We start from the raw sequence: 49,139 nt of genomic DNA on the forward strand, positions 1-49,139 counted from the left end.
GGGTATGGATGCAGGTGAGTTTACTTTTGCAGTAAATATTCCACCCAATTTTCAGCAAGATGTATTGTCTGGCGAAAGTGCAGAGATTCAAGTGAATGTTGATGCGACTCGTATGATTCAAGCCATGTCGGGCGCAGGCTATATTCAGCAGATGATTCAGTCTGAAGTGAATGAATATGTGCTGCGTAACCGTGAAGTTACTAATCTGCCTATAGATTTGGCGATACGCTCCCGTTTTAATCCAACACTGGAAAATCAATGGTTTATGAGTGTCATGCAGATTATTAATAACGTGGCAATGCTTTCAATTATTCTGACTGGTGCAGCGCTGATTCGTGAACGTGAGCATGGCACCATTGAACATTTGATGGTGATGCCAGTAACGGTATTTGAAATCATGATGTCCAAAGTCTGGTCAATGAGTCTTGTGGTATTGATCGCAGTATTTGTTGGCTTAAAAGTCGTGATTCAGGGTGTATTGCATGTCCCGATTGATGGTAGTTTGCCGCTCTTTTTCTTTGGCGCCTTACTCACACTGTTTGCAACCACTTCGATGGGTATTTATATGGCAACCGTTTCAAAATCTATGCCGCAGTTTGGTTTGTTAATGATGCTGGTACTAATTCCAATGCAAATGCTGTCAGGCGGATCTACTCCACGCGAAAGCATGCCGGAAATTGTGCAGCAGGTCATGATGATTGCCCCAACTACACACTTCGTCTCTTTGGCTCAGGCCATTTTATACCGTAATGCAGGATTCGATGTGGTGTGGCCATCATTTGTATGGTTGTTAGGTATTGCGTCAGTGTTTTTTTATGTGTCTTGGAAGCGCTTTAAAGACACGATTCATACCATGGCGTAAAGAGTTTCCCTTTTGCAGGCAGATGACTCCCTGAATAGTCTGCCTGCTTTTTTTTATTCTTTGATAATAATTCAATGGCGCAAGATTTAAATAAATGTCATTTAATAGCATAATTTTTTTGAAATTTATAGGGGAATGTAGTGCTTCAAATTCTCTCTGAACTATGTGGCGGTGTCGGTCTATTTTTAATTGGTATGACGTTACTGACTGATAGCCTTAAAGAAATTGCAGGTCAGACCTTGAAGGAGTTACTGACACGGTTTACGGCAACACCGTTTAAAGCCATGCTGTCAGGTTTGGGCATGACATTGCTGGTGCATTCATCTACAGCAACAATTGTCGCCGCGATTGGTTTTGTCGGAGCAGGGGTACTTAGTTTCACGCAAGCCATGAGTGTGGTGATTGGTGCCAATATCGGCACAACCAGTACTGGTTGGATTGTGGCATTTTTGGGCATGAAATTTTCCATTTCCATGTTGGCATTGCCGATGATTGCTTTTGGCGCTCTACTTAAACTCATTGCTAAAGGTCAAATGGCTTTATTGGGTTTTGTGATTGCAGGCTTTGGTCTGATTTTCTTTGGCATCGATGTTTTGCAAAAAGCCATGGCGGGGTTTGCTGCACACTCAGATTTATCCTTTTTTGGTTATGACAGCTTGTGGTCACAATTGGTTTTGGTGCTGATCGGCATCATTATGGCGATGCTGCTGCAGTCCTCTAGTGCATCTATTACAGCGACTATGGCTGCTTTAGTCAGCGGTGCAATTGATTTACCGCAGGCACTATATATGGTGATTGGGCAAAATATTGGTGCAGTCGGCATTACCGTGATTTCGGTGATTGGTGCTTCGATCAATGCCAAACGTACAGTTGCTGTGAACGTGATTTTTAATCTCATCAGTGCGATTGTGGCATTTTTCATGTTGGCTCCGTTTTTTCTTTGGTTGATTAAACACAGTGCATTTTTCAGCAGCATTGATCAGGTGATTATGCTCGCGCTGTTTCATACCACGTTCAGTGTGTTGGGGGCATGTATATTTATGCCAAGTCTGAAATTTTTAGAACAGAAAATTATCCAATGGTTGCCAAGTAATAATCCTGCCATTTTAGACAGTCTGGATGATGCTAGTTTACAAGTACCTGCTATTGCAGTAGAGGCTGCGGAAAAGGCAGTATATTTCAGCATATTTGAGATTTTTAAAATTCTGCAAATGGTTTTTCAGACCGGTACATTACCTAGACAGCAGCAGCTGAATACGCTGAATGAGATTATTCAGCATATTGAGCAGTATTTAGAAAAAATAGCGATTCCTGAGCATCCTGCACTCAAACAAAAATTCTTATCATTACTGCGAGTAATGGTCTATGTACGTGTCTTACATAATGATTTAGAGCGTTTAGATAATGCCATATTGCTACGAACACAGCCGGCAATTTTTCAGTTAGCACTAGATTATTGCAATATTTTAGAAAGTTACTTTTCACATATAGAACAGTTAGCAGATCGGTCAGTCATTGAAAATCTTAGAGCCGATTTAAATCAGTTAAAAAAATGGACCAGTAGCCATCGTGCCGAAACGCGTAAAAAAGTCATGGAATATACCGAAGTAAATCAATTAAGCGCATCCAAAGGGGTGGAATTATTAGCTGCACAGCGTTGGATGGATCGCTTAATTGCACATAGCTATCGTTTCTCTAACGTGATGTATGAGCGTCTTTTAGAGGAGTCTTGATGAATGTGGTTCATCGCATTTTTTATCCAGCTGTGTTGAGGCTAAGAAATTGAATACTGTATTACTAGATTTGTCCTTTCAAGAATTATTGAGAGTCATGGTATCTGCATTAGGCTGCGGTTTATTAATCGGTTTAGAACGGGAAAGGCATAATCGTAAAGAAAGTGAACCCAGTTTTGCCGGACTGCGTTCATTTACCATTTGCGCCTTGCTTGGGGCAGTATGTTTTTTACTACATCTTGCAGTAGGTATCTTAGGTGCATTTTCAGTCACGACTTTTTGTGTTTATAGCCTGATTAAACAAAAACAGGATATTGGTGCGACCACTGAACTGGCATTTTTGATGACCTATTTGATTGGTGCATTATGTGTGTTTAATGTGCCGCTTGCTGCAGGGTTAGCGGTAGTGTTGTGTCTGATTTTAATGGGCAAGCAGTCATTGCATTATTTTGCTGGCAATTGGATTCAGCATTTTGAACTGCGTGACGGTTTGTTTTTACTGGCACTGATTTTAATTGCCTTGCCACTGATGCCGGATCAGGCAATGTGGGGCACAGTACTCAATCCATATGTGATTCTAAAACTGCTGATCATGATTTTAGGCGTACAGTCCTTGGCACATATTGCTAAACGTCTCTTGCCAAACAATAAAGCCTTGATGTTGTCATCTTTGGCATCCGGTTTTGTTTCTAGCACCGCAACTATTGCCAGTTTGGGCATGGAAGTCCGTTCAGGCAAAGCAGAAGCCAAATCTAATGCTGGTGCAGGCTTAATTTCCTGTATTGCGACCCTGTTACAGCTGCTGATTATTGTCGCAGGGATTAATTTTGCTTGGTTTAAGGTTTTATTGTTGCCTTGCAGTATTGGCATTGCAGTGCTTTTGATCATTGCCTTGATGTTAATTCATTCATCCAAAGCGACGATGGGTCAACAGGCTACACCACAAAATGATATTACGCATATGGACAGTCGGATGTTCAGCATTAAGGAAGCCTTGATCATTGTGGTAACACTGACAGTGATTCAAGCAGCGGTATATGGCTTGAATGTAGTGTTGGGTGATAGCGGTTTGATTATTGGGGCATTCTTCGCTTCTTTATTTGAAGTGCATGCCGCCATGGCAACGGTGGTGATGCAAGGAACACCACAGCAGATGACGTTGGTCTACGCTATGATGATTGGTTTGGCTGCACATGCATTTTCTAAAAGCATCAATGCATTTTTAACTGGTGGCGGGAAATATTTTCTATATTTTGCCCCCGCACAAATGCTGCATATGGCGATTTTAATGGCGGTACTTTGGATGGTTATTCAGTAAATTTAGGATTTATTTTCAATATTTTAGAATGATATTTAAGTTTTTGTTTTGTAATTCTATTTATTTTTAGCCAACTAAAAATGGCATTGCTTTTAAGAAATATGGGTAGTATATGAATTCCGTAGTTACACAAGCCTCCCCCCCGGTATATGGTCAAGTTGAGCGATATATTAATCGCGAGTTGTCAATTTTAGATTTTAATTTACGTGTCTTAGAACAAGCGGTCGATCCTTTAAATCCACTCTTAGAAAAATTGAATTTTTTATTAATTTTTTCTAGAAATTTAGATGAGTTTTTTGAAATTCGTGTTGCAACTATGTTGGAACATTTTGTTCAAGAGCGAGACATACAAACGGCTGATGGTTTATCCCCACAAGAAATTTTACATCAAATTTCGGAGACAGCACATGCTGCGATTGAACGCCAATATCAAATTTTAAATGAGCAAATTTTTCCGCAGTTAAGAGAAGAAGGCATCAGCTTTTTAAGACGTGGAGAGTTAACTCAAGCACAATCTAATTGGGTCAAAAAATATTTTCAGGAACAGGTTGCACCAGCCTTAACACCAATAAGTTTAGATCCTGCGCATCCCTTTCCACGCTTGGTCAACAAATCACTTAATTTCATTGTGACTTTGGAAGGTAAGGATGCCTTTGGCCGTCAGATCGATTTGGCAGTGGTTCCTGCACCACGTTCATTGCCACGTGTGGTGCGTTTGCCAGATGAGTTGACCGAAGGCAAAGAGCATCATGTGATGCTCTCTTCAATTATTCATACTCATGTGTCTGATTTATTTCCGGGAATGACGGCAACGGGTTGCTATCAATTTAGAGTAACCCGAAATGCAGATTTAACGTTAACTGAAGATGTTGAAGACTTAGCGGAAGCCTTAAAAGACGAACTCAGTTCACGCCGTTTTGGTCGGGCAGTACGTTTGGAGGTCAATAAAAATTGTCCAACACATATTTATGAATACTTACTCAAAGAATTCGATTTGGATACGCATCAATTGTATCGTGTCGACGGGCCTGTTAATTTGGCTCGATTGGTCTCGGATTTTAAACGCCCATATTTACGCTATGAGCCACATACTCCTGTGATTCCAAAAATACTGAAAAAATCTGCAAATATTTTCAGTGCGATGCAGAAACAAGATATTTTATTGCATCATCCTTTTGAATCATTTTCCCCTGTAATTCGATTATTACGTGAAGCCGCGCAAGATCCGCATGTTTTGGCCATTAAACAGACCTTGTACCGTAGCGGTGCAAATTCAGAAATTGTGCAAATTTTGGCTGAGGCGGCAAGAAATGGTAAAGAAGTCACCGCAGTGATTGAATTACGGGCACGGTTTGATGAAGAGTCCAATATCGCTGTTGCCAATGTTTTACAGGAAGCGGGTGCCGTGGTGGTATATGGCATTGTCGGCTATAAAACTCATGCCAAAATGATTTTGGTGGTACGCCGAGAAAATCAAAAACTGGTGCGCTACGCACATTTAGGTACAGGAAATTATCATGCTGGCAATGCCAAAATTTACACTGATTACGGTTTATTAACGACCAATCAAGATTTGTGTGAAGATGTACATCGTATTTTTCAAGAATTAACCGGTATGGGCAAAATGGTGAAGTTAAAGAAACTTCTACATGCACCATTTACTTTGCATAGTCAGTTGATGAATTTTATTGAAAACGAGATTGTGCTTGCGAAAGCAGGGAAACCGGCAAAAATTATCATTAAGGTCAATGCACTAACCGAAGTTCAATTGATTAATAAATTATACGAAGCTTCTCAAGCTGGTGTGCAAATAGAATTAATCATTCGTTCTATTTGTTGTTTACGTCCAGGCCTAATTGGCTTATCAGAAAATATTCGTGTTCGCTCAATTGTAGGGCGTTTTCTTGAGCATACTCGTGTCTATTATTTTTACAATAATGGTGATACACGTGTGTATTGTTCTAGTGCTGACTGGATGGAGCGTAATTTATTTAAACGTGTTGAAGTGTGCTTTCCTATTGAAAATACTAGACTCAAAAAAAGAATTTATCAGCAAGGGTTAGAAAATTATTTAATGGATAATCAACAAGCATGGCTATTACAAAGTGATGGTAGTTGGAAGCGTAACTCATGCATAGAAAATGAAAAGCCACATAATGCGCAGCACTTTTTGTTAAGCGTTATAAAGTAAATGCTTAACTTAAAGTTAACTCTTTTTAGGCCTATTCAACAACATTTAAGAAATTATGATCTTTCGATACAGGTGGAATGCCACTAATTTTAAAGTAGCAAGCACTTTGCCACCTTTTGTCAAATAAAGTTATAGGCAGATATAATATTTTAAGTTGTTGGATGGTCATTGTTTTTTGATTTAACACATTTAAATAGGATAAACATTTTTGGGTACTTTATATTTTGATCAAGTCTTACCTGTCCAGATGCCGAAGTTGATCTTTTTGCCTTGGTAAAAATATTTCATTTGGCTTATTTTATTTCATAGCGAATGAGTACGATGAAACAATAATGACATAATTTGAATATATCTAAATTATGTCGGTTTTCATTTGATCTAAATTTTTTAAATTCTTTTCATATCATTATATGAAAAATTTCTGTATTAGCTGATAGTAATACGGTAGAGAATAATTAAAAAACTGCTGATTAAAATGATAAGAGTAAAGGGAATTAAAAATTTATTAGATGTGAGCTTCATTTTTTCATTTTCCTATCACAAGATGCTGTTTTATATATTATAATTATACTATAAGTTATGTTGAAAATAACAAAAAATATGTAATTTTTTAACATGATTTTAAAAATTTAACTGAAATTGATAAGGGTTATTTTCGATTTTTATTTTCTCAATTTGATGAAAAAATATGAACCAATTTTCATAAAAGGTAGTATAGATTTAACTCTTAAAAAAGCAATTTTTGATATTGTTAAATTAATTTTGTTATATTTGAAAATTAGATGGTATTGAATTTGGATGGAGAGAATTCTTACTACTTCTAATTATCTTGATATTAAGTGTAAAACCAATACTTATAGGTTTTACACTTATATAGATTCTAAATCTAAATTATTTTACTGATTAAATCTTAGATCATCCCAATAACATGGCACTACAATCAAATTGTTCTCATGTAACCGTGACCATAATCGGGCACCTAAATCCCGCTGCATATTTTGGATTGTGAAATTGGAAATCAGCAGTGTAGATTTCATATTGTCATAACGACTATATAAAACCTTATGCACCATCTCCAGGCGTTTTTCATGTCGGTCATGCAGGCCATATTCATCTATCACCAATAAATCAAAACTGGAGAAATGCTCGATAACTTCCTTTTCAGAGCGTGAAGCATCTGACCAGGTGTCCATCATTTTTTGAGCAATTTCTGCACTGGTATAGTAGCGTGCAGATTTTGTACTGTTATGCAGAATGTTGCGAATGATTGACGCACTCAGATGAGTCTTTCCTGTACCTGGTGTACCAATGAGCAGCAGGTTTGGATAATGGTCAGAAATAATTTGCTGTGCAAAAGCCTGACATAGTTTTATGGCATTGTCTTGAGCAGGACATGCAACTACATAATTCTTGAAGCCACGGTCCAGGTAGCGTTTATTGAGCCCTGAGTTTTTGATTTTCTGTTGCAGCAACCGTTGTTGCAGCTCATCTGCATAGGCTGCATGTGAGCGATGGACCATTTCTTTTGCACACAATTTGCAAAGCCTGTGACCGGCGATTTCCATCAGGGGTATATGATGGGTAGGGCAGAGTGCTTCTGTTGTTTCTGCGCGAAACTGGAGCGTTTTAAGCATGGTATTCATGATTGTTCTCCTAAATCCATTTTGAATTTTCTAAAAAACTCTCATTTTTTTCTTCAAAATTTGAAGATGAAGATGAAGATGAAGATGAAGATGAAGGGCATGGTTCAAGCATGACTTGAGTAATACTCGGGCTCTTCTCAGGAGCTGCTTGAGCATTTACTTTTCGTTGCTTGGCTGATGCTTGAGCATTAGTTGCGGATTTTCCCCAACGTGCTTGAGCTGCATTTTTAGCTTTATCAGATTTCATTTGCTGATTTTGCAATGCCTGGCTTTTTAAACTGGTTAAAAAACTTGAATGAATTTGCTCAGATTCGATTTCAAACAATTCCAGGGCTATTAGCGTATTCAACAAAGTTTTAGCCTTGGTATGTTGCGATAATTTTGTGATGCTACATACCGTAGCTAGGTCATGAGGAATAGCACCGTTTTTCCAGAAATCCATCATTAACAGCAGTGCCGCACCAATTTGTTCTGCTGTCATTCGTGCAAATTTCGCCTGTAGGTCGCCAATATAGAGTGGCATCCAAATTGAAATATGTTTATGCATGTGTTCACCTTTTTTATAGGTATAGAGGGCTAAGGTCATCAATCAGATGACCTTGTATATTTATTTGATCAGGGAGCTAAGCTCATTAACCGGAGGCGAGCCTGTTGGGCTAGGTCATCGTAATGGGCTTGTCCATCATCCAGCAGTCGCTGTAGCCACAGTCTTAACGCCTGGTGATCATCGAAGCATTTGTTGATCTCCAGCAAAAACGCCAGATTGTGCAGTTTGGGAATGTGTAGCTCATGGATTAATTCACGAGCGACCGTATCCGCTTCAGGACTGACGACCACACCACCAAAGAAAGCTTTACTATTCATGTGCAAGCTCCTCTGTATTTAGTTTTTCCAGCATGGCTTCAAATGCACTGCCATCACGACGGGTAACATTGGGGATGTAACGGCTATAGACCCGGAATAGCATTTCAGTCGTTGAATGTCCCAATTGACGTGCGATCCATTCCGGATTCTCTCCTGCCGACAGCCAGAGCGTTGCTGCTGTATGACGTGTTTGGTAGGCTCTTCTAGGCTTTAATCCTAGAAAGCGCAAGATCGGATGCCAGACACGTTTATTCACCAAACGGTAATCGAGAGGTCCACCATCACGATTGCAGAAAACAAACTCTGATTTACCATTATTTAAGCTTTTCTGTTGCAGAAAGGCTTGGTAAACGCGGTCACTCATCTGGATTGTGCGGTCAGAACCATAGGTTTTGGTTCCACCCAGTTCCCCATTCACCAAGGCTTCACGAATATGGATTTCCCGACGTTGCAAGTCCACATTTTTCCATTGCAACCCATCAATTTCACTGGTGCGCATACCTGTGAAAAACCGAACAGTGTAATAAGGCTTAAAATCATCACGAACTGTGGCCAAGATTGCATGTACTTCCTTTAATGAAAAAGGCGTGACTTCAATTTTCCCTTGCTTTAAGTTCTTGATATTCTTATAAGGACTGTCAAAGTCATATCGTTCGGCAGCACTATCGAGTATCATACGAAGTGCTATCATAATCTGGTTGATTCTTGATGGTGAAAGGCATTCTTGGTTTTTCCCGTGAGTCACTTTGGCGAGGGATGAACGGAATCCAAGAATGTCTGACTTTTTGATATTAATAACCGGAATTGTGCCAAAAAAAGGAATTAAGTACTTTCTGATCACAATTTGAATTTTTTCCTTGTAGCTTGTACGCCATTCTATTTCTTTATCAGTGAACCAGATTTCACAGAACTTAGAAAATAGAGGTGTTTTTGAGCTGATTTCATTTACTCTGTTTTCTGCATTTTTGATTTCTTTCAAACGAGAACTTTTTGGAAAGTATTTAGCATAGTCAAAAATACCCAATAAGATTTCTGCCTCCATTCGTTCAATCGCTTTTTCAAGCTTTTTTCGATTTTGAGCATTGTCTTCAAGAGCGGTGGTTTCACGGCAACGGATACTTAAGTATCGAAAATCGACACATAACTTACCGTATCTAGTACGAATAGCAGCCATAATTATGTTCTCCTTACAGAAGTTGTAGGCTGTGTAGCGAGCCTAAAGTTGTTTTAGTCATATCTTCTTCAATACGCTCCCATACATATAAAATTTTGCGACCACCAAAAGGGCGAATGTAATGAATGCCTTCGATCAAAACGCTATCTTTTAACTGATTACGGATAGTACGTTCGTTATAATGGATTCGTTCCGCCAATTCTTTTGTAGTAATATAAGTAAGATTCATGTTTGTATCCTTTTATAAAGTATCACAATGGTGTTATTTAAGACCACAATGCGATAATAAATGCATTTAAGACACTATGCAAGTACTTTATTACACAATGGTGGTAATTAATGATAGTTTGTAACTTGCCAGTGCTTTTGGCAGAGCGAAGAATGAAAGTTGCGGATGTAGTTCGAGCGACTGGAATGAGTAAGACAACATTGCATAAGTTATATAATGGTCAATCGACTCGAATAGATTTTGAGACCTTAGAAAAATTGTGTGTATTACTTAATGTTGAAGTGGGTGATTTATTAAAATTTAAGAAAAATGAAGAGCAGAATGATTGATTAAAATTGAGTTTTTTGATCATAAGTAAATGTTTTAACTATGTATTTTTGGTGACCAAATTTGGTCACCATCAAAATAAAGCAAATAAAAAAATACTAAAATAGATGGAAAAAAGGGAAGTCAAGTGTATGGGGAAGGTGTTCTGATTATCTATACTGAAATTGATTAAAAAAATACCAGAATAGCGAATGAATTGATTCGTATATGATAAAGGGAAGGCACGTTTAGGGCACTTTTGGTCACGCAGCGAGCTTATACAATACTTTTTCTAAAATTTTTAGAGCTTCTTCCAAAGCTGGAACATATAGGTTTTAGAAAAAATATTATTAATAATCAACAAGAAAAAAGCCCCCATCTTTCGATGAGGGCTTTTTGAATCTGGAGCGGGAAAGGAGACTCGAACTCCCGACCCCAACCTTGGCAAGGTTATGCTCTACCAACTGAGCTATTCCCGCGGAGTCTATAAAGTTTTTTAAGTGAAAAAACTAAATGAAAAAATTTTGAGCGGGAAAGGAGACTCGAACTCCCGACCCCAACCTTGGCAAGGTTATGCTCTACCAACTGAGCTATTCCCGCATGCCGTGTATAATACATTATGCAAAAATAGGGTCAATAACTTTGTGAAAAAACTTGCATCAATTGCATAAAATAAAACCATTTTGTGCAGGTTTGCTGATTTTATAAACAAGATGGATGCTTAAAAAGAAAATTTTATCCTGAAATCTAGGAATGATAGGTTGTATAGGCACGAAGATTGAATCGGAACACGGTATACTGAAGCCAGAAATTGAACTATTTCGGAGTATCTTGATGAATTTAGAACAACAGTTGATTCAACGCCTGCAAGAGTTATCACCAGTTCATTTAGAAGTGGTGAACGAATCATCCGGTCATGGCGGCTATTTCCCGGGTAAAGAATCGCATTTTAAAGTGATTGTGGTGAGTGACATTTTCCAAGGCTTGCGTTTGGTGCAACGTCATCAAAAAATTTATGCAGCAGCAGGGGACTTGCTTGCACCAAGCCGTATTCATGCCCTGGCGATTCATGCTTTTGTGCCATCAGAATGGCAAGGACAAGACACCTCAAGTCCTGAATGTGCACATGCGCCAAAAGCTGAATCGTAAGGAAGATTAAACAATGGATATGCAGCTGACGGTAAAAATTGTGCATATGATTGCGGTGACTTTATTGATTGGGGCAATCCTTGCACGTGCTTTTACTTTATTTGTTGGAGTCAACGGCAATCAGCCCAATCCGGTGGCACGAAAATTTCTGGTCGCCTGGCAACATCTTGCCATGACGATTATTGTTTTGACCGGGCTAACTTCATTAGTGATTAAGAATTTTGAAGTACAATCATGGTTTTATGCCAAGATCATCCTGTTTCTGGTGCTGTTTTCTTCCTTGATCAAAGCCTATAAAAAAGATGACAGTATTTTACTGATCCAGCGTCGCGCAGGTTTAATGATTGCAGTGGCTGCACTGATCGCCATTATCGGATTAGTCATCATCAAGCCGAATTTTGGCTAATTGTTAGACATGATTATTCTAGATGTAAGATGTGTAGGATAAACTGCAATTCATAGATAACTATAAATGATAGGGGGCTTCCAATGCTGGTACGTGTGGTTTTTAATCAAAAAGGTGGGGTCGGTAAGTCCAGTATTGCCGTCAATCTGGCTGCAATTAGTGCACATCAGGGGTTGAAAACCTTGCTGATTGATCTCGACCCTCAAGCCAATTCCAGTCAATATCTATTGGGGGATGATGCGACCTATACGGTGGATAAACCGGCGCTGGAACCCAATATTGAAAATTATTTTCAGGAAGTGTTGGGGGCAACCCAAAGCAAAGGACTTTTAGGCAATGCCATTGGTTCCATTTTAAAGAACCGTGATAAAGGTCTGGAGCATTACGTGCACCAATCACCTTTTAAAAATCTGGATGTGATTCCTGCAAGTCCGACTTTGGGTGCACTGGCTCATGCCTTGGAGTCAAAACACAAGATTTATAAATTGCGTGATGCCTTGCAGCAACTGCAAGGACAGTATGACCGGGTGTATATCGATACACCGCCGGCTTTTAACTTCTTTACCTTATCGGCGTTGATTGCTGCCAGTCGCGTGCTGATTCCTTTTGATTGTGACGTATTTTCAAAACGTGCATTACAGACTCTGATTGAAAACGTCATCGAAACTCAGGATGATCACAATGACCATCTGGAGATTGAAGGGATTGTGGTCAATCAGTTTCAGGCCCAGGCTAAATTACCGCGTGAAGTGGTGCAACAGCTGAAAGATGAAAGCTTGCCTGTATTAGACAGCATGTTGCCGCCGTCCATTTTAATGAAAGAATCGCATCTTAAAAATCAGCCTTTGATCCATTTGGCGACTGATCATAAATTGACGCAAGCCTATCAATCGTTGTTCAATGAAATTGAGCATATATAAGTATTGAGATTTCTCATGAAAACGATTTATCTAAGCCTTCTTTTGGGAAGTACGGTTTTATTGGCTGCATGTGCAACGACGGTAAAACCGAGTTATGTTTCTCCGACCCAGTATCAAGCGCTCAATTGCCAGCAATTGCAAAGTGAATATAATCGTATTCAGCAATATATCGACAATGGTGTGCAGGCACCAAAACGCACTGGCGTCGGTGTGGGTGTCGGTGTAGGCGGTGGTTGGGGCAGTCATGGCGGCTGGGGAATCGCTCCGAGTGTTTCAGTCAATATGGGACAATCTTCAAATAGCAAAAACACTGAACTGGCACGTCTATTGGGTGAACAGGAAGCTGTGGTTCAGGCGGCAAAATTCAAAAACTGCCCAATTATTGTTCGTAATAAAGTTCAATAATTCATCAATTTATCCCGCTGTTGAGGTGCTGTACCCGACAGCAGGGTGATAAAATATTAGCAAAATGTTTCAATGTAAATATTATTAATATCAATTGGTTGTTGTTTTTTGATGGAATCTTTAAACGCATCAGGTGATGTTTTTTTATCGAGAAATACTTGTCATTTTTTATCGGTTTCATATATGGTGTGCCCCATCAGGATGGTGATATCAGGTATGTATGATCGAGAGTTGGCTTTTTGTATTGGCAGTGATTGCGGTATTGATGATTCCGGGTCCAACCAATGCATTACTTGCAAGCTCGGCTTATCAACAAGGCATTGCTAAAACCAGTCTGTTTATTCCGGCAAAAATGCTTGGCTATTTTTATGCCATTAATTTGTGGGCATTACTTATTCATTTGTGTGATCCAGTATGGCCGAACTTTATTCATATCCTGCATTTTTGTAGCGCCATTTATGTGAGTTGGATGGCTTTTCATTTGTGGAAAGCGTCAGATTTGGAAAAGCATAATCAACGGCATCCTTCGATCCGACCTCGACAACTGTTCTTTTCTACCTTCAAAAATCCTAAAGCCTTATTATTTGCTGCCGGTGTTTTACCGCTTGAAACCTGGAACAATCCCACCAATTTTATTTTAGTATTTGCAATGTTCAGTCTGGTCCTGTTACCTACGGTGGTGTTCTGGATGTTTTTTGGGCGGGCCATTCTGGCAGGGCAGTCCAGACAAATAAAAGCCGATCTGTTATATAAAGGATCGGCCATGTTGCTGATTATGTGTATGTTACCCGTTGTGATTCGCTTCTTTTAATGCACCTTTTTGAGTTTCTGGCGAATAAAACCAATAATGCCCGGCAAGACACTAATAATAATGATGCCAAAAATTAGATGGGTAAAATTGTCTTTAACAATCGGCATATTGCCAAATAAGTAGCCTAAAATCACAAAAGAACCGACCCAGCAAATGGCACCAATGACATTAAAGCTGAGGAAATATTTATAATTCATGTGACCTGCACCGGCGACAAACGGGGCAAAAGTACGGGCGAATGGAATAAAACGGGCAAAAATAATGGTTTTTCCGCCATGTTTTTCAAAGAATTTTTGCGTATAGGTTAAATGCTTTTTATTAATGAACCGTGATTCAATTTCAAAGACACGCGGCCCAATAAATTTACCAATATGATAATTCAGCGTGTCGCCCAATACTGCAGCAGTAAACAGCAAGATGACCAGAATATAAGGATTCATTGCGCCTGTGGATGCTGCTAAGGCTCCTGCTGCGAACAGTAGGCTGTCACCCGGCAGAAACGGCATCACCACCAAACCGGTTTCTACAAAAATAATCAAGAAAAGAATGGCATAAATCCACACGCCGTAATCGGTGATAAATTCGAGCAGATGGGCATCAACGTGTAAGATAAAATCAAGCAGTTCCATGGCGCTACAGACAGCAAAAATGTGCTGAAATCCTAGCAGTCTGGGGCATGAAAGTCAGTACCAAAAAGAAAATTAATTGCATTTTCATCCTTCCCTTTTTTCACAATGATTTATCTTACAAATTATTTATTGACCCCGATAAAAACAGGCTTAGGATGAAGAGGTCATTAAAACAAAAATCAAAAGGTGACCTCATGTTTAATCCGAATATTTTTATAAAAAATCTGCTGCAAGGTCTGCAAACCGATGCCTTTATCGCTTTGGTTGCACGTGTATTGATAGCCTATATTTTTCTGATGTCTGGCTGGATGAAAATCAATGCTTATACTGCAACGGCCGGGTATATGGAATCTAAAGGTGTCCCGGGCAGTCTGCTGCCTTTGAGTATCCTGGTCGTCGCTGGCGGTGGTCTGGCCTTGTTCTTTGGTTTTCAGGCCCGCCTGGCTGCTTTGGGCTTAGCCATTTTTACCTTTATTTGCGGCTTTATTTTCCACGGCACCGGGACACCGGATGATGCCATTCACCTGATGAAAAATATTGCCATGACTGGTGGACTATTGTTCTTGATGTTGCATGGTGCAGGTAAATTCAGTGTAGATGACATGCTAGAGAGATCATCACCAGAATTGAGGAAAATAGAAGGTTGATTCTAGCTTGTACAGGTCTTTTTGTAATTACATAAAACCTGTGCACAGTACATAAAAGCTGCGTACAAATTGCCAGGATTTTGCTTCAATAAAGCTTGATGAAGCTACCAAAGTGGAGTCAGTCATGAAGCAAATGTTATGGGTAATTTTTATCTCTGGTGTAATGTTTTCTACAGTATCTTGGGCGGGTAAAAGTGATCAGATGATCGTGAATGAAGCTGCCCAAAATGCGGTAACGGTTGCAGAAGCAACACAACTGGCAGATGAAACTGCAGTGACCTTGTCTGGAGTTATTGTCAAACGAATACGGGGCGATCATTTTGAGCTCAAAGATGGTTCCGGTTCAATTGACATTGATGTCGATGATGATTTTTGGAAACCGATGGGCTTAAAGGCCGGTGATCAGGTGAAAGTGATGGGTGAAGTGGATACTCAAAGTGATCAATCCACCAACATCGATGTTGTTAAAATAGAAAAACTGGTAAACCCAAAGGATAAATGGCTTTGGTATAATCAGCATTAAGCTGCAAGATTTGACTTAATCACCAAAGTCCTAGAGAGCATACGACACGGTCTAAACAGATGAGATCGATATCCATCATGATGAAATTGAAGGATATCTAAATCGTGAAAATAGAAAAATGGCAATATAAACAAGGCATCTGGACGGGTGCCTTGTTGTGCCAGAAATATAATGCAATCAACGAATTGAAAGCCTTGTGCGAATAGTGTGCTTAATGCGCCGAAAAATGATAGAATGCAGCGCTTATTTCGTTTGCCTTGCATAGTTGTTTGTCATGACTACCAATACTCAAATCACTGAAGACCGCATCCTGATTCTGGATTTCGGTTCTCAATACAGTCAGCTTATTGCACGTCGTGTACGTGAAGCTGGTGTATATTCTGAAATGTATGCCTATGACATGTCTGAAGAAGACATTCGCGCATTTAAACCAAACGGTATCATCTTGTCGGGTGGTCCGGAAAGTGTTCATGAAGAAGGTAGTCCACGTGCGCCTGAAGTTGTATTCAACCTGGGCGTACCTGTATTGGGTATTTGCTACGGCTTGCAAACCATGTCTGAACAGCTTGGCGGTAAAGTAGAGCCAGGTACCGTGCATGAATTTGGTTATGCTGCGGTAGACGTTTTAGTGCGTGACCAGCTTCTGGGTGATTTAGACGATGGCGAAAACAAACTCAATGTTTGGATGAGCCATGGCGATAAAGTGAGTGCAATTCCGGAAGGTTTCCAGGTGACTGCCAGTACACCAAGCTGTCCATTTGCAGCAGTAAGCGATGAAAAACGCCGTTTCTATGGCGTGCAGTTCCACCCGGAAGTGACCCATACTGCAAAAGGTGCCGAGTTATTGTCTAACTTTGTACACAGCATTTGTGGTTGCCGTAATCTTTGGAACTCGGAAAATATCATCGACCTGCGTGTTGAACAGTTACGTGAACAGATTGGCGATCAAAAAGTATTGCTTGGTCTTTCAGGTGGCGTAGATTCATCTGTAGTTGCTGCGCTTCTTCATAAAGCCATTGGCGACCAATTGACTTGCGTATTCGTAGATAATGGCTTGCTTCGTTTGAACGAAGGCGAGCAAGTGATGGATATGTTTGCGAAAAACATGGGTATCCGTGTAATTCGTGCTGACGCTGAAAACCGTTTCTTATCCGCTCTCGCAGGTGAAGTTGACCCTGAGAAAAAACGTAAAATCATTGGTCGTGAATTCATTGAAGTCTTTGCTGAAGAAGCACGTAAACTTGATGGCGTAAATTTCCTGGCACAAGGTACGATTTACCCGGACGTGATTGAATCTGCTGCAACTAAAAACGGTAAGGCACACGTAATTAAATCACACCACAATGTGGGCGGTTTACCAGAAGATTTAGCCTTTGAACTGGTTGAGCCAATCCGTGACCTGTTTAAAGATGAAGTACGCCGTTTAGGTACCACTTTAGGTTTGCCACACGAAATGCTTTATCGTCATCCATTCCCGGGTCCAGGTTTGGGCGTGCGTATTTTGGGTGAAGTGAAAAAAGAATATGCCGACATTCTTCGTCTAGCTGATGACATCTTCATGCAAGAACTTCGTGCCAGCGGTTGGTATGACAAAACTGCTCAAGCCTTCGCTGTATTCCAACCGGTTAAATCTGTTGGTGTAGTGGGCGATGGCCGTCGTTATGCATGGGTAATTGCACTTCGTGCCGTTGAAACTGTGGACTTTATGACAGCACGTTTCGCGCATCTTCCATATGAACTGGTAGACAAGATTTCAACGCGTATCATGAACGAAATCAAAGATGTTTCACGTGTGGTTTATGACGTGTCATCTAAGCCACCAGCAACGATTGAATGGGAGTAACTTTCAGCATAGCTGAAAGTCTTGCGAGGTGACAAAGCAGTGCTTTGTTATTTCACCTCTCAGGGTTTCAGGAAGCACTGCTTCCTGCCTAAATTACGCCATGAGCAAAATTAAAAGCATTGCTTTGAATTTTGTGCAAGATGCGCGCGGCAGTTTAGAAACCTAGAATTGTTCCAATAAAAAGAGCGCTTAGGCGCTCTTTTTATATTTTAAAAAATTAATCTTTGAAGAATAGGAATAAATATTTTGAGCCACTAAATTCGGCTTGAGTATGCAAGTCGAGCGGAGTTTTCATATTTATAAAATAGACCAAGACCGTTTCGATGAGGATAATTTCTAATTATTCATGGGTATAAATCGCCACCTGATTGCGTCCATTTTTCTTGGCTTGGTAGAGTGCAATATCGGCATTTTTAATCAGCAGGTTTAAATCACTTTGATTTGGCTGCAGTTGAGATACCCCAATCGACACACTGAAATTAAAAAAGCACTTATCTTTAACACAAATTTGATGGCTTTCAATTTTTCGGCATAAGCGGTTGGCAATATTCATCGCATCTTCCAGTGTGGTATCGGGTAGCAAAGCAATAAATTCTTCCCCCCCAAAACGGGCCAGTACATCGCTATGACGCATTTCCCGGCGAGTAATATCAGCCAGTACCCGCAGCACTTCATCTCCCACATCATGACCATATGTATCATTAATATTCTTAAAAAAGTCGATATCAAACATCAATAGACAGGTTAAATTATATTTGGGCCATTGCTGTATGTTCTGTTCGGCCAGTTGTAAAAATTGTCGGCGGTTATATAGCTGGGTCAGTTCATCCGTATGCGCCATTTCAGTTAAGGTGTAATAGTTCCAGTCATTGAGTAACACCCGTAAAAAATTACGTTTTGAATTTAAGGTGTTATTCCAGCTAATATACATGCTGAGCAATAAAACCGGCGCGTAAATGAGTGAAAATAAAATCAGTTCCTGGACGCTGACTAACCTGAATACGCCATTAAAAATCACCGCACTAATCAGCAGAGAACTAAAAATGGAATTACGAAAAGATACCTGTATGCATAAATTGCCCAATAAAATAAAAATGATGCTGGCGTAGAGATACGTATTTACAACGGGACTATGTGATAAATACAGCAGTTCAAGCCATATTGCAGCTGCAGCTGCAACAGAGGCTGGCAGCAAGCTATCCAGAATTTTAATATTCTTGCAGTAGCGGAAAGCCAGCCAGTTGATCGACAGTGCCAAGATGACAAGACTGAGCCGTGCAATACCAGACAGCATGCCAATGTCCGGTAATAAAACCCAATCGACAAAGAAATAGCTTAAAAAAGTCAGCTGACCAATAAAATTGACGCATTTTAAAAACTGTCGTTGGTGCTTATTTTGATAATCCAGATAGTATTGTTGAAATTGTTCCGGAATACGGGTGCTAGGATGTTCTAGTTGGTGTTCTATCTGTTTTTGATTGGCGAGCGTACACAGCTGCTTGGGTAAAATGGCAGTTCCGATATTTGAATATTTATCTTCATTGTTCCCGATATGATTATATTCTTGATTTTCAGAGTAATGAAAATTTTCCTGCTGTCCTTGGGACATGATTATCCTCTTCTATAGCAGATTGGTCAGGGAGAAATAGTATGCTGAGGAAAAATATCTGTATACAGAAGACTGGGTAAGTCATCGCTATAATTGTGACAAAAAATTTTTTTCCTATAAAATTCATATGAATAGGGTAAAAATAGTCAATCATTTATCGCGTTTAGACCTTGTTTTATGAAGAAAATTTCAAAAATAATATTGGCCTGTCCATTGTATTCAGCGTACTAACTTTAACTATAGGCTGAATGATGAAGAGTCTATATGATTGATAACAATAGGTAGGACTTACAAGAACAGTTGCGTTCATGAAATTCAGGATAGTCATATGACCAATAGCAGCTATACAGAGCTTTCCAATTCAGACGATTGTGAAAAATACGTAAACCGCTTTATTCAGGAATTTCCTTTGCGTAGTGCGGAAATTGGACAGGGCACCGTGATTAAGCGCGCCTTGCCCAGTCGCCATAAGCGTTTAATTGGAGCCTGGTGCTTTCTGGATCATGCGGGTCCCGTGACTTTTCCTCAAGGTGATGGTCTGGATGTCGGACCACATCCGCATATTGGCTTGCAGACTTTTACCTGGATGATTGAAGGCACCATGATGCATACCGACAGCTTGGGGAGCAAACAGCTGATTCGTCCCAAACAGGTCAATTTAATGACCGCAGGATATGGCATTTCCCATACTGAAGTGGCACCGGAAACCGAAACCCATATGCACGCTGCGCAGCTCTGGATTGCCTTGCCGGATGACAAGATTAATATGGCGCCGCGTTTTGATCATTATCCGGAATTGCCTATGGTGGAAAAAGATCAGGTTGAATTTACCGTACTGGTAGGGGAGTTCTTGCAAACCCGGTCCCCGGTTGCAGTGCATAGCGAATTGCTGGGTGTGGATTTAACTGCACAGGAATCCACCACCACCAGAATTCCATTGAATCCGGAATTTGAATATGGCTTTATGGCGCTGGAGGGGGCTGCTGAAGTCAACGGTCATGAGCTGACAGACGACAACATGGTCGTGCTGGAACCAGGTATGACTGAAATTGAAATCCGGTTACATAAAGGCAGTCGAGTACTGCTATTGGGTGGCGAACCTTTCGAGTCACCAATATTACTGTGGTGGAACTTTGTCGGGCGGACTCAGGAAGAGCTGTGCCAAGCCCGTGACCACTGGATGAATCAGGATGACCGTTTTGGCACCATTCCTGACTATCCGGGACCTCGCCTGGAAGCACCTGCATTCCCCAATAAAATGCGATCCTCAAAATAACAATAAAATTCAGGATGTTTGAATATGGTCATTATTGCAAATGCAGAAGTACAGAGCCTGGATGAACCTTGGTCAGGCGAGGTGAAAAGTGGCAAACACCAGTTTATGACGGATAAACCTGAATCCTTGGGTGGGCAGGATCGGGGTCCTGCTCCTTATGATTTTATTTGTTCCGGTCTGGTTTCCTGTACCATGATGACCTTGCGCATGTATGCCAGTCACAAAGGTATGGAGCTCGGTCAATTTTCCGTAGAAGCCGATTTTAATAGCAATAAAGAAGGTAAAGAGTGGATTGAACGTCGTTTGTCTTTTGCCCAGCCATTATCGGATGAACTGAAACAAAAAATTTTAGACATTAGCAGTAAAACACCAGTCACCAAGACGCTGTTACGCAGTCTGGACATTAACACGGTTCTGCTTTAAATCCATGATCCGATAGCCATGACATTGTGTGCAAAGCAGAATGTCATTTTTCCAGCCGATCGGTCATGATCAAAATATAAAAATAGAGGTCAAAAAATAATGATTACACTGCACCATTTAGATCAATCGCGTTCTTTTCGAATTTTATGGGCTCTAGAAGAGCTGGCTCAAGATTATCAGGTCAAGTTTTATAAACGTTTACCAACATTTGCTGCACCGCCTGAATTAAAACTGGTTCATCCTTTGGCTAAAGCACCGATCTTGACTGATGAGGACCAGACGATTGTTGAATCGGCAGTGATTTTGCAGCATTTGCAAGAAAGTTATGATACAGCGCAGAAATTTAAACCGAAGGCTAAAAAAGATCAGCAACAATACCGTTACTGGATGCACTATGCCGAAGGCTCCTTAATGCCGTTATTGCTGATGCAACTGGTGATGAACAATGTACCGAAACGTGTACCCTGGCTGATTAAGCCAGTGGCACATAAAATTACTTCCGGCGTGAAGGCGGGATTTATTCATCCGCGTTTAAAAGATCATATTGCTTATCTGGAAGATTACTTGTCCAAGCATGAATATTTTGCTGGAACATTTTCTTTTGCCGATATTCAGATGTGGTTTCCACTCGATGCCATTCAATCCAGAACATCTGGTTCATATCCCAATATAACCAAATATCTGAAACGTCTTGAGGAACGGCCTGCTTTTCAGCGAGCCAGGTTTAAGGAACAAAGCCTAACTTAAAATAGGCAGGTCTAGCAGAGTTTGTACAAGCGTTCTTTAGGGAAAATGACTTTAAAAGTCGAGCCTTCATTCTCTTTGGATTCAATTTCCAGATGTGCGCCGTGTTGCATCAGCACATGTTTGACAATGGCCAGACCTAAGCCAGTGCCACCGGTTTGACGGCTACGCGCACTATCCACACGATAGAAACGTTCGGTTAAACGTGGCAAATGTTTGGGATCAATCCCGATGCCGGTATCTTGAACGGTAAAGATACCGTGTTCACCGTCATCATGCCAGCCCATGGTAATGGTTCCACCTTTAGGGGTGTATTTAATGGCATTGGTAATCAGGTTGCTAAAGGCACTGGCCAGCTCGGTCTCGGAACCGATCAGGTCGCAATGGCTGTCAATGTTGAGATTGAGCGCATGGTGATAGTCGACATTATAGGCTTGTGCGTCATCAAACAGCTGGTTCATCAGACTTGGCATTTCAATAATCTGGTTTTTCGCGATTTTTTTGTCATTTTCTAAACGCGACAATAGCAATAAATCATTCACCAGGGCATTCATGCGCTTGGTTTGCGCCTGCATCTGGTCGAAGGCACGTTTCCAGCGCGGGTTTAAATCTTCCTGATCGGTAAAGGTTTCAATATAACCACTGAGTACGGTAAGCGGGGTACGTAATTCATGGGAAATATTGTCGACAAAGTCTGTGCGCATCTGTTCCAGATTATGCATGCGGGTCACGTCATAAGCCACCAGTAAGCGGCTTTCCCCACCAAAGCGGGTCATTTTGACTTGTACATAATGGTCTTCAAAGGCCGAAGATTTCATTTTCAGGCCATCGGGTGCTTCGTCAATATGGTTAAAATATTCAATAAAACTGGGCTGGCGCAGAATGGTTAAAATATTGCGACCACGATCTAACGGTTGAATACCCAGGAGTTTTTCTGCAGCCGGATTCCACCATTCAATCTGGTGCAGATCATCAATCAGTACCACCGCTTCAGCCAGCGCCACCAGTGAAGATTGCGCCCGATCAATCAGGCCGACCATTTCTGCCTGAACAATACGCTCCTGACGCTGCGAACGATAGACATTAAACAGCAAGGCTCCCCAGATGCCATTTAAACTGGGTGGCACATCATAAGGACGGTTGGAAATCCATTCATTGACCAGATACAGTGAACGCAATTGCAAGGCAAAAAACACCGTAAGGGCGATGAGAATAAAAATCCAGAAATACCCAATCCCTAAACCGATTAAACCTGCGATCAGCAATAAAAAGGCGAGCAGACGTAAATCTTGCTTGGCAAAAGTCCATAAACTGCTGTAACGGAACTGTTTATGTTCTCGCGCAATTTCCGGGACGGGGTAGGGTTCATACATAAAATATAGTTGACCTAAATGACGACTAACCTAAAGCGACATCTGCGCGGGTAGAAAAACGGTAACCTGTACCACGAACCGTTTGTACATAACGGTCTGCACCAAACGGTTCCAGCACTTTACGCAAACGACGGATATGTACGTCAATGGTACGATCTTCAATATATACGTTACCACCCCAGACCTGATCCAGCAATTGAGCACGGGTATAGGCACGTTCCGGATGCGTCATAAAAAAGGCCAATAAACGGTATTCCGTGGGTCCCATTTCTAAAATATTCTGACCATGACTGACCCGCTGGCTGACAGGGTCGAGTACCAGACCATTAGCATCAATGGTTTTTTCACCGTTTAAGGCATTGGCACGGCGTAACACGGCCTTAATGCGGGAAACCAGTTCCCGGGTAGAAAAGGGTTTGGTCATGTAGTCATCTGCACCGGCATCCAGACCTTGTACTTTATGGTCTTCTTCAGCGCGGGCAGTGAGCATGATCACGGGAATTTCTGATAGGGTTTCATCGCGTTTCAGACGGCGGCACAGATCTACACCGCTGACACCACCCGGTAACATCCAGTCGAGTAGAATAAGCACAGGGCGTTGATCCACAATCATTTGATGGGCCTGTTTGGCATCTTCAGCCTGTAGGCATTGGAAGCCCGCCATATCCAGCGAGGTATGGATCATTTCCCGGATCGGGAGCTCATCATCGACGATTAATATATAGTCATCTTTCACAGCGCAATACCCTATTTCACGTAAACGGTGGACCGTTTTATATTTATGACAGGCTTATTACAAAGATTAATTATGACAGTATCATTGCAGAATAGGTAGTCTGGCTGAATTTCGCAAAAAAATTGTCACAATTTTGATAAGATACAATCAAGAATTTAAAATAAATCAGTTAGATAAATATATTAAATTCAAGGTGTTGAGTATTTTTTGACAGTTTGGTGACCAGGGCTGTGCCGGAATCATATTTTTTCTTTTTTCGAAAAAGTATCAAGCAGCGATAAAAAAACGATACTGCAAGAAGACAGTACCTCCTCTATGGAGAGCTTGAAACCACTGACTACCCAACGGATGGCGATTTGCGTGACATAGCCATTTAGGCCAGTCGAAATCATCGAAATTTCACGTTCAGAGCGGTTAATGTTCGGCATCATCAGCATCACAAAGGCATGAATCATACGGTCAAAACGCGACATGGTTTCATGGATGGTGGCCTGGTTATGCAGCTCCTGAACCAGCATGGCATCAATATAAATAATCCGCGCCATACCCGGATTGTCTTTTAAGGTGGTGAGTAGGGCGGTTAAACCGGCTTCGATCATTTTCCGCGGATCGGTGGATGCCTGCATAATCGCCTGCGTGACATTGTGCTGCAACTGATCAATCAGCTTTAAAAAGATGGTCTGAAACAGTTCATCACTTTTCTTAAAAGATTCATAGAAATAGCGTTCAGTCAGTTTGGCTTCCGTACAAATATCCTTGACTGTGACTGCAAAAAAACCATGTGTACCATAGGCTTCAATTCCGGCTTCAATCAGTTTTTCTCGACGTGCCTGTTTACGTTCGCTTAAAGACATCCCTTTAAATTGACGTTCTTTGGTTTTTGCCGGTTTATTTTGATTTTCTTCGAAATTTTTGTGCTGTTCAGTCATAGATGTGGTGTGCCGAATGAAATCGAGATTTTGCCTTATATTAACAATAATTTATCTTTAGACCTATGTTTAAAACAAAGCTGCAGCTTTGCCAGTACAGGGATCAATAGACGATATATTATATTGACAATGGTTATTGTCAAAATTATATTGGATGGATGAACTGCAATCTTCCAGACAGAAAAACAATCGAGATGTTTAGATGGATGAGGCAGCAAGCTGAATAAGGATAGCTCATGAAAAATTTTAAAAATAAAGTCGCAGCCATTACTGGGGCAGGGTCGGGTATTGGGCAGCAATTGGCCGTACTTTTGGCCAAGCAAGGCTGTCATTTGTCTTTAAGTGATGTCAATGAACAGGGTTTGGCGAAAACAGTTGAACTGGTCAAAGACAGTCATGTCCGTGTGACAATAAAAAAAGTCAATGTGGCCAAACTGGAAGAAGTGCGCGCCTGGGCTGCTGAAACTGTTCAGGATCATGGTTCAGTCAACGTGATTTTTAACAACGCCGGTGTGGCATTGGGTTCAACCGTGGAAGGGGCCAGTTACGAAGAACTGGAATGGATTGTGAATATTAATTTCTGGGGCGTGGTGTATGGCACCAAGGAGTTCTTGCCTTTAATCAAGCAATCGGGTGAAGGGCATATTATCAATATTTCCAGTCTGTTTGGTCTAACCGCACAGCCGACCCAGTCTGCCTATAACGCGACCAAGTTTGCGGTGCGCGGTTTTACCGAATCCTTGCGGCAGGAACTGGACCTGGAAAACTGTGGCGTGAGTGCACTCTGTGTACATCCGGGCGGTATTCGTACCAATATTGCCAATGCGGCAAAAATGAATGACAGCATACGGTCTTTAGGCATGCATCCGGAAAAATCGGCCAGGTCTTTTAATAAATTATTACGTTGCCCGCCTGAAGAAGCTGCCCGCCAAATTTTGGAAGCGGTGAAAAAAGACAAGCGCCGTCTGCTGATTGGCAATGATGCCAAAACCCTGGACTTAATCCAGCGCATTTTGCCGACCGGTTATCAGCGTGTTACAGCATTTGCCACCAAATTTAGCAATAAAAACAAAAAATCGGCTTAAAATACGGCTTTTAAAAAAACCCGCAAATTGCGGGTTTTTTTATGTGCTGAAATGCAGCTTTTCAAATCCGCCCAAAAGTATGCTTTTTTAAGTTTTAACCCGTCAATTGAAGTGATAGGAGAGACTCAGAAATAATTTGATATCTAAAAATAAGAAATAAAAATAAAAAAACCAGCTGAATTTAAATAAGCAAGTGTTGGAATATCAACACACATATCGCGTTAAAACCAACATGTTTGGTTGGGATAATGGTAATAAGTTTATATAAAACAATAAATTAAAATGTTGGCACGCTTGTTGTAATAACAGGGAGGTGTAATGATAAGAAATTAGGTAAACCTCATGACAGTTTTAAAAGATTTAAAGGCAAAACAATCGCGTGCTGCTCAAGTGCGTTCTCAGCTCGATTATCCGGTGATTGATACGGATATCCATACCAATGCCTATAGTCCTGCACTTGAAGACTATATTGCGCAGTATGGGGGTTCACGTGTGGTCGATGTATTTCGTAGCCATTTAAAAAGTAATGGTTTAAACGCATTAGCGGCAGAGTGGTACAACGCCAGCCCGGAAGAACGTAAAAACCGTCGTCTATTCCGTCCGCCATTTTGGGCTCTCCCTTCAGAAAATACCTATGACTTGGCAACGGTTGCCTTACCGGGCTTATTGTATGAGCGTCTAGAAGAACTCGGTACGGACTATACTGTGCTTTATCCAAACCTGTCTTTATTTCCAATTAATTCATCCAATGATGACCTGCGTCTGTCCTTAACCCGTGCGATTAACCATTTTCATGCCGACATCTATCAACCTTATGCCGACCGTCTGACGCCAGTGGCTGCGATTCCGCTGAATACGCCGCAAGAAGGGATTGAGGAACTCGAGTTTGCACAAAAATTGGGATTAAAAGCTGCACTGATTCCCGGTTCAGTACGTCGTCCAATTCAGGCTGTTGCAGAGAAATATCCTGAAGATACTGATCTGCGTCGTTATGCTTACTGGTTAGATTTCTTCGGCATCGACAGTGAATACGACTACGACCCGTTCTGGCAAAAGAGTGTGGATTTGGGCATTAACCTGTCGACGCACTCGGGCAGTCAAAGCTGGGTAGCACGTAACTCGCCAAGCAATTATATGTTTAACCACATTAACCACATTAACCACATTAACCACTTTGCCGATGCCTCTGAAGCATTGGCCAAAGCCTTGTTTTTTGGCGGTGTCACTGAACGTATTCCACAGCTTCGTATTGCCTTGTTAGAAGCAGGGGCAGCATGGGGGCAAAACGTGTTGACGCATCTGGTTGACCGTTTTGAAAAACGCGGTAATGAACATGTGCAACAGTACAACCCGGAACGGCTAAACCGTGAATTGGCGCTAGAGCTCTATCGTCAATATGGACATACCCTGTACCAGGGTCGTGAACTGAATGAAGCCGAGATTATCGAGAGTTTATTTGGCGTGGCTTCAACTTCACGTTTCCAGACGCAAAATCCAGCTGAAATAAATGATTTTGCCTTGGCCAAAATACAAAACAAACAGGACATCTGGGATCGCTGGGTACCAAACTTCTACTTTGGCAATGAAGCAGATGACCGCACCATTGTCGGTGCATTGAATCCTAAAGGTAATCCATTTGGTAAGAAAATTAATGCGCTGTATTCATCAGATTCTGGCCATTGGGATGTACCTGAATTAACTGAGCCGTTGGCAGAAACTTGGGACTTGGTGCAAGAAGGTGCCATTACGGCAGAAGACTTCAAGGCCCTGGTTTTTACCAATCCATACCAATTCTATACCGCGAATAATCCTGATTTCTTCAAGGGCACGCAAGTTGAACACAAACTGAAAAACAATCAGGCCGCTTAAACCTAACTATTCGGAAAATTGAAACAACCTCATGCCTTTGGCATGGGGTAGGGGAAATTTTGTATTTAAAACAATAGATGAAGTGAATGTAACAATGAGAAAGACGAGTTTAACTGTTGCGATTGGATTTATTCTGACGACGACATCGAGTTTTAGCTTTGCCCAGGATGCCACTCTCAACAAGCAATTGGAGGGACTCAAAAAGCAGATTGAAGTTTTACAACAGCGTTTAAATGCAGTGGAAGTGCAAAGTTCGACATCCACAAAAAAAGCAGTTGTTCCAACCCCTGTGAATGCAGATAACAGCGAAGTGCTGACGGATCAAGACAGCGAAACTGGTGAAGAGACCCTAACGGCTGAAGCGACCCCTGCAACATCCGACGATATTGAAGGTTTAAGAGCCGATATCGAAAACTATAAATATGACCAGTCTCGTCAGTATGAACGTCAAACCGTGAAGTCGACCCGCGATACGACTTTATTCGGTACGGTGCAACTGCGTGCCAATGTGCAGGACAATAACACTGCACCCAATACGCCTAAATCAAGCTTCGATGTCGGTACGGCATTGCTGGGCGTGCGCGGTAATTTATTTAAAGATTATAACGAAGGCAAAAACCTCGACTATCAAGCCTCTTTTGGCTATTCAAAACGTAATGATGGTACTAACAATAGTAACTTTAACCTGCTGGATGCCTACCTACGCTATCACGTATTTTCAACCAATGGCGGTGCAGAAGTTCCCAGACTGAACCTGACTTTGGGTCAACAACTCTTGCCATTTGGTCTGGATGTGCAATCTCCGGAAGATTTACGCCCCACCATCAGCACTGCAACTGCGCCGACGTATTTGGGTTTATTTACCCGTCAAAATGGCTTGATTGTGCGTGGTGATGTCAAGCCATTTGTGGACTATGGCGCGAACTATCGTGCACCGTTGTTTGAATACGCGCTTGGGGTGACCAACGGTAATGGCAGTAATAAAACCGATGACAACAATAGCAAAGATTATATTGGTCGCGTGGCATTTACCTTACCTGTGGATTATGCCAGCTGGCTTCGCGAACTGAAATTCGGTGCTTCCTATATTAAAGGCGAAGCAAAGTTATCCGGTTTAGGCATTAGCGAAAACAAGGCCAAACGTGATCGTCTGGGTTTTGATGTGTATTACAACCATGCACCCTTTGGCGTGACTTATGAATATTTGCAAGGCAAAACCGATTACATCGATACGACTGTACCAGCCATAAAAGAAGCCAAAGCAGAAGGCCATACCGTCACTGCATTCTATACCTTGGGTGACCAGTTCTATAACAGCATTAAATCCAATGCCAAGTTTGATGATTTCTGGCCGAAATCGGTTCAGGGTTACTATCGTTACGACAGCTATAACCCGAATAAAAATCAGAAAGATTATCTCGATAGCGCAAGTGGCCGTATAGGTGAATATGACATTCATTCACTTGGTTTAAACCTGTTTTTTGCCCAGACCACCAAATTCCAGTTACAGCTCAATCACTACATTTATGACATTGAGACTGCCACCCAAAAAGACACCAACGAATTGCAGGCGCAATTCCAGTACACCTTTTAATTTTGATTGTTAAGGAACAGATTGAATGAAACTTTTTTCTAAAAAAATTGCGGCAACATTTCTAGCCCTCTCCGCATTTGGTTTAAGTTTACACATCCATGCCGCCAACCCGAAAGAAATCCGCATTTCTATGTCCAGTGCCGGTGAGGGTGGCAAACCTAAAGTAGGTGGTAGCTTTGCTGCTTCAGCGCATTTACGTGGTGTGTTAGAACAGGAATTTAAGAAAGATGGCATTGCGGTGAAATGGTTATTTTTTCCGGGTGCAGGACCTGCCACCAATGAAGCCTTAGCCAACGGTAAAGTTGATTTTGCTTTACATGGGGACTTACCGTCATTGGTAGGTCGTTCAACGGGTCTTAAAACCAAAGTATTGTTTTCCACAGGGCATTTTGGACCAGTATATGTAGCGGTACCAGCCAGTTCTAATGCGAAGTCTTTCGCTGACCTCAAGGGTAAAAAATTCTCTATCTTTAAAGGCACTAATGGTCAAATCGTATTTAATCGTGTATTGGCAAAATATGGTTTTACTGAGCGAGACTTACGTGTCATTTCACAAGATACTTACTCTGCACGTACTTCACTAGCAACAGGAGACATCGACGCCACGATTACTTTACCCTTTAGTCTGGTTTCACGTGGAGTTGCAAAAACCCTCATTGAAATTAAAGATCCAAAAGTTGCCCCTGTAGCACATTTTTGGGTAACCGAAAGTTTTGAAAAACAATATCCAGAAGTGACGCAACGTGTAGTCACCACATTCATTAAACAAGCGAAATGGAGTTCTGAAGAAGCCAACCGTGTCACCCAGTATAAGCTGTGGTCACAAAGTGGTATTCCACTGGTTGATTATCAAAAAACCTGGGATGGCTGGAACCTGAAAGACCGTAATTCGCCATTACTGGATGAGTTTCATCGTGCACAAATTGATAGCGCATTAAAAATTGCCAAAGAAGCCCGCTTAATACGTCGTGATGTCGATACCAAAACCTGGTATGAGCCAAAGTATTTAAACAATGCCTTAAAAGAACTGAATTTACAGAACTATTGGCGTGCATTTAATGCCAATGGTCAGCCGAAATAATTCAGGAACCTGGTTATGAATCCGATTGAAAGCAATGTTGTCCTTAGCCCCCTGAGCGCAAAATTCATGGGCAGTTTTGTACTTTTGACCATTATTGCCGGTTTAGGCGTTGGTGTTGCCCGTATTTTGATCTCATTGTACGCCGTGCAGCTCGAAGCAACAGAGCTTCAGTTGGGACTGATTGCAGCAGCGCAAAGTGCAGGCATTCTGCTGATGGCGCTGCCGATTGGGGTCATGGTGCAGCGTCTCGGTTCACTGAAAGTTTTTAGTCTGGGTAGTGTGATGGGTGCAGCTTTGTATGCACTCACCCCCCTGCAGGAAAGTGCCTGGTATTTACTGGCATTGACAGCCTTGGTGAGCTTTGTCTTGCCGATGCGCTTTGTCTCGATTAATACCGTTTTCCTGAGCAATTTAAAGCGTCTTGGGCCAGCCAAAGCAGGCTGGTTCCGGGGTTCGCACATGATGGGATTTTTCCTGATTGCTCCGGCTTTAACCGTCTTGCTGATTCAGCACTTTGGTTATAGCAGCAGTTTTTACTGTGTTGCCTTGATGTTTCTGGCCACACTATTTTTTGCCCCGTTTTGCTTTCAGCAAGTGCCTCAGACTGCCACCAATGCGCCTCACTTTCAATGGCGAGATGTAGTTGCCCCACTGGCATTACTGAAAACCCATGCTGCCTTACGTATGGTCTGCGCTTTAGAGTTTTTAAGCAGTCTGGCCAATAACTATTTTGGTTTTTTCATTGTTGTTATCGCCATTCAAAGTTTCTCTATGGCTGAATCGGCGGCAGTCATGTTGTTGACGACTCAAGGCCTGGTTTTTGTCGGTTCCTTATTTACCTTGGGCGGCTGGGCCGAACTGATTGGCTATCCGAAATTTTACTGGATCGGACTGAGCTTAATGGGCAGTGCCTTACTGATTTTAGCCATCACCCCGGTCACATTCTGGATGTGGCCGGCATCGCTGATGCTGGGTCTCGGTTTGGGCATGCTGCACATTGCCAACTTTATGGCATTTGCCAGAGTCGGCGAGCAAACCGCAATGGCAAAAATTTCGCCGATTGTAGCGCTGGTTGGTCCAGCCGGTGGCTTGTTTGGCGGCTTTTTAGGGGCTGTATTGGGTGCCAGTGTCGGCTTGCAAAACCTGTTTTTCCCGATTGGTCTGGCCTTTATCGGACTGATTTTATTGATCTCTCGTGATCAGGCATTTCTCTCTTTTTTAAAGCCTGATGATTCACAACAACCAGCAGAAGGACAAGAATCATGAGCCTTACGAATGTAAGCACACATTCGGTACAGTGGCAAAGTTACCGTAGTACATTTGAATTTTTTAAGAAATACCTGAAAGTAACCTTGCAATTGGCTTGTGGTCTGCTGCTACCGGTGTTGTTTTTGGCGGTGTGGCATGTGGCAACCGTGCAGCAGTGGTTGCCAGAGCAAATTTTGCCAGCGCCACAATTGGTGTGGAGCACAACTGTTGAACTTTGGCAGTCGGGTGATCTGCAATTTCACTTTGCCACCAGTGCCAAACGTATTTTCTGGAGCGTGGCTTTAGGGGGGAGCGTAGGCTTAAGCCTAGGGATCTGGTTTACATTATCACAGCGTGCGCAGCGTTTTGTCTTGCCGAGTATTCATTTACTGACGCAATTCCCGATTATTGGCTGGATTCCATTGCTGATGATTTTCCTGGGTATTGATGAAGCCTTGAAGATCGTTGCGATCTCATTAGCTGTGGTTTCACCGGTACTGATTGCAACATTTAAAGGCATTCAGCAAGTGCCAAACCGTTTAATTGAAGTGGCACAGGTCTATCAATTTTCCAAACTTCAGACCTTTTCTAAAGTCATTCTACCTGCCAGCCTGCCCGCCATTATTAGCGGTTTGCGCCAAGGCGTGATGCAGGCCTGGTTGGCCTTGGTGTTTGTGGAATTACTGGCAAGTAGTGAAGGCATTGGCTTCCTGATGGTGTGGGGACGTCAATTGATGCAGATGGATATTGTTTTCATGGGCATTATTTTAATTGGCATCACCGGTTTTATTCTGGACAGTGGTTTGGCTGCCTTTGAACGCCTTGCTCGTTTTTACGCAACGCGAGTAGGGGGGTAATCATGTCAGAACTCAGTCTTGAAAAATCAGCCATCCGTGTAAATTCAGCTGTGGAAAAAAGTATTAAAGTGCTGCAAGCCTTGATTTTACCCCTCGCCTTTATTGCACTCTGGGCCGTGGCATCCGCTTTACAGTGGCTGGATGCCAAACTGATTCCATCACCCTTGACGGTATTCAACGGAGCAATCCAGAGCATTAGCCAAGCCGAATTTTGGCAGGGTTTTGTGGCGAGCTTAAGTCGTAATTTTGTCGGTTATACCATTGGTGCAATACTCGGTGTTGCCTTTGGTGTGGCTTTAGGGACTACACGCTGGATCAACTGGTTATTTGCACCTGGTTTTAACGTATTGCGTCAGGTCTCACTGTTTGCCTGGTTACCGTTGATCTCGACCTTTTTAGGCTACGGCAACGGTGCAAAAATCCTGTTTATCAGCCTTTCTGTGTTCTATCCCGTGGCCCTGCATAGCCTGGAAGGCGTGAGCAGCATCAGCGCGAAATACAGTGAAGTGGCAAGAGTCTATCAGTTTCCAAAGCTGTATACCTACCGCAAGCTGATTTTACCGGCCGCCAGTCCACAGATTTTTGTCGGTCTGCAACTCGGTTTGATTTTCGCCTGGCTGGCAACCGTAGGTTCCGAATTTTTACTGGCAAATTATGGCGTTGGGCTGGGTAATCTGGTCATTCGTGGTCGTGAGCAGTTTAATGTGTCCTTGATTATTTTAGGCATGCTGAGCATTGGTTTTGTCGGGGTGATTTTAAACAGCATCCTTGTTCGTATAGAACGAAAAGTTCTGCGCTGGCAGCAGCGGAGTTAGGAGAAATAACAATGAAAATACTCCCAAAATTTTGGCAAAAAGCGGTCTTGGCTGCCGTGATCGGTGCAAGTGTGGTTGCAGGTTGTAGCACGCAGCAGGTCGATAAAAATCCTGCGTCAGAAGTCACGCATTTACGTTATCAAAGCTATCCGGGTTTGGTATCTTTGCCAGAGTTGGCTCAGGACCTGGGATATTTTGGCAAAATCAAACTGGATTACGTCGGCACGGTACAAGGCGGACCACAAGATTTACTGACTTTGGTTTCTGGTGATGTCGACTTTGCTTCAGCATTTAATGGCGCCGTGGTGAAAGTGATTGCGGCAGGTTTGGATGTTGTTCCTGTAGTTGCCTCGTATGGCAGTGATGAAGACATGAACGTGGGTTTTTATGTTTTAGAGAACAGCCCGATTCGTAGCCCACGCGATTTTATTGGTAAAAAAGTCGCAGTGAATGCCTTTGGTGCCCATTATGAATTTATCGTGAAAGATTATTTACTGCGTCATGGTTTAACCGAAAAAGAAATCCGTGAGGTGGAGCTGATTGTCTTGCCGCCAATCAGTGCCGAGCAAGCCTTACGCAATGGGCAAATTGATATTGCCGTGTTCTCGGGAATTTTGGAAAAACGCGCATTAAAGAGCGGTGGGGTACGTCCGGTGTTTAAAGATATTGAGTTATACGGACCATTTACTGCCGGCAGTTATTCAATGCGCCGTGACTTTATTGAGCAAAACCCGGAGCTGGCCAAAACCTTTGTCAAAGGTGTGGCACGTGCACAAGAGTGGCTGCACAACACCCCGAAAGAACAAATTATTGCGCGTATGGAAAGCATTATTGATAAACGTCAGCGCAACGAAACCAAAGTCCTGATCCCGTTTTATACCGGAACCGGTGTACATGCAGTGGGTGGGGTGCAAAAAGACCAAGACTTCGCGCCTTGGGTCAAGGCTTTGGTACAAGAGCAGAAATTAAAACCGCATCAGCTCAATGTCAGCACGCTGTACAGCAATGAATTTAATCCTTATGCGGCACAAAAAAATTAAGATTAAAAAAGGAATATAACCATGACCAGTGCTTTAAATTTAGATCATGTGCGTAAGGTTTTTCCCGCACAAAATCATCCCAATAGCAAAAATTACAAACCTGAATTCGTGGCGGTTGAAGATGTCACTTTAGATATTCAGCAAGGTGAATTTGTTTCCATCGTGGGTCCTAGTGGTTGCGGTAAATCGACTTTACTTGACCTGATTGCCGGACTGACCAAGCCCTCTTCGGGGCAGATTTTACTCAGCGGCAAGCAAATTACCCAACCCGGTTTGGATCGCGGCATTGTATTTCAGCAATATGCGCTGTATCCCTGGCTGACGGCTTTGGAAAATATTGAATTTGGTCTGGAAGCAAAAGGGGTGGACAAGAAAACTCGCCGTGAAAAAGCTTTGTATTACCTGCAACTGGTCGGGCTATCCGGTTTTGAAAAGCATTATCCGAATGAACTTTCAGGCGGCATGAAACAGCGTGTCGCGATTGCACGCAGTCTCGCCTATGAACCTGAAATTTTACTCATGGATGAACCTTTTGCCGCACTGGATGCGCAAACCCGTGAAACCCTGCAAGAAGAACTGATTAAAATCTGGCAAAGCTCGAAAAAAACCATTGTTTTCATTACCCACAGTATTGATGAAGCAATTTTCCTGAGCCAGCGCGTGGCGATTATGACCTCTAGACCGGGACGCATCAAGGAAGTCATCGACATTCCGGTCAGCCTGAAAGCCAAAGGTGAGGACATTCGTTCAATGGCTGAATACGGCAAAATTCGTCATCAAATCTGGTCGCTTTTAAGCGAAGAAGTGATTAAGGCACAAGCACTCGAAAAAGATAAACAGCTTGCTCACGCATAAATAAAATTGAGGATTATTCATCATGTCATCGACTCAACAGGCGATTCCGCATAGCGAAGCCTTTAGCCCGTCCAAACCACGCCTGGAACTAAGCTGGCTGAACACCATTTTTAAACGCAGCATTGCCATCATATTATTTTTATTGCTTTGGGAAACCTTACCTCGAACAGGTGTGGTCAGTCCGGCATTTTTACCGCCATTATCCACCGTGTTGGAAACGGCCTGGCAGCTTTATCAAAGTGGTCAATTGGGTACGCATTTCTTTGCCAGTATTCAGCGTTCAATCATTGGTTTTGTTCTGGCCTTAGCGATTGCCATTCCACTGGGTTTGGTGATCGGCTGGTACAAACTGGTCGCGGAAACCCTCAATCCATTACTGGAACTGTTTCGTAATACCACGGCACTGGCCTTAATGCCGCTGTTCATTTTATTTTTAGGCATTGGCGAAGCCTCTAAAATCAGTTTGCTGGTCTATGCCTGCACCTGGCCGATTCTTTTAAATACCATTACCGGTGTACAAACAGTCGATCCGCTACTGATTAAATCTGCACGTACTATGAGTTTAAAACCCTATCAACTGTTCCGTAAAGTGATTTTACCCGCTTCTGTACCGACCATATTTGTCGGTATCCGTCTGGCCGGAGCGATCTCGATCCTGGCTTTGGTGGCAGTAGAAATGTTTGGTGCCAAAGCCGGACTGGGTTATCTGATTATGTATTCACAGTTCAGTTTTGAAATTCCACAAATGTTCGTGGGAATTTTAGTGATTACCTTAGTCGGATTATCGTTTAATTATATTTTGATTGGGCTGGAAAAATACTTTACAGCCTGGAAACGTAATCCAGTCGAATAATAAGAAATAAAGATCATTAAAATAGACTTCTTTCATAATTATTCACACCCTCTTTATTTTTTCCATAGGGAGAAATAAAAGGAATTTATAAAATAAGCCTAATAAAAAACCTCGATAGATAAATCGAGGTTTTTTATTATCTGGTTAAAATTTAAATAGTAAAATAAAAGCATAATAAAATAAATGAGAGGATATTTATAATAAACCATATTTAATTAACCGGGTACGAATGACATTACGGGTCACGCCTAATAATTTTGCAGTATGTACCTGGTTGTACTGGCAGTATTGATAGGCACTGCGAATAAATTTTTCTTCAATCAGCTCATTGATATTGGTCTGTTTAAACTGTTCCGAAGACTGAAAAATATGCTGAAATGTCTGTTCCAAAAGTTGTCCTGCATCCTGAAGATCCTTAATCGTTCCATTCACCGAAGTAGTTGAAGCAAAGCTAAAAGGTTCAGTTTTATGGGCAATCGATTGAATACTGGAGAAAGTAATATCTTCCGGTTCAATCACGCCATTTTTACTGACTAAAACGGCATGATGAATGGTGTTTTCCAGCTCGCGGATATTGCCGGGCCAAGGGTGCAAAGTCAGCTTTTTGAGCGCCAGTTGACTGAGACGTAATGGGGTCGCATGCGGGTCGGTCTGGTAGACTTGAATAAAGTGTTTTGCCAGCGGAAGAATGTCATCGCGACGCTCTGCAAGCTTTGGAATTCTGAGTAAAGCCACATGCAGACGATAGAATAAATCTTCCCTGAAACGTCCGTCCTGTACGGCTTTTTCCAGATCGACATTGGTCGCGGCAATAATGCGCACATTGATTGGAATCGGCTTGAGTGAACCGACACGCACGATTTCGCGTTCCTGTAAAATTCGTAATAATTTGACTTGCATCGACAACGATAAATCGCCAATTTCATCTAAAAATAAAGTGCCATTATGGGCTGCTTCAAACCAGCCCACACGGGTATGGATTGCACCGGTAAAAGCACCTTTTTCGTGTCCAAAAAGTTCACTTTCCACCAGTGATTCTGTGAAAGCACCACAGTTCACTGCCACAAATGGGCCTTTGGCACGATGGCTGAGCTGGTGAATCTGCCGGGCGACCAGTTCTTTGCCCGTGCCGGTGTCGCCAATAATCAACGCATTCGCTTCACTTGGCGCAATCTGTTCAATACGGGCAAGCAGCGCCTGTGATAAAGGATCTTCAAATACCGTCGCCGTTGCACGCTTATGCTTCAGGGCAGAGGGTACATTGGGGTGGGTTAAAATAGACATGAGATTCTTATACTTGTTGAAAATATTAATCATCATGAAATATTTAAAATGGAATGATAAATAATATATCGGTATTTTATTATCGCTTTCAGATATAAATTAAAGCTGGGATTCTTTATCTTTTTAAAAGATAAAAAAAATAGGGATAACTAAAGGATAAATCAAGATAAAGCAAATCAATAATCTGTTTTATATTAGAGATCTCTAAATAACAAAAGGCAGAATTAAAATGGCAATTACTTCAGTAAATGTACGTAACCAGTTTAAAGGTATTATTCAAGAAGTATTAGAAGGTGACGTTGTTTCAGAAATAAATGTGGAAACCAAAGCCGGTCTGTTTACTTCAATTATCAGTACCCGTTCAGTCAAAGACCTCGATCTTAAAGTGGGTTCTGAAGTGGTGGTGTTGATCAAATCGACGGAAGTGTCCCTGGCGAAGCTTTAATTCGCCAGTGCCTCAAGCTTTACAGGAGAATTGAGAGATGACACAGCAAGCAACAGGCCATGTATCTATTCAGCAGCTCAGCAAAACCTATCCGACACAAAACAATGACGCTTTAACTGTGCTGGACGATATTAATTTAGACATCCAGCCGGGTGAATTTATCAGTATTGTCGGCAGCAGTGGCTGCGGCAAGTCCACACTGTTACGCTTATTGGTGGGACTGGAAAATAGCTATCAAGGCCAGATTCAGGTGGATGGCAAAAAGATTTTTGGCACCAGTTTACAGCGTGGGATCGTGTTTCAAGACCACCGTCTTTTTCCGTGGTTAAGCGTGCGTGAAAATGTGCGTATAGCACTGCATCAGAGTAAGCTGACACGGGCTGAAGAAGACAAACTGATTGATGAACATCTGCAATTGGTCAATCTGACCAGTTTTGCCAATGCCTATCCATCCCAGCTTTCAGGCGGCATGAACCAGCGTGTGGCGATTGCCCGCAGTCTGGTCAATCGTCCGGAAATTTTATTTCTGGATGAGCCTTTTGGCGCACTGGATGCCTTAACCCGCCAGAACCTGCAAGACGAATTACAGCGAATTTGGCAGGCAGAAAAAATCACCATGGTGATTGTGACCCATGATGTCGAAGAGGCGGTATTTTTAGGGGATCGTGTAGTAGTGATGCAACCCCATCCGGGCCGGATTAAACGTATTGTTGATGTCCCTGTTGCCCATCCGCGTAAACGTGAAGATGTACGTTTGCACAATATTAAAAATGACATTTTGACGGATTTTAGCGATCCGCTAAAAGACCAGTTACACCGTAATAAACCGGCAGCGAAGTTTTCAGATTATCAATTTGCTTGGTAATCCTATCTTCTATTTTATCCAAAAGCCTGCGTAAAGTAGGTTTTTTTAATGTCTGCTTAAAACAGCCAGAGATAAAAAATCCCTCACGAATGAGGGATATTCAATTGCTTTTCAATCAAGATGCTTTGACTTGCTGATCTGCCAGTACATACTGGTTTTCAGGACGTTTCAAACCTAAATTTTCACGTAAGGTTTTGCCTTCATATTCGGTCCGGAACAGGCCACGGCGTTGCAGTTCCGGCACAATAAATTCAACAAAGTCATTTAAGCCAGCTGGGGTAGTCGGCGGTAAAATGTTAAAGCCATCCGCCGCTTCATTTTCAAACCAGTTCTGTAGCTGATCGACCACCTGTTCCGGTGTACCTACCAGCGTCCAGTGCCCACGTGCCGAGGCAATATATTCATACAACTGGCGAATGCTGAAATTGTGCTTACGCGCAATATCAATCATCATCTGCTGGCGGCTGGAGAAATTAATATCGGCATCTTCAAGTTTAGGGAAGGGGGCATCCAGGTCATATTTCTCTAGGTTAATTCCACCGGATAAACCTGACAGTAAACTTAAGCCAACTTTGGGATGAATCAGGCTGTTTAATAACTGGTATTTTTCCTGTGCTTCCTGTTCAGTTTTCGCAACAAAAATGGATACGCCCGGCATGATTTTTAAATCATCGGCATGACGGCCATATTTCAACAGACGGCTTTTTACATCGCGGTAAAATTCCTGTGCATCGGCCAGGTTTTGTTGCGCGGTGAAAATCACTTCGGCATATTTGCCTGCCAGTTCACGGCCATCTTCCGACTGACCTGCCTGTACAATCACCGGGTAGCCTTGTGGTGGACGAGAGATATTTAAGGCACCCTCAACTTTAAAGTATTTTCCTTGATGTTTGGGTTCGTGGAATTTGCTGACATCAAAAAATTGGCCGCTTTCCTTATTGTAAAGGAATGCATCATCCTCCCAGGAATCCCAGAGTTTTTGTGTCACTTCAATGAATTCATCGGCACGTTCATAACGGGTTTTCGGATCAGGATGCTGTTCCAGGCCGAAGTTACGTGCGGTATCAGCTGAAGCTGTGGTTACGACATTCCAGGCAGCCCGACCTTTTGAAATATGATCCAGCGAGGCAAACTTGCGCGCCAAAATGTAGGGATCTTCATAAGTGGTCGATGCGGTGGCAATAAAACCGATATTTTGGGTCACGGCTGAAAGGGCTGCAAATAAGGTCACCGGTTCAAAACCGACCGCCTTGTCGCCTAAACCGCGTTGGCCTTCTTTTGCATTACCCCAACTGACCGATAAACCATCGGCAAGGAAATAGGCGTCAAATAAGCCTTTTTCTGCAGTTCGTGCCAGTTCAATCGCATAATCAATATTTAAATGATCTTGCGGACGCGATTCAGGATGACGCCAGCCGGCAGCATGTTGCGATGTTGTGGGAATAAAGGCACCGAGTTTAATTTGACGCTTAGTCATTGTTCTATCCTATGAAGTGTATTTTTCTCAATAGTGTCTATTTCAAGATGCATGCCATTTTAAAAATATAATTAAAACAATAATATAAAATACACAATATTTTTATGTGTTTAATGTTCAGCAGTAAAAAAGTTACTTTGTTTCAAATACAACAGTAGAAAAAATGCAGTGCTTATATGAAATAAGGTCGATCTTCAAAAAAGAATACTTTGGGGCAAAGTAGTGATGAGAAAGATTAAAATGAGGTGAATTTCAAAATACATAAAAAATGCCCCGAAGGGCATTTGGGTAGTTCTTGAATTAAGAGGCCTGCGCTTGTTTTTGCGCCAGTACGTACTGATTTTCCGGACGTTTCAGCCCCAAGTTTTCACGAAGGGTGCTGCCTTCATATGCAGTACGGAACAGACTGCGACGTTGCAATTCAGGCACAATCAGGTCGACAAAATCATTTAAACCGGCAGGCGTGCTTGGTGGCAGAATATTAAAGCCATCTGCAGCTTCATTTTCAAACCATTCTTGTAGTTGGTTCACAATCTGCTCAGGAGTACCCACCAGCGTCCAGTGGCCACGTGCAGAGGCTACATATTCATACAGTTGGCGGATGCTAAAATGATGCTTGCGGGCAATATCAATCATCATCTGCTGGCGACTGCCAAAATTGATCAAGCTTTCATCCAGTTCAGGGAAAGGCTCATCGATGTCATATTGTTCCAGATTGATTCCGCCGGCCAAACCGGAAAGCAGACCCAGACCGACTTGTGGATGAATAAGACTGTTTAACAGATCGTATTTTTCCTGTGCTTCTTCTGCCGTTTTTGCCACAAAAATCGAAACACCCGGCATGATTTTCAGGTCATCCGGATGACGGCCATATTTAGCTAAACGACCTTTCACATCACGGTAAAATTCCTGTGCATCGGCTAAATTCTGCTGTGCAGTAAAAATCACTTCGGCATATTTTCCAGCCAGCTCACGGCCATCTTCCGACTGACCTGCCTGTACAATCACCGGATAGCCCTGTGGCGGGCGCGGTACGTTTAATGCTCCTTGCACTTCAAAATATTTGCCCTTGTGCTGAGGTTCATGAAATTTTTCTGGCTGGAAAAACTGTCCAGAGACTTTGTCATATACAAAGGCATCATCTTCCCAGGAATCCCAGAGTTTCTGTGCAACCTCAATAAATTCATGTGCACGTGCATAGCGGCTTTTGGCATCTGGATGTTCGGACAGGCCAAAATTGCGCGCGACTTGTTTAGAGGCTGTGGTGACTACATTCCATGCCGCACGTCCTTTGGAAATATGATCCAGTGAGGCGTATTTGCGTGCCAGCGTATATGGGTGCTCATAGGTGGTCGATGCAGTAGCGACAAAACCAATATTTTTCGTCACTGCAGACAGGGCAGCGAATAGGGTGACTGGTTCAAAGCCAGTATCTTTATCGCCCAGACCCCAGCCTTTTCTGGTGGCGGAACCCCAGTCGCCGCGTACAGCTAAAGTGTCCGCCAAAAAGTAGGCATCAAATAAACCACGTTCTGCCGTTTTGACCAGCTCAATGGCATAGTCAATATTTAAATGATTCTGCGGACGTGAGTCCGGATGACGCCAGCCGGCAGCATGCTGAGAAGTGGTTGGAATAAAAGCACCAAGACGGATTTTACGTTCAGCCATGAGAAAAACCTTGTGTTTTTTATGTTGTCAGCTGGTTATAACAAGGAATTTTCAGGCTTAAAAATACGATAAAATTAAATCCATATAAAAAATATGGATTAAGCAGGAAATACGCCAATCACAAGTTTTTTGCTTGGATTTATTTCGCTGTTAAAGGCTGAATATTACACCAGTGCCTTAATGGTCTTTTTCTTCCACACGAATTGGTAATATAGCCCCTGCATGATGCACAAGATGACAAAGGCCAATGCATAGGCATACCAGATGCCTTGCAAGCCCCACCATCGGCTGAACAGGTAGGCACAGGGCACTTCAATCAATAAAATCGCAGCAATATTAATCAGCATCGGTAGGGTCACGGTACCGCTGGCACGCATGATGGAAGCAAAAATTGCACTGGCACCAAAGAACAGAATGGACCATAGCACAATAAATAACAGTTGCTGTCCCAGTACCACCACCGTCGGGTCGGTGATAAACAGTGCCATCAGATATTTCGAGAACAGATAGGCTAGAGCCACCAATCCACCGGTAATTACGATATTCATAGCGAGTGCAGTATGGGTCACTTTATTGAGCAGATCTGATTTTTCTGCACCAATCGCCTGTGCTGCAAAAATGGAGGCGGCAATGGAAATAGACAGGGCTGGAAACTGGATGTAATTCAAAACCTGATTGACTGCCCCATAGGCTGCAGTGGCATGTGAACCATAACGGTTGACCAGGCCGACAATCACCAGTCCGGCAACAGATGTGGTGACCATTTGAACGCCGGTAGGAATACCTAAACGTAGAATAATTATACTCATTTCCGGGTGATGGCGAATGTGGCTGAGCAAATGACGGTCAGGCTTCAGCGGGTGACCTTTTTTATTCAGGTAAATGTACAAAAAGATCAGGACTGCCATATAACCGACAGCGGTCGCAATCGCTGGAGCAATAATGCCCATTTTCGGAAAACCAAAATATCCGCCAATCAGCACCGGTGTGATCAGGACCCCGATCAGAATAGTCATGGCGGAGGCAATCAGCGGTGTGGTACTATCACCGACTCCGCGCAAAATCGAGCTATAGATAATATAAACAAACAGTAAAGGACTGCCGGCCAGCATCCACTGTACATAAGGCAGCGACAGGGGCATCACCTCCGGGTCGGTACCTAGGGCCAACAGAATGTTTTCGGCAAAAAATACCCCCAGCAGGGCAATGATACTACCGCCAATGAGGGTCATGAACAGGGTAGATCCCACCACATAGCGCACTTTTTCAATATTTTTCGCTCCCCAAGCCTGTCCAACCAATACCGTTGCACCTGTGGAAAGCCCAATCACAAAAGCCAGCAGGCAGAACAGAATTGGAAAGAATACCGCCACCGCTGCAATGGCATTCACCCCCATCATTTGCCCGACAAAAATGGTATTTATGGTTCCGGACAGGTTTTGCAGAATATTGGTCGCAATTAACGGCCACAGAAAAATCAGAAATGTTTTCCAAAGTTTTTGCTGGTTGAACAAGGAGTGATGATGAGGAGGCATGGAACGTCCTGTAACTATTTTTTATCTTTTGATTCTCATTACTAACCCTACCTGAGTTAGCTTAAACAAGCCTTAGTTTTTCCGTAACCAAGGCTGAATTCGATTGCAAATGATGAATTTAAACAGTCGATAAAATGGCGGTAGCCTGCTCTAAGGTTTCATCTTTTTTGGCAAAACAGAAGCGAATTAAACGTAAATTTTCCGGTGGCTGCTGATAAAACACAGAGATTGGAATGGCAACAATGCCATGCTGTTCGGCCAAGAATTTACACATCTCGACATCATCCAGATCGGGACGGATGGCGCTGTAATTCAGGTTCTGGAAATAGGTGCCTTGTGAAGGGGTAAAATGAAAGCGCGAATTACGCAGGCCTGAATTAAACAAGTCACGCTTTTCCTGATAAAAGTCTGCAAGCCCTTCAATATGTTCAGGATGCTGCTGCATAAACGTGGTCAGTGCCATTTGTACTGGTGTTACCCCGCAGAAACTGGCGAACTGATAGACCTGTCTGAATATTTTCATCAGTTCAGGTGAGGCAATACAATATCCGGTTTTCCAGCCAGTGACATGGAAAGTTTTACCAAATGACCCGACCACAATGCTGCGGTCGCGAAGCTCCGGAAAGGACAAGGCTGAATAGTGCTTTTGACCGTCATAAATCAGGTGCTCATAAACTTCGTCGGATAGGACAATGATATTTTTATCGCGAATCAGTTCAATTAAATTTAACCAGTCCTGATCTGACCAGATGGCACCGCTCGGATTATGCGGAGTATTCACAATGATCATCCGGGTCTTATCGTTAATGGCATCTTTCACCCGGTTCCAGTCTACTGAAAATTGTGGGGCGGTCAGGGGAATGTGAACAGCTTTAGCTCCCACCAGTTTAACGCTGGGTCCATAACTGTCATAACAGGGGTCGAAAATAATCACTTCATCACCAGCATGGATCAGGGCTTGAATGGCAACAAAAATAGCAATGGTGGCCCCGGGTGTAATGGTGATTTCAGTGATGGGATCAATCACCAATTGATCGCGTTTTAAAAATTGCTGCGCCACCAGTTCACGCAGTGAAATTAAGCCATCACTGGGTGCATATTGATTAAAGCCATCCAGAGTCGCCTGGCTTAAGGCTTTGAGCAGCGCGGGTGGAGCGGCAAAGTCGGGAAAACCCTGGGAGAGATTTAAGGCATTCAGGCGATGTGCCATCGCGGTCATCACGCTGAAAATAGTGACACCCTGTGCCGGTAGTTTGGAATGAATCTCAAGCATGACCCGAACTCTTCAATATTCTTTTGCTGTTCAGTGTAACAGCAAGCGCAGCACAGCAAAATAAAAGGATAGGCTTAAGCTCTGCACATTTTTATCTAATTTCATCCATTTAACTGAATTACGCTGATGGATAAAATTAACAAAAAACCTACTGGACGAAAAAAACAACATTTCCTAGAATGCGTCTCAAATTAAAATAAAGCCATAACAACAATAAATGAACATGTTTAAAAATATCCATACTGTAATGGAGAGTGTGGGCTTAAGTTTGCAAAAGCGCGCCCTGCACATCCAGTTTTCCAATGAATTGCTGAATGCTCAGGTCTTTATTCAACGTATTGAAGGGCAGCACCGCATCAATCAGGGCCTAAAAGCTGAACTGATATGTCTGTCGACGCATGCTTATATTCCCTTAAAACAATTTATTGGCGGACAGGTAGCTGTGGATCAGGTGACGGATGCAGGCGAGTTGTCCCGGATGAGCGGGGTAATTACTGCTGCCAGTCAGGGGCAAAGTGATGGTGCATTAACCCTGTATAAACTGACCTTTGAAGATGCGACTGCACTTTGGCACAAGCGCCGTAATAGTCGCGTGTTTATGAACAAAAGCGTACGTGAGATTAGCGAAATCCTATTTAGGGAATGGCAAAGCAAAAGTGGCCTGTTTGCAGCCAGTCTCAGTTTAAATATGCAAGGCCTGAGCAAAGAATATGATGTACGGCCTTTTGTGATGCAGGCTAATGAAACCGATTATGAATTTCTCACCCGACTGTGGCGCAGCGAAGGCATCAATTGGCTGATTGATGAAGCCGAGCATGTCGTCGCCAGCTCGGCAGCAGGCATTCAGGCGCAAAAATTATGTTTGATTGATGAGAATCATCAGTTTAATGCCTTAAAAAGAAGATCGGTGCGCTTTCATCGCAGCCATGCCGCAGAAGCGTTTGACAGCATCACCAGTTTTATTGCCGAACGCGCTTTGCAATCGACGGCCGTTCAGGTTCAGCACTGGCAAGCCAGTCTGCTGTCTCAGGATCAACCCTATTCCCAGTTGAGCAAGCATCAGCATAGTGATGTGCAGGACAATGAAACTTTAAGTTTAGAGCAAGCCTGGAGCATCAGTCCTGCATGGACATCTGACTTAACGGGTACGGATCAAAGTACTGTCTCAAACAACCAGCAACTGGAAAAACTGAACCGGCAACTGAGCCAGTACCAAGACTTGCAGGCCAAATATTTTACAGCCCAGAGCAGTGTACGTGATGCTCATGTGGGCTACTGGTTTGAATTGCTCGGCCATCCTGAAATTGACCAGCATTCAGGTTCAGATAAAAAATTCCTGATTTTAGGCAAGTCTTTTTATAACCAGAATAATTTGCCGAAAGACATCCATCGGCAAGTCGATAGCTTGTTGAGTTTAAGCCGTTGGCAGCAGTCGGGTGAGGAACGACAGGGGAATGAGCTGTATCTGGTGCGCCGCAATATTGCCGTAGTGCCTGAATATCATCCCCTAAATCACCGACCTGTAGCGTATCCGCAACGTGCCAGAGTGGTCGGTCCGGAAGGGGAAAGTATTTATGTCGATCAGTGGGGGCGAATTAAAGTCCGCTTTTTGTTTACCCGTGACGAGGATCATGGACATGATGGCGGAGCCGGCAGCAATGACAATGATAGCGATTCAGCCTGGGTGGATGTCCTGACCCCGTGGGCAGGTGAAGGTTATGGTGTGCGTTTTCATCCGCGGATTGGTGAAATTGTGGTGATTGATTTCTTTGAGGGGGATGTGGACCGGCCTTTTGTGGTGGGGCGGATTCATGAAGCGGAACGCCATCAGACCATGTTTGATGGCAAAGGTAAGTTACCGGAGACCAAAAAGCTCAGTGGTATCCGCTCGCAGGAAGTTGGTGGTTTAGGTTTTAACCAATTGCGTTTTGATGATACTCGTGGACAGATCAGCAGCCAGTTACAGAGTAGCCATGGCGCAAGTCAGCTGAATTTGGGACATCTTAGTCATCCAAAAGCTGCTGAGGCCAGTGAGGGTCGTGGTGAAGGTTTTGAGCTAAGAACGGATCACTGGGGTGCTGTTCGGGCGGGTGAAGGTTTGCTCATTTCCACATATAAACAAGATAGCGCAGCAGGTCATCATTTAGAGGTGAATCAGGCCAAACGTCAGCTTGAAAATAGTTTCAATCATTCAAAAGCACTTAATGACATAGCGAAAAATCAGCAAACGGATTCACTCACCGTTTTAGACAATTTAAAGCATTTTCTAGAGCAGATTGAACATAAGGATGAAGCCAAAGCAAATGCCTTTAAACAGGCTTTAATGATTCTTTCTGCGCCAAGCTCCATCACCTGTGTCACCTATGAAGATTTACATTTCTCTGCTGATGGGCAGATCAGTCAAATTGCTGGAGATGCAATTAATTTCTCAACGCAAAAGTCATTCATTAGCCATGCTCAAGACAAGATCAGCCTGTTTGCAGCGCAGCAGGGCTTTAGTGCATATGCGGCGAAAGGCAAAGTCGAGCTTCAAGCACAGGATGATGCTATTGAAGCCATAGCCCGTAAGGTCATTAAGCTGATTTCGACCGAAGACCAGATTGAAATCACCAGCCCGAAAGAAATTGTACTGACAGCGGGTGGTTCACAGTTAAAGATCAATGCAGAAGGTATTTTTACGACTACGGCTGGCAAGTTTGAGAGTAAGGCGGGACAACATAGTTTTGTAGGAGGAGGGAAGGTAGTTATGCCTCAGATCAGTTTACCAATGCTTGAAACGCCTTATAGTAATCAGCTGGATTACAGCTGGAATCATTTTTCAGAGGGTGAAAAGGAAATTTTTATTGTTGATCAATCAGATGGAAAATTAATTAAAAATATTAAAAATGAGCTGGATAGTGAAAAAAATATGAGTTCCTTCAGGTTCTATACGCCACAACAAACAGAATTTACCGCCTTGGGATTTAATTCTTTAAATACTTATTTAAGTCAGGATATATCAAACGATAATAGTGATGAGCTGATAGAAGAAACAGAAGAAGAAATTTTAGAAGATGATGACGTTTACACAGAAGAGGATTTTGATTAATGAGTCATCTAATCACAATTTTTTCTAAATTCTATGATAAATCAGGTCAACGAATTATTAATCTAAATGTAAAGTCCCGTTATCAAGGCTCAAGTAGAGAAAACCAGCAAAAAACAGATGAAAAGGGTTTTTTCATCTTTCAGGCTTCTTCTAACAGAACAATTGAAATTTTAGCTAAACCACCGAATGCTAAAGAATATACAGTTCTTAAAATGATGAATTCATCCGTAAGCTCATCTGCCAGTTATCCGGTAAAAGTTTATTTACCCAAAACGATTGAAGAATATCGACAAGAAAACATCAAAATTCGTCAGAGTAAAACTGTAAAAAATCTTTTTAAGGTGGTTGATCGTCATGGAAAAGTGATGAGCAACTTTCCTATACAATCGCGTCCCAAAGGGAAAAATTCTTTTGAGCGTTGTACCAATCAAGAAGGACTGGCAGAAATAGAATCTTCTCCAAATCGGGACATTGAAATTTTAGTGCTGACATCGGGTGATACATTTGTTTTAAAAAAATCTGTAAATTCTGGCAGTGGTTCTGAACAGCCAATCCTTATTCAATTAGATGAATCTTGCGATAACTTTAAAAGTTTATCGACGATTACGCTGCTGGATAGAAATGATAATAAATATAATGTAGCAAAAACCAATGTTGAAATATTGGCTCTAGAGAGCAAAGAAAAAAATCTAATTTCTGTTTCAAATGGAAAGCTTGCAGTTCGAGGTTATATTGGAAAATGGTTAAAAATAACAGTATATAAACCTGATGGTACGCCACTCAAATCGGTAAATTATTTACCAAAAAGAATAAAGGAAAGTTCAGTTAAGTTGCATTTAGATGTGGATGTAACAATCGGTAGCACAGCGAAAAATGAACCGAATATTAATAAACCTATTACAGAAAGTATTACATGTATGACTTGTGGGAAGTCTTTAAAACTTGACATAGATTTTATAAAAAATATCGCTCCGAAAGCTAAAGCTGAATTTCAAGCAGCATTATTAAAGTTACCTAACTTTATGAAAAAATATGGAGTAAACTCTTGTAGAGACTTAGTTAATATTTTAGCTCAGGGAAAAATAGAAACTGAGAATTTTACAAAACTAAGAGAGAGTTTGAATTATACTAGGGCGTGTCCTCATTTGAAGAATTGGTTTTAAATGCTTAAAATCCTCCTTTAAGCTCTTTTCATTTCTACATTTTTTCAATGGCACGTACTCTTCTCACCGATGATATTTGGCAGCAAATTCAAGATACTATGCGATTACACGGTTGTTACTGTTCAAAAAACAGTAGAAATATCATGGAAGCCATCTTATGGAAACTACGTACGGGTGCGACATGGCGTGATATTCCTCAAGAACTTTGCCCTTGGCAAACTGCTTACAATCGCTTTAATCGCTGGGCAAGTAAGGGATTATGGGATAAATTTTTTTTAGATTACGAGGCATTCTGGATCAG

46 protein-coding genes, 2 tRNA genes and 1 pseudogene (1 of these 49 only partly in view) are annotated in these 49,139 nt (G+C 42.3%); 32 read left to right on the forward strand and 17 right to left on the reverse strand.

Going from position 1 to position 49,139, the window contains the following annotated elements:
• The 4 genes from GTU69_RS08680 to ppk1 form a co-directional block, all read left to right on the forward strand.
• Positions 1–862, forward strand: the 3' portion of a protein-coding gene (locus GTU69_RS08680; protein ID WP_016165638.1) for an ABC transporter permease. Its footprint begins 263 nt before the window's first position; the window shows 862 of its 1,125 coding nt (coding positions 264–1,125); its start codon lies beyond the left edge, outside the window; it ends in the stop codon at positions 860–862.
• A 140-nt stretch (positions 863–1,002) separates the two neighbouring features.
• The gene (locus GTU69_RS08685; RefSeq protein ID WP_004907089.1) at positions 1,003–2,595 is read left to right on the forward strand and encodes a Na/Pi symporter; all 1,593 of its coding nucleotides are present in this window, start codon (positions 1,003–1,005) and stop codon (positions 2,593–2,595) included.
• Between the two features lie 49 nt (positions 2,596–2,644).
• Positions 2,645–3,913, forward strand: a complete 1,269-nt coding sequence (locus GTU69_RS08690) for an MgtC/SapB family protein (protein WP_004907087.1) — start codon at positions 2,645–2,647, stop codon at positions 3,911–3,913.
• A 112-nt stretch (positions 3,914–4,025) separates the two neighbouring features.
• Positions 4,026–6,104, forward strand: a complete 2,079-nt coding sequence (gene ppk1, locus GTU69_RS08695) for a polyphosphate kinase 1 (protein ID WP_004907085.1) — start codon at positions 4,026–4,028, stop codon at positions 6,102–6,104.
• An 896-nt stretch (positions 6,105–7,000) separates the two neighbouring features.
• Here the strand turns inward: ppk1 and GTU69_RS08700 are convergent.
• The 5 genes from GTU69_RS08700 to GTU69_RS08720 form a co-directional block, all read right to left on the reverse strand.
• Complete coding sequence (locus GTU69_RS08700; protein ID WP_004985725.1) at positions 7,001–7,747, reverse strand: ATP-binding protein; 747 nt, start codon at positions 7,745–7,747, stop codon at positions 7,001–7,003.
• A gap of 10 nt (positions 7,748–7,757) precedes the next feature.
• Positions 7,758–8,294 (reverse strand): DUF1376 domain-containing protein, encoded by a 537-nt coding sequence (locus tag GTU69_RS08705; RefSeq protein WP_026039984.1) that lies wholly within the window; start codon positions 8,292–8,294, stop codon positions 7,758–7,760.
• Positions 8,295–8,362: 68 nt separating this feature from the next.
• Positions 8,363–8,611 (reverse strand): hypothetical protein, encoded by a 249-nt coding sequence (locus GTU69_RS08710; protein ID WP_004985719.1) that lies wholly within the window; start codon positions 8,609–8,611, stop codon positions 8,363–8,365.
• On the reverse strand, positions 8,604–9,785 hold the full coding sequence (locus GTU69_RS08715) for a site-specific integrase (protein ID WP_004985718.1): 1,182 nt from the start codon (positions 9,783–9,785) through the stop codon (positions 8,604–8,606). Before GTU69_RS08715 ends, GTU69_RS08710 begins: the two co-directional genes overlap by 8 nt.
• A gap of 13 nt (positions 9,786–9,798) precedes the next feature.
• Positions 9,799–10,014, reverse strand: a complete 216-nt coding sequence (locus GTU69_RS08720; protein WP_004985715.1) for a hypothetical protein — start codon at positions 10,012–10,014, stop codon at positions 9,799–9,801.
• Positions 10,015–10,124: 110 nt separating this feature from the next.
• Here GTU69_RS08720 and GTU69_RS08725 point away from each other — a divergent pair, with 110 nt between their 5' ends.
• Entirely contained in the window at positions 10,125–10,343 is a 219-nt protein-coding gene (locus GTU69_RS08725) for a helix-turn-helix transcriptional regulator (RefSeq protein WP_010588955.1), read from the forward strand.
• A 380-nt stretch (positions 10,344–10,723) separates the two neighbouring features.
• On the opposite strand, the gene GTU69_RS08730 is transcribed toward GTU69_RS08725, so the two are convergent.
• A tRNA-Gly gene (locus tag GTU69_RS08730) sits at positions 10,724–10,799 on the reverse strand.
• A gap of 48 nt (positions 10,800–10,847) precedes the next feature.
• Positions 10,848–10,920: transfer RNA gene (locus GTU69_RS08735), tRNA-Gly, on the reverse strand.
• Positions 10,921–11,154: 234 nt separating this feature from the next.
• On the opposite strand from GTU69_RS08735, the gene GTU69_RS08740 reads away from it, so the two are divergent.
• From GTU69_RS08740 to GTU69_RS08760, 5 genes are all read left to right on the forward strand, one after another.
• Entirely contained in the window at positions 11,155–11,469 is a 315-nt protein-coding gene (locus tag GTU69_RS08740) for a BolA family protein (RefSeq protein ID WP_166169801.1), read from the forward strand.
• 13 nt (positions 11,470–11,482) lie between these two features.
• Positions 11,483–11,875 (forward strand): SirB2 family protein, encoded by a 393-nt coding sequence (locus GTU69_RS08745; protein ID WP_166169803.1) that lies wholly within the window; start codon positions 11,483–11,485, stop codon positions 11,873–11,875.
• A gap of 83 nt (positions 11,876–11,958) precedes the next feature.
• Positions 11,959–12,795, forward strand: coding sequence for a ParA family protein (locus GTU69_RS08750; RefSeq protein ID WP_166169805.1), 837 nt, complete (start codon positions 11,959–11,961; stop codon positions 12,793–12,795).
• A gap of 15 nt (positions 12,796–12,810) precedes the next feature.
• Entirely contained in the window at positions 12,811–13,200 is a 390-nt protein-coding gene (locus GTU69_RS08755) for a hypothetical protein (protein WP_166169807.1), read from the forward strand.
• Between the two features lie 220 nt (positions 13,201–13,420).
• Positions 13,421–14,011 (forward strand): LysE family transporter, encoded by a 591-nt coding sequence (locus tag GTU69_RS08760; RefSeq protein WP_166169809.1) that lies wholly within the window; start codon positions 13,421–13,423, stop codon positions 14,009–14,011.
• Here the strand turns inward: GTU69_RS08760 and GTU69_RS08765 are convergent.
• Complete coding sequence (locus GTU69_RS08765; protein ID WP_166169811.1) at positions 14,008–14,640, reverse strand: DedA family protein; 633 nt, start codon at positions 14,638–14,640, stop codon at positions 14,008–14,010. The two genes, GTU69_RS08760 and GTU69_RS08765, sit on opposite strands and share 4 nt — an antisense overlap.
• A gap of 194 nt (positions 14,641–14,834) precedes the next feature.
• Here GTU69_RS08765 and GTU69_RS08770 point away from each other — a divergent pair, with 194 nt between their 5' ends.
• The 4 genes and pseudogenes from GTU69_RS08770 to GTU69_RS17155 all read left to right on the forward strand — a co-directional run.
• Entirely contained in the window at positions 14,835–15,287 is a 453-nt protein-coding gene (locus tag GTU69_RS08770; RefSeq protein WP_166169813.1) for a DoxX family protein, read from the forward strand.
• A 124-nt stretch (positions 15,288–15,411) separates the two neighbouring features.
• On the forward strand, positions 15,412–15,810 hold the full coding sequence (locus GTU69_RS08775) for a NirD/YgiW/YdeI family stress tolerance protein (RefSeq protein WP_166169815.1): 399 nt from the start codon (positions 15,412–15,414) through the stop codon (positions 15,808–15,810).
• Between the two features lie 274 nt (positions 15,811–16,084).
• Positions 16,085–17,653, forward strand: coding sequence for a glutamine-hydrolyzing GMP synthase (gene guaA, locus GTU69_RS08780; RefSeq protein ID WP_166169817.1), 1,569 nt, complete (start codon positions 16,085–16,087; stop codon positions 17,651–17,653).
• Between the two features lie 259 nt (positions 17,654–17,912).
• A pseudogene (locus GTU69_RS17155) lies at positions 17,913–17,993 on the forward strand (restriction endonuclease); the annotation flags it as partial.
• Here the strand turns inward: GTU69_RS17155 and GTU69_RS08790 are convergent.
• Positions 17,994–19,262: a GGDEF domain-containing protein gene (locus GTU69_RS08790; RefSeq protein WP_166169819.1), complete on the reverse strand. Its 1,269-nt coding sequence runs from the start codon at positions 19,260–19,262 to the stop codon at positions 17,994–17,996. It abuts the pseudogene before it with no gap.
• A 328-nt stretch (positions 19,263–19,590) separates the two neighbouring features.
• Here GTU69_RS08790 and GTU69_RS08795 point away from each other — a divergent pair, with 328 nt between their 5' ends.
• The 3 genes from GTU69_RS08795 (at position 19,591) to GTU69_RS08805 (ending at position 21,708) form a co-directional block, all read left to right on the forward strand.
• A complete protein-coding gene (locus GTU69_RS08795; protein ID WP_166169821.1) occupies positions 19,591–20,538 on the forward strand; it encodes a pirin family protein in 948 nt (315 codons plus the stop codon).
• A 24-nt stretch (positions 20,539–20,562) separates the two neighbouring features.
• Entirely contained in the window at positions 20,563–20,961 is a 399-nt protein-coding gene (locus GTU69_RS08800; protein ID WP_166169823.1) for an OsmC family protein, read from the forward strand.
• Positions 20,962–21,060: 99 nt separating this feature from the next.
• Complete coding sequence (locus GTU69_RS08805; protein WP_166169825.1) at positions 21,061–21,708, forward strand: glutathione S-transferase; 648 nt, start codon at positions 21,061–21,063, stop codon at positions 21,706–21,708.
• 11 nt (positions 21,709–21,719) lie between these two features.
• Here the strand turns inward: GTU69_RS08805 and phoR are convergent, their stop codons facing one another.
• The 3 genes from phoR to GTU69_RS08820 all read right to left on the reverse strand — a co-directional run bounded on the left by phoR (position 21,720) and on the right by GTU69_RS08820 (position 24,743).
• Positions 21,720–23,078, reverse strand: coding sequence for a phosphate regulon sensor histidine kinase PhoR (gene phoR / locus GTU69_RS08810; RefSeq protein WP_166169827.1), 1,359 nt, complete (start codon positions 23,076–23,078; stop codon positions 21,720–21,722).
• Between the two features lie 25 nt (positions 23,079–23,103).
• A complete protein-coding gene (gene phoB / locus GTU69_RS08815; protein WP_086196670.1) occupies positions 23,104–23,814 on the reverse strand; it encodes a phosphate regulon transcriptional regulator PhoB in 711 nt (236 codons plus the stop codon).
• Between the two features lie 239 nt (positions 23,815–24,053).
• Positions 24,054–24,743: a TetR/AcrR family transcriptional regulator gene (locus tag GTU69_RS08820; protein WP_166169829.1), complete on the reverse strand. Its 690-nt coding sequence runs from the start codon at positions 24,741–24,743 to the stop codon at positions 24,054–24,056.
• Between the two features lie 236 nt (positions 24,744–24,979).
• On the opposite strand from GTU69_RS08820, the gene GTU69_RS08825 reads away from it, so the two are divergent.
• From GTU69_RS08825 to GTU69_RS08870, 10 genes are all read left to right on the forward strand, one after another.
• Positions 24,980–25,828, forward strand: a complete 849-nt coding sequence (locus tag GTU69_RS08825) for an SDR family oxidoreductase (RefSeq protein WP_166169831.1) — start codon at positions 24,980–24,982, stop codon at positions 25,826–25,828.
• A 342-nt stretch (positions 25,829–26,170) separates the two neighbouring features.
• Positions 26,171–27,697 (forward strand): amidohydrolase family protein, encoded by a 1,527-nt coding sequence (locus tag GTU69_RS08830; RefSeq protein WP_166169833.1) that lies wholly within the window; start codon positions 26,171–26,173, stop codon positions 27,695–27,697.
• Between the two features lie 94 nt (positions 27,698–27,791).
• Positions 27,792–29,291, forward strand: a complete 1,500-nt coding sequence (locus tag GTU69_RS08835) for a carbohydrate porin (RefSeq protein ID WP_166169835.1) — start codon at positions 27,792–27,794, stop codon at positions 29,289–29,291.
• Between the two features lie 25 nt (positions 29,292–29,316).
• Positions 29,317–30,372: an ABC transporter substrate-binding protein gene (locus GTU69_RS08840; protein WP_166169837.1), complete on the forward strand. Its 1,056-nt coding sequence runs from the start codon at positions 29,317–29,319 to the stop codon at positions 30,370–30,372.
• A 15-nt stretch (positions 30,373–30,387) separates the two neighbouring features.
• A complete protein-coding gene (locus tag GTU69_RS08845; RefSeq protein ID WP_166169839.1) occupies positions 30,388–31,638 on the forward strand; it encodes an MFS transporter in 1,251 nt (416 codons plus the stop codon).
• Entirely contained in the window at positions 31,635–32,477 is an 843-nt protein-coding gene (locus GTU69_RS08850) for an ABC transporter permease (RefSeq protein WP_166169841.1), read from the forward strand. Before GTU69_RS08845 ends, GTU69_RS08850 begins: the two co-directional genes overlap by 4 nt.
• A gap of 2 nt (positions 32,478–32,479) precedes the next feature.
• Positions 32,480–33,292, forward strand: coding sequence for an ABC transporter permease (locus GTU69_RS08855; protein WP_166169843.1), 813 nt, complete (start codon positions 32,480–32,482; stop codon positions 33,290–33,292).
• Positions 33,293–33,303: 11 nt separating this feature from the next.
• Positions 33,304–34,332 carry an ABC transporter substrate-binding protein gene (locus GTU69_RS08860; RefSeq protein WP_166169845.1) on the forward strand — a complete coding sequence of 343 codons (1,029 nt, stop codon included), beginning with the start codon at positions 33,304–33,306 and terminating at the stop codon, positions 34,330–34,332.
• Between the two features lie 21 nt (positions 34,333–34,353).
• A complete protein-coding gene (locus GTU69_RS08865) occupies positions 34,354–35,187 on the forward strand; it encodes an ABC transporter ATP-binding protein (RefSeq protein WP_166169847.1) in 834 nt (277 codons plus the stop codon).
• A 22-nt stretch (positions 35,188–35,209) separates the two neighbouring features.
• On the forward strand, positions 35,210–36,040 hold the full coding sequence (locus GTU69_RS08870) for an ABC transporter permease (RefSeq protein ID WP_166169849.1): 831 nt from the start codon (positions 35,210–35,212) through the stop codon (positions 36,038–36,040).
• A gap of 195 nt (positions 36,041–36,235) precedes the next feature.
• Here the strand turns inward: GTU69_RS08870 and GTU69_RS08875 are convergent, their stop codons facing one another.
• Complete coding sequence (locus GTU69_RS08875; RefSeq protein WP_166169851.1) at positions 36,236–37,324, reverse strand: sigma-54 dependent transcriptional regulator; 1,089 nt, start codon at positions 37,322–37,324, stop codon at positions 36,236–36,238.
• A gap of 229 nt (positions 37,325–37,553) precedes the next feature.
• Here GTU69_RS08875 and GTU69_RS08880 point away from each other — a divergent pair, with 229 nt between their 5' ends.
• Together GTU69_RS08880 and GTU69_RS08885 are read left to right on the forward strand one after the other, a co-directional pair.
• Positions 37,554–37,769 carry a TOBE domain-containing protein gene (locus GTU69_RS08880; RefSeq protein ID WP_086176493.1) on the forward strand — a complete coding sequence of 72 codons (216 nt, stop codon included), beginning with the start codon at positions 37,554–37,556 and terminating at the stop codon, positions 37,767–37,769.
• 37 nt (positions 37,770–37,806) lie between these two features.
• A complete protein-coding gene (locus tag GTU69_RS08885) occupies positions 37,807–38,634 on the forward strand; it encodes an ABC transporter ATP-binding protein (RefSeq protein ID WP_166169853.1) in 828 nt (275 codons plus the stop codon).
• A 115-nt stretch (positions 38,635–38,749) separates the two neighbouring features.
• Here GTU69_RS08885 and GTU69_RS08890 read toward each other — a convergent pair whose 3' ends face one another.
• From GTU69_RS08890 to GTU69_RS08905, 4 genes are all read right to left on the reverse strand, one after another.
• Complete coding sequence (locus GTU69_RS08890; RefSeq protein ID WP_166169855.1) at positions 38,750–40,111, reverse strand: LLM class flavin-dependent oxidoreductase; 1,362 nt, start codon at positions 40,109–40,111, stop codon at positions 38,750–38,752.
• 300 nt (positions 40,112–40,411) lie between these two features.
• The gene (locus GTU69_RS08895) at positions 40,412–41,779 is read right to left on the reverse strand and encodes an LLM class flavin-dependent oxidoreductase (RefSeq protein WP_166169857.1); all 1,368 of its coding nucleotides are present in this window, start codon (positions 41,777–41,779) and stop codon (positions 40,412–40,414) included.
• 164 nt (positions 41,780–41,943) lie between these two features.
• On the reverse strand, positions 41,944–43,314 hold the full coding sequence (locus tag GTU69_RS08900) for an MATE family efflux transporter (protein ID WP_166169859.1): 1,371 nt from the start codon (positions 43,312–43,314) through the stop codon (positions 41,944–41,946).
• Between the two features lie 118 nt (positions 43,315–43,432).
• Positions 43,433–44,587 carry a methionine aminotransferase gene (locus GTU69_RS08905; protein WP_166169861.1) on the reverse strand — a complete coding sequence of 385 codons (1,155 nt, stop codon included), beginning with the start codon at positions 44,585–44,587 and terminating at the stop codon, positions 43,433–43,435.
• A 223-nt stretch (positions 44,588–44,810) separates the two neighbouring features.
• Between GTU69_RS08905 and GTU69_RS08910 the strand changes: the two genes are divergently transcribed.
• From GTU69_RS08910 to GTU69_RS08920, 3 genes are all read left to right on the forward strand, one after another.
• Positions 44,811–47,675 carry a type VI secretion system Vgr family protein gene (locus GTU69_RS08910; protein WP_166169873.1) on the forward strand — a complete coding sequence of 955 codons (2,865 nt, stop codon included), beginning with the start codon at positions 44,811–44,813 and terminating at the stop codon, positions 47,673–47,675.
• On the forward strand, positions 47,675–48,838 hold the full coding sequence (locus tag GTU69_RS08915) for a hypothetical protein (RefSeq protein WP_205683477.1): 1,164 nt from the start codon (positions 47,675–47,677) through the stop codon (positions 48,836–48,838). The genes GTU69_RS08910 and GTU69_RS08915 overlap by 1 nt, the downstream gene beginning before the upstream one ends.
• A 47-nt stretch (positions 48,839–48,885) precedes the next feature.
• Positions 48,886–49,139: transposase (locus GTU69_RS08920; protein WP_166169863.1), on the forward strand; the 254-nt coding region annotated here is incomplete at its 3' end.

It is taken from the genome of Acinetobacter sp. SA01, from assembly GCF_011319235.1.
In the GTDB taxonomy this organism is placed as follows: Bacteria; Pseudomonadota; Gammaproteobacteria; order Pseudomonadales; family Moraxellaceae; genus Acinetobacter.

Excerpts from the sequence above, each read along its gene's own strand:
- GTU69_RS08805 (WP_166169825.1), top strand. The coding sequence starts at position 21,061 with ATGATTACACTGCACCATTTAGATCAATCGCGTTCTTTTCGAATTTTA.
- GTU69_RS08910 (WP_166169873.1), top strand. The coding sequence starts at position 44,811 with ATGTTTAAAAATATCCATACTGTAATGGAGAGTGTGGGCTTAAGTTTG.
- GTU69_RS08825 (WP_166169831.1), top strand. The coding sequence starts at position 24,980 with ATGAAAAATTTTAAAAATAAAGTCGCAGCCATTACTGGGGCAGGGTCG.
- ppk1 (WP_004907085.1), top strand. The coding sequence starts at position 4,026 with ATGAATTCCGTAGTTACACAAGCCTCCCCCCCGGTATATGGTCAAGTT.
- GTU69_RS08755 (WP_166169807.1), top strand. The coding sequence starts at position 12,811 with ATGAAAACGATTTATCTAAGCCTTCTTTTGGGAAGTACGGTTTTATTG.
- guaA (WP_166169817.1), top strand. The coding sequence starts at position 16,085 with ATGACTACCAATACTCAAATCACTGAAGACCGCATCCTGATTCTGGAT.
- GTU69_RS08705 (WP_026039984.1), bottom strand. The coding sequence starts at position 8,294 with ATGCATAAACATATTTCAATTTGGATGCCACTCTATATTGGCGACCTA.
- GTU69_RS08765 (WP_166169811.1), bottom strand. The coding sequence starts at position 14,640 with ATGGAACTGCTTGATTTTATCTTACACGTTGATGCCCATCTGCTCGAA.
- GTU69_RS08725 (WP_010588955.1), top strand. The coding sequence starts at position 10,125 with ATGATAGTTTGTAACTTGCCAGTGCTTTTGGCAGAGCGAAGAATGAAA.
- GTU69_RS08905 (WP_166169861.1), bottom strand. The coding sequence starts at position 44,587 with ATGCTTGAGATTCATTCCAAACTACCGGCACAGGGTGTCACTATTTTC.
- GTU69_RS08840 (WP_166169837.1), top strand. The coding sequence starts at position 29,317 with ATGAAACTTTTTTCTAAAAAAATTGCGGCAACATTTCTAGCCCTCTCC.
- GTU69_RS08855 (WP_166169843.1), top strand. The coding sequence starts at position 32,480 with ATGTCAGAACTCAGTCTTGAAAAATCAGCCATCCGTGTAAATTCAGCT.
- GTU69_RS08875 (WP_166169851.1), bottom strand. The coding sequence starts at position 37,324 with ATGTCTATTTTAACCCACCCCAATGTACCCTCTGCCCTGAAGCATAAG.
- GTU69_RS08760 (WP_166169809.1), top strand. The coding sequence starts at position 13,421 with ATGATCGAGAGTTGGCTTTTTGTATTGGCAGTGATTGCGGTATTGATG.
- GTU69_RS08835 (WP_166169835.1), top strand. The coding sequence starts at position 27,792 with ATGAGAAAGACGAGTTTAACTGTTGCGATTGGATTTATTCTGACGACG.
- GTU69_RS08745 (WP_166169803.1), top strand. The coding sequence starts at position 11,483 with ATGGATATGCAGCTGACGGTAAAAATTGTGCATATGATTGCGGTGACT.
- GTU69_RS08870 (WP_166169849.1), top strand. The coding sequence starts at position 35,210 with ATGTCATCGACTCAACAGGCGATTCCGCATAGCGAAGCCTTTAGCCCG.
- GTU69_RS08700 (WP_004985725.1), bottom strand. The coding sequence starts at position 7,747 with ATGAATACCATGCTTAAAACGCTCCAGTTTCGCGCAGAAACAACAGAA.
- GTU69_RS08800 (WP_166169823.1), top strand. The coding sequence starts at position 20,563 with ATGGTCATTATTGCAAATGCAGAAGTACAGAGCCTGGATGAACCTTGG.
- GTU69_RS08775 (WP_166169815.1), top strand. The coding sequence starts at position 15,412 with ATGAAGCAAATGTTATGGGTAATTTTTATCTCTGGTGTAATGTTTTCT.
- GTU69_RS08720 (WP_004985715.1), bottom strand. The coding sequence starts at position 10,014 with ATGAATCTTACTTATATTACTACAAAAGAATTGGCGGAACGAATCCAT.
- GTU69_RS08850 (WP_166169841.1), top strand. The coding sequence starts at position 31,635 with ATGAGCCTTACGAATGTAAGCACACATTCGGTACAGTGGCAAAGTTAC.
- GTU69_RS08750 (WP_166169805.1), top strand. The coding sequence starts at position 11,959 with ATGCTGGTACGTGTGGTTTTTAATCAAAAAGGTGGGGTCGGTAAGTCC.
- GTU69_RS08865 (WP_166169847.1), top strand. The coding sequence starts at position 34,354 with ATGACCAGTGCTTTAAATTTAGATCATGTGCGTAAGGTTTTTCCCGCA.
- GTU69_RS08710 (WP_004985719.1), bottom strand. The coding sequence starts at position 8,611 with ATGAATAGTAAAGCTTTCTTTGGTGGTGTGGTCGTCAGTCCTGAAGCG.
- GTU69_RS08790 (WP_166169819.1), bottom strand. The coding sequence starts at position 19,262 with ATGTCCCAAGGACAGCAGGAAAATTTTCATTACTCTGAAAATCAAGAA.
- GTU69_RS08860 (WP_166169845.1), top strand. The coding sequence starts at position 33,304 with ATGAAAATACTCCCAAAATTTTGGCAAAAAGCGGTCTTGGCTGCCGTG.
- GTU69_RS08715 (WP_004985718.1), bottom strand. The coding sequence starts at position 9,785 with ATGGCTGCTATTCGTACTAGATACGGTAAGTTATGTGTCGATTTTCGA.
- GTU69_RS08890 (WP_166169855.1), bottom strand. The coding sequence starts at position 40,111 with ATGACTAAGCGTCAAATTAAACTCGGTGCCTTTATTCCCACAACATCG.
- GTU69_RS08820 (WP_166169829.1), bottom strand. The coding sequence starts at position 24,743 with ATGACTGAACAGCACAAAAATTTCGAAGAAAATCAAAATAAACCGGCA.
- GTU69_RS08915 (WP_205683477.1), top strand. The coding sequence starts at position 47,675 with ATGAGTCATCTAATCACAATTTTTTCTAAATTCTATGATAAATCAGGT.
- GTU69_RS08830 (WP_166169833.1), top strand. The coding sequence starts at position 26,171 with ATGACAGTTTTAAAAGATTTAAAGGCAAAACAATCGCGTGCTGCTCAA.
- GTU69_RS08740 (WP_166169801.1), top strand. The coding sequence starts at position 11,155 with ATGAATTTAGAACAACAGTTGATTCAACGCCTGCAAGAGTTATCACCA.
- GTU69_RS08770 (WP_166169813.1), top strand. The coding sequence starts at position 14,835 with ATGTTTAATCCGAATATTTTTATAAAAAATCTGCTGCAAGGTCTGCAA.
- GTU69_RS08895 (WP_166169857.1), bottom strand. The coding sequence starts at position 41,779 with ATGGCTGAACGTAAAATCCGTCTTGGTGCTTTTATTCCAACCACTTCT.
- GTU69_RS08900 (WP_166169859.1), bottom strand. The coding sequence starts at position 43,314 with ATGCCTCCTCATCATCACTCCTTGTTCAACCAGCAAAAACTTTGGAAA.
- GTU69_RS08845 (WP_166169839.1), top strand. The coding sequence starts at position 30,388 with ATGAATCCGATTGAAAGCAATGTTGTCCTTAGCCCCCTGAGCGCAAAA.
- GTU69_RS08885 (WP_166169853.1), top strand. The coding sequence starts at position 37,807 with ATGACACAGCAAGCAACAGGCCATGTATCTATTCAGCAGCTCAGCAAA.
- phoR (WP_166169827.1), bottom strand. The coding sequence starts at position 23,078 with ATGTATGAACCCTACCCCGTCCCGGAAATTGCGCGAGAACATAAACAG.
- GTU69_RS08795 (WP_166169821.1), top strand. The coding sequence starts at position 19,591 with ATGACCAATAGCAGCTATACAGAGCTTTCCAATTCAGACGATTGTGAA.
- GTU69_RS08880 (WP_086176493.1), top strand. The coding sequence starts at position 37,554 with ATGGCAATTACTTCAGTAAATGTACGTAACCAGTTTAAAGGTATTATT.